The organism is Pseudoduganella plicata (assembly GCF_004421005.1).
GTDB classification, from domain to species: domain Bacteria; phylum Pseudomonadota; class Gammaproteobacteria; order Burkholderiales; family Burkholderiaceae_D; genus Rugamonas; species Rugamonas plicata.
The window spans coordinates 977491-1035161 of record NZ_CP038026.1; the positions used below are offsets into that span (position 1 = coordinate 977491).

The following is a 57671-nucleotide window of genomic DNA, read 5'->3' on the forward strand; positions in this document are numbered from 1 at the left end:
TCGCGCCCAGCGAGCCCTCTTCCACCTCGGCCGACGAGCTTTTACGTACCGTCAGGGAGCTGAACAGCTCGGACGCGAACACATTGAAGTCGAAGCCGCGGCCGCGGTTGATGCCGCCGCTGTTGTCGCTGCCGCCTGTCGTGGCGAGACCTTCGATGCCGTTGATGCGCACCCGTGTAAAGTCCTGGCCCAGGCCGCGCACGGTAATGCTGCGCCCTTCCCCCGCGTCGCGGTCGATCGCCACGCCGGGGATGCGCTGCAGCGATTCGGCCAGGTTCGTATCGGGAAATTTACCGATGTCCTCGGCCTTGACGACATCGACGATGCCGTTCTCGGTGCGCTTGGCACTGAGCGCGCTTTCCAGCGAAGCCCGCAGGCCGGTGACGACGACTGTGGTGGGTTCATCAGGCGTTTGCTGGGCGTGGGCCAGGCCGGCGGCCAGCGCCCCGGCCAGTGCCGTCAGCGTGAGTGCGCGTTTCTGCTGCATTGAATGGTCTCCGTTCTGATTATGATCGCGTCTGCTGCGCGTAGCGATTCGGGATCGCCGTTGCTCAAGCATGACGGAGTTGTTCAGACGGCACCAATAACTAAAACGGCGCTTGCAGGGTGAAATCGATATCAGGCGGCTATGGATGAGCGCATCTTGCGCCAACGTCGGCGAAGTGGCGTTGATTTGCACTTGGGCCGACCGACAAGCGGCCTGACCACTTATATTTCTGGCTGACCAGTGACGCGTTAACGCAACAACTGGCCGGACCAGAGGCGCGCCGCCGTCCGGCACGCACCAGTCCGGCCCCGGATCAGGCCGCCACGACTCCGGCCCCGGCGGCGGCCCGGCAGACATAGATCGTCGCCAGCTGGCCTTCCGGCCCGCGGTACGTCTGTTCGACGGCCGCGCTGACGTCGGCCACCTGCTCCTCCGGCACCAGCGCCACGACGCAGCCGCCAAAGCCGCCGCCCGTCATGCGCACGCCGCCGGACTGCTTGACGACGCCCTTGACGATATCGACCAGCTGGTCGATCAGCGGCACGGTGATTTCGAAGTCGTCGCGCATCGACACGTGCGACGCTTCCATCAGCTCGCCCATACGCGCCAGGTCGCCTGCGGCCAGCGCCTGGCCGGCCGCCTCGACGCGGGCATTTTCCGTCACGACGTGGCGCGCGCGGCGCAACGTCAGCGGATCGAGCTCGCCGCCGCGTGCTTCCAGCATTGCCGCATCGACGTCGCGCAGCGCCTTGACGCCGAAGTGGCGCGCCGCTTCCTCGCACTGGCGGCGGCGCGTGTTGTATTCGCTGTCCACCAGCCCGCGCTCGACGTGCGAGTGGAAGATCATGATGGCCGCGCCGGAGGGAATCGGTACCAGCTGCGTTTCCAGCGAACGGCAGTCGATCAGCAGCGCATGGCCTTCCACGCCGGAGGCGGAAATGATCTGGTCCATATTGCCGCACTTGGTGCCGACGAAATCGTTCTCGGCCTGCTGCGCGATCAGCGCCATGTCGATGGGGCTGAGCGACTCGAAACCTGGCAACGTGGCGAACACGCGGCAGACGGCGACCGACAGCGATGCGGACGACGACAGGCCGGCACCTTGCGGCACGTCGCCCGAAATCACCATATCCAGGCCGCGCATCGGCAGGCCGCGCTTGACCAGCACGTCGATCACAGCGCGCACGTAATTGGCCCACATCGGGTCGTCGCGGCGCTCGATGGGCGCGTCCAGCGAGAACTCGTCCGTCGCGTTGGCATAGTCGGCGGCGACGATGCGCATGACGCGGTCGTCGCGCTCGCGCGCGGCGATCACGGTGCGGTAGTCGATCGCGCAGGGCAGTACGAGACCGTCGTTGTAGTCGGTATGCTCGCCGATCAGGTTGACACGGCCGGGGGCCTGCACCACCAGGGCTGGCGCCGTACCGAACTTGTCGGAAAACGCCGAGCGGGTGTGCTCGATAAGGGGAGATTCGCTCATCTTGTTATTGCTTGTCGTTGGATTGAAGGTAGTGGACTTCCGGCAGCGCGCGCAGCTGGGCGGCCGCCTGTTCCGGCGTCAGGTCGCGCTGCGCCTCGGCCAGCATTTCGTAGCCGACCATGAACTTGCGCACCGATGCCGAACGCAGCAGCGGCGGGAAGAAATGGGCATGCAGCTGCCAGGCCTCGGACGCTTCGTCCAGGTAGGGCGCGCCGTGCCAGCCCATCGAATATGGGAACGACGTCTTGAACAGGTTGTCGTAACGGGTCGTCAGGCGCTTCAGCGCGATAGCCAGGTCGGCCCGTTGCGGCTGCGTCAGTTCTTCCAGACGGCGCACGGGGAAGCGCGGCAGCAGCATTGTCTCGAACGGCCAGCTGGCCCAGTACGGCACGACGGCCAGCCAGAACTGCGTCTCGACTACAACGCGTTCGCCCGCCTGCGCTTCGCGCTCGACGTAATCGAGCAGGAGCGAGCGGCCGTGCCTGGCGTGATATGCCGTCTGCTCGCGGTGTTCCGCAGCGGGCAGGTTGGGCAGGAAGCTGTTGGCCCAGATCTGGCCGTGCGGGTGCGGATTGGAGCAGCCCATCGCGGCTCCCTTGTTTTCAAACACCTGGACCCAGCGGTAGGTACGGCCCAGGTCCGCGGCCTGCTCGCACCACGTATCGACGACCTGTTCGATGGCCTCGGCCGACAGTTGAGGCAGCGTGGCGCTGTGGTCCGGCGAGAAGCAGATGACGCGGCTGGTGCCGCGCACGCTCATCGTCTGGAACAGCGGATCGGCGTCGGGCGCCGCCTCCGGCGTGTCCGGTTTCAGGGCGGCGAAGTCGTTTTCAAAAACGAAGGTGCCCGTGTACTCGGGATTCTTTTCACCATTGACGCGGGTATTGCCGGCACAGAGGTAGCAGGACGGGTCGTGCGACGGGCGCGCGGAATTGTCCGGCGCTTCCTGCTGGCCTTGCCACGGGCGCTTGGCGCGATGCGGCGATACGAGGACCCACTCGCCCGTCAACGGATTGTGACGGCGATGGGGATCGTCTGAAGGGTTGAACATGGATTTCCTTACAAAACAATAAAACACTGGCGACAGGTCATGCCGCCAGTCTAACCAAAACTGCGCCGTGGGTCGCACGGCAGGGCAACCGTGTTACCAGAGGGTGCCGTAGATGATGGCCAGCAGCACGCAGATGATGCCCGAGCCCAATGCGAACGAGGGCTCGACGCGGAACAGCGTCCGGTCGATGATCATGCGCTTGGCGGAGCCATCCTGGCGGCCGAGCTTGCTGATCAGCACCATGCCGGCCACGACCACGCAGAAAACGATGAACATGCGGTCCACGAACGGGATCTCGTAGACGCCGGCGCCGTTGTCGACGGCAAAGCCGATCGGTGCCAGGAACGACAGGTCCATCATGCCGGGCAGGAATTTCAGGATGATCGAGAACACCAGGCCGCCAACGGTGGCGAACATGGCGGCCGGCGCCGTTGTCTCCTTCCAGAAGAAGCCCAGCAGGAACATCGCCAGGATGCCCGGCGACACGAAGCCGGTATATTCCTGGATGTACTGGAAGCCGCCCTTCTTGTCGATGCCCAGGAACGGCGCGATCAGCACTGCCAGCGCGATGGCGGCGACGACGCAGATGCGGCCGACCCACACCATGCGCTGCTCGCTTGCCTCGCGGTTGAAGTGCTGCTTGTAGATATCGAGCGTGAAGATCGTCGCGATACTGTTGGCCTTGCCGGCCAGCGACGCGACGACGGCGGCCGTCAGCGCGGCAAACGCCACGCCTTTCAGGCCGGACGGCAGCATCGCAAGCAGTGTCGGATAGGCGCGGTCCGGATTGAGTTCGCCACCGACGCGCATGGAATTGCCCAGCGCGCCCGACTTGTCCAGCGCAAAAGCGGCGATGCCTGGCAGCACGACGATGACCGGCATCAGCAGCTTCAGGAAGGCCGCAAACAGCAGGCCCTTGCGCGCCGTCGACAGGTCGGCGCCCAGCGCGCGCTGCGTGATGTACTGGTTGCAGCCCCAGTAGTTCAGGTTGACGATCCACATGCCGCCGATCAACGTCGACAGGCCCGGCAGGTCCATGTAGTTCGGGTTGTCGCGGTCCAGCACCATATCGAAGTGGCTGCCGGCGCGCTTGAACAGCTCGCTGGCGCCGACAATGGCCCCCTGCCCGCCGCTCAGCGCAGCCACGAGGTCCAGCGCGATCCACGTCGTGACGAGGCCGCCGACAACCAGGCACAGCACCTGGATCACGTCCGTATAACCGATGACCTTCATGCCGCCCAGCGTGATGACTGCGGCAAACACGGCAAGAAACGCCATGCAGGCAAACACATTCAGGCCGGCGACGCTGGAAATGGCCAGCGCGCCCAGGTACAGGATCGACGTCAGATTGACGACGACGTACAGGCCCAGCCAGAACAGCGCCATTGTCGTGGCGACGGCCTTGCCATAGCGCTGCTCGAGGAATTGCGGCATCGTGTAGATGCGGTTCTTCAGGTAGACGGGCATGAAGAACACGGCCACGATGATCAAGGTGGCCGCGGCCATCAGCTCGTACACGGCAATGGCCATGCCGATCTTGAAGCCGGACCCGCTCATGCCGATAAACTGCTCGGCAGAAATATTGGAAGCGATCAGCGAGGCGCCGATGGCCCACCAGGTGAGCGAGCCTTCGGCAAGGAAATAGTCGTGCGAGGCGGTGCCCGACGTGGACTTTTTGCGCTTGGTATAGATCCACAGCCCGTAGGCGGCAACGACAACGAAATAGACGAGAAAGACGAACGAGTCGAGGGAAGTGAAGGTGTTCATCGATGATTGTAGTTTTGGGACGCCGATCAAGACACCGTCCTGCCACGCATGCGGCGGACGCTGTCGCTCATCTGCCTGGCATGCGGCAAGCGCATGTCATACAGGCAACACTCCTGCGCGGCATTATAGCGCTACCACCGGGAGGCGATTGCCGCAATTGCAAAATTTTCATCGTGTTGACGGGTGTGCGGCCAAAATCCGGAAAGACTATGCCATGACGCAATATTCGCCCGTGCGGCAGGCCGGGACCGGCACGCTGGCCCGGCGGGCCCGCCCCTACCGGCTCAACCGCCAGCGATGCTTGCACAACTCGGCCGCCCTTTAGCGCTTGAGCACGTTCAGTACCGCCAGGCTCATCGCCTGCGCGGCAGTCTTGATCGACGGCTCCGGCACCGGGGCGTAGAACGGCGAATGGTTGAAGGCGACCGGCTTGCCACCAGCGCGCTGGGCTTCCTTGACGTCCTGCGCATCGTAGACGCCCGTGAAAAAGAACATCGATGGAATGCCAAGGTCGGCAAACTGCGAGAAATCCTCGCTGGCCGTCATGGCCGGCATGCGCTGGGCGTTGGCGGCGCCGAACGCGTCCTGGAACACGGCTTCCGTCTTGCGCACGAGGTCGGCATTGTTCACGATGGCCGCGCCGCCGGCGATCAGCTGCACGTCCGGTGCCGGTGCGCCCGCCATCGCGGCCGACGCATTCGCGACGCGGCGCACGCCATCGAGCAGCCTGGTCCGCACTTCCGGACTGTACGAGCGGATCGTGCCGCGCACCTGCACGCTGTCGGGGATGATATTGCCGACGGTGCCGCCGTTGACGGCGCCGATCGTCACGACGCCGAATTCCTTCGGATCCTTTTCGCGGCTGACCACCGTCTGCACGTCCACCACGAAGCGCGCCGCGATGGCGATCGGGTCGAGCGCCTTGTCCGGCGCGGAGCCATGCCCGCCGCGGCCCTTGAAGACGATCTCGATAGCATCCGAGTTGGACGATACGGGACCGTCGTTGAAGCCGATGGTGCCGTGCGCCAGCGGCCACGAGTGCAGCGCGAACGCGTAGTCCGGCTTGGGGAAGCGCTTGAACAGGCCATCGTCCAGCATGGCCTTGGCGCCCGACACCGTTTCCTCGGCCGGCTGGCCGATAAAGACGAGCGTGCCCTGCCACTGCGGCTTCAGCTCGACCAGCGTCTTCGCGGCGCCCAGCCAGCTGGCCATATGGACGTCGTGGCCGCAGCTGTGGGTGACGTAGCTTTCGCGGCCGTCGCTGGTGGCCCGCGCCTTGCTGGCATACGGCAGGCCCGTCTTCTCTTCCATCGGCAGCCCGTCCAGCTCCGTGCGCACCAGCACCGTCGGGCCGGCGCCGTTGCGCAGCACGGCAACGACACCCGTCTTGCCGACCTTCTCCGTCACCTCGAACCCCAGCTTGCGCATCTCGGCCGCCAGCTTGCCGGCCGTGCGCACTTCCTGGAAAGCGATTTCCGGATGTGCGTGCAGATCCTTGTAGACGCCATCCAGCCAGGGATACATGCGATCGACCTGCGCACGAACCTGGGTTTTCAGTGGGGTGCCCTGCTGGGCGTGGGCTGCGGCGCAGGAGAGCATCAGCGGCAGCGCGGCCGCGAGCGTGGTCAGGGTCGGTTTCAAGCGGGTCTCCTCAGTTGTCGAGGCACCAATATAACCGGCACACGCGGCAATGCAAGACCCGTGTGACAAATTGGTCCCGCACCTGCTATGCTGAGGCATGAGCACCGATACCGATATCCAATTATCCGGCCCGTTCAAGGCCACCGACAGTTCCGGCCAGAGCGTTGACATCAAGGCGATCCGCATCTTCGACGAGGGCTACGGCATCATCGACGTGTATGTCGATGCCGCCAAGCCGCTCGATGGCGGGCACAAGGACCCCGTCCTGCTGCGCCAGATCGTCGAGCGCCTGCGCGCGCTGGGCTACAAGGGGCCGGACTTCGGCCTGTCCGATCCCGGCCTGCAGGAGAGCAAGCTGATCGTCCTGGAAGCGCCCGAGGAGTTTGCGGACTTCGCCAAGAAGCACGGGTGGAAGAACCTCGCCGAAGATTTCGACGAGTAACGGACGTACCTGAAGCGCACGGCCTGAACTGCATCGCGCTGCGCACGGCCAGAACTGAACGGCCAAAAGCGCACGTCCTGAGCTGCGTGGCCCTGCGCACGGCCTGACCTGCGAGGCCCAGAAGCCCGCGTCCCGAACTGGCCCGCCTGAAGCGCCCGTCTCGAACAGCACGGCCGTTAAACGCACGCCCCTGAATTGCCAGTTCCGAGCCGGGCCCGGCAAACGTACCCGGCGCCCGTCAGGGCTGCGCCGCCGCAGCGCCGTCCAGCGCGCGCACCCGGATATTCCGGTAGAACGTCTCCGCCCCTTCCGACTGGATCGAGAACTTTCCCCGCGTCAGCGGCACCATCGTGCCGTTCAGCGGCTGACGGGAATTCTCCACCCGCAGTACCTCGTGACCGTTCACCTTGTGGATCACGGTCTTGCCGTCCGCGATCACTTCCATCGTATTCCATTCCCCCGCCGGCTTTTCAAACGTGCCCCGCTTCAGGATGCGCGACGCCAGCCCCGTGCGCAGCGGCTGCGCCGGGTCGTAGCGGTAGAACTTCCAGTCGCCCGCGTTGGCGTCACCGACGTGCGCATCCACGGTAACGCCGTCCAGGCTGTGATAGTCGCCGCAGTCCCCTTCCTGGATCTGGAATTCATGGCTGCGCATCCAGTGCCCGCTTTGCGCGCCTTCCGGCCCTACGGCGTAATACAGCAGCCCGCTGTCCCGGGGTGCGTCCAATCGGGGGAACCATTTCTTCGTTCCCCATCTGACATCGAAGCTCAGGTGGAAGTTCCCGTATTCCTGCGTCGTCGAGACCGCGCCCCACTCTTCCCCCGACACGCGCAGCATGCCGTCCACCACCGTGAACACGCCTTTCGGGTCGTTGTTCAGGCCGCGCACCGTAGTGGGTGCCTTCATATTGTCGGACGTGGGCTGCATGCTGACCCAGGTGGTCCAGCCTGTCAGGTCCTTGCCGTTGAACAGCGTTGTCCAGGGCTGGTCGGCGCCGTGGGCGAGGCCGGCCAGGCCCAGTGCTGCCAGCAGGAGTGCGGCGCGGGCGGCCGTGCGTAAAGTCGTCATGGGTTGTCCTGTCGTAGAGAAGTAGCGCATTCTGGCACGGCCGGACTACAGCGGATATCACGAATTCGGCACGGCCGTCCGTCGGCCCATCGTTGCCGATTTCGTTATAAATTTTTCCGATTTCCTGACACTTCCGAACTTGATGGAATGCTACTATCGCCGCATAACGAGAAGCAATAAGCACCCGAAGTCCACAGCACAGTCCGGGACAAAGGCAGGAGACAAAACATGAGCACGATGGTCATAGGCAATGGCGTGGTCGTCACGCGCAGGGGGCCGGATGAGCGCAAGGAGCGCAGCCCGGACGCGCTGGCGAGGAGGGAGGACTGCGCGGAAGACTGCGCGCGCTTTTTCAGCCGGCACGGCATCTCGACGCCGAGCGCCCTGTTCGACACGCTGTCCGATATGTACTATTTCGCCAAGAACCGCGCCGGACAGTTCGTCTGGGGCAACCGGCTGCTGCAGCAGCAGCACGACCTGGCGGGCGTGCAGGACATCATCGGCAGGACGGACCATGATTTCATCCGGCGCGATATCGCCGACCGCATCCGCGCCGACGACCTGTCGGTCATGGAAAGCGGCGTCACCGTCCGCAACAAGCTCGAAGTCCTCAGCGGCATCAATGGCACGCTGACCTGGCTGTTTACGACCAAGGCGCCGATCTTCGACCGCCACGGCGAGATCGTCGGCATCGAAGGCTTCTCGCGCGACGCCCAGCGCTCGCAGGAGATCATGGCGCCCTTCCATGAGTTCAGGCACTGCATCGAATACCTGCAGCAGCACCTGACGGACAACATCAGCATCGAGGACCTGGCCAGGCTGTCGTGCATGTCGCTCTCGTCGTTCGAGCGCAAGTTCAAGCAGCACTTCGGGCTGACGCCGAAGCAGTACATCCTGCACCTGAAGGTGCACGAGGCGTGCCGGCTGCTGCCGCAGGCGCACAGCATCGCGCGCGTGGCCGCGGAGACGGGCTTCGGCGGCCAGAGCTACTTCACCAAGCAGTTCCGCACCGTCGTCGGCATCACGCCGAAGCAGTACCAGATGTCGCTGGCGGGCCGCGGCAGCGCGCGCCGCGCCCGGTCCGCCCAACCCGTCACCTGAGAGAGCCATGACGTCATTTGCACACCGCGGCAACGCACGCCGCACGGCCCTGCTGCGCCTGGGCGCCCTATGCGGCCTGACGCTGGCCGGCGATATCCCGGCAGCGCTGGCAGCTGCAAAGCGCGCCGCGGCACCGGCGCTTCTGAGCGTCGACGAACTGGCGCTGACGGGCGTGCTGGCCGAACTGGTCATCCCGCGCACGGACACCCCGGGCGCACTGGACGTGGGAGCGCACCGCACCATCGACCACCTGCTGCACACCTGCGCATCGGCCGCCGACGCCGCGGCGTTCCGCGCCAGCCTGGCCCGGCTCGACGCGCTCGCCCGCGGGCATGCGGGCAAGCCGTTCCGCGTCCTGGCCGCCATGGACCAGACCGCGCTGCTGCGCGCGCTGGACGGCGGCATCGCGCCATTCACGCCGGCCGACATGGCCGCCTTCCGCAAGCTGAAAAGCTATGTGGCGTTTGCGTACTACACGTCGGAAGCGGGCGCCATGCGCGAGCTGGCCTACCTGCCCGTGCCGGGCGGCTTCACGGGCTATGTCCGCGTCACGCCGAAAACCCGCACGTGGGCCATTTGAGGAGCCAGCATGGAAGCATCGTTCTACATCAAGGAAAGCGCCGAGCAGTACGACGCCATCGTGGTCGGTTCCGGCATCACCGGCGGCTGGGCCGCCAAGGAGCTGACGGAACGCGGGCTGAAGACGCTGATGGTCGAGCGGGGCCGGCCCGTCGAACACGGTGTCGACTACCTTGGCGAGAACAAGGCCCCCTGGGTCATGCCGAACCGGGGTCTCGTCGATGCGAAGGTCGCCGAGGAGCAGTACCCGATCCAGCGCCAGTGCTACGCGTTCGACGAGCATACGAAGCACTTCTTCAACAACGACCGCGACATGCCGTATTCGACGCCGGAAGGCCGGCCGTTCAGCTGGATCCGCGGCAACCAGCTGGGCGGCAAGTCGCTCATGTGGGCGCGCCAGTCGTATCGCTGGAGCGACCTGGATTTCGAGGCGAACCTGAAGGACGGCCATGGCGTGGACTGGCCGATCCGCTACGCCGACCTGGCGCCGTGGTACAGCCACGTGGAGCGGCATGTGGGCATCAGCGGCGGCAAGGAGGGGCTGGACGTACTGCCGGACGGCGAATTCCTGCCCGCCTTCGACTTCAACTCCGTCGAACTGGCGATGAAGAGGAAGTTCGACGCCCGCCACGCGCCGGCGCGCATGATCATGGGCCGCACGGCCAACCTGCGCACGGCCACCGAGGCCCAGCAGGCGCAGGGCCGCGTGCAATGCCAGGCGCGCCACCAGTGCCAGCGCGGCTGTTCGTTCGGCGCCTACTTCTCCACGCAAAGCTCGACCTTGCCGCCGGCGTTGAAAACGGGTCGGCTGCGCATCGCAACGGACAGCATCGTCCACAGCGTCATCTACGACCCGAAGACCAACCGCGCCACCGGCGTGCGCGTGATCGACGCCAACACGCTGGCAACGCGCGAGTACCATGCCAGGGTCGTGCTGCTGTGCGCTTCGACGCTGGCCTCCACGGCGATCCTGCTCAATTCAACGTCGGGCGCCTTCCCCACAGGGCTGGCCAACTCCTCCGGCGTGCTGGGCCACTACCTGATGGACCACCTGTTCGGCGCCGGCGCCAGCGGCCGTGTCGAGGGGTTCGAGGACGATTACTACCAGGGCCGTCGGCCCACCGCCCCGTACATCCCGCGTTTCCGCAACGTCCTGGAGCGCCATCCGGCCTTCCTGCGCGGCTATGCGCTGTCCGGCGGCGCCGGCCGCGAAGGCTGGCAGTCGGCGGCGGCGAAGCCGGGCTTCGGCAAGGACTTCAAGGCGATGATCAGGAAGCCCGGACCGTGGTACTTCAGCCTGGGCGGCCAGGGCGAGATGCTGCCCCGCTACGAGAACATGGTCAGCCTGCACCCGACGAAGAAGGACAAGTGGGGCATGCCGCTGCTGCACATCGACTGCAGCTATTCCGATAACGATCGCAGGATGCAGAACGATATCGCCGACACGTCCGCCAGCATCCTGGAAGACCTGGGCGTCAAGGACGTGAAGAAGCATCTCCGCACCCTGGAGGAATGGCCGCCCGGCCTGTCCATCCACGAAATGGGCACGGCGCGCATGGGACGCGATCCGAAAACGTCCGTGCTGAACGGGCATAACCAGGCGCACGACGTGCCGAACCTGTTCGTGACGGACGGCGCATCGATGGCGTCGTCCGCGTGGCAGAACCCTTCCCTGACGTTCATGGCGCTGACGGCGCGGGCATGCGCGTATGCCGTCGATGAACTGAAGGCTGGCCGCATCTGACTGGAGACATGATGAACACTTTCAAACTGGCCGCGCTGGCGGCACTGATGGCCGCGAGTGCCGCGCAGGCGACACCGCAGCTGGGCGTGCAGTTGTGGTCCGTCAAGGACGAAATCAGGCAGGACTTCAAGGGCACGCTGGCGAGTATCGCCAGGCTGGGTTTCCAGGGCGTGGAGTTCGCCGGCGAGTTCGGGCCGTACAAGGACGATCCCGCCGGCCTGAAAGCCTTCCTGGCGCAAAACGGGCTGCAATGCGCAGGCGCCCACATGCATCTCGACCAGCTGGCCGACACCCGTTTCGCCGCGACGACGGCGTTCTACAAGACGCTGGGTTGCACCAACCTGATCATCTCGATGGACGCGCGCGGCGCCAGCACGGCGGGCAGCGCGCAGATGAGCAAGGAACTGTCGGCGCTGTCGGCCCGGCTGGCCGGCCAGGGCATGCGCATCGGCTACCACAACCACGCAGAGGAATTCGCCGGCGCTGTCGGCAGCACGCCGTGGGACGTCATTGCGACCAATACGCCGACCGCGGCGATCCTGCAGCAGGACGTGGGCTGGACGACATTTGCCGGCAAGGATCCGGAGGCCTATGTGCGCAAGTATCCGGGCCGCACCGTCAGCACGCACTTCAAGGCCAAGCTCCCCGATGGCAGCAAGGGCACGCCCATCATCGGCCAGGACAAGACCGACTGGGCGGGGCTGGCGCGGGCCGTGCGCCAGGTGGGCGGCACCGACTGGATCATTATCGAGCAGGAGGAATACCCGAACGGCATGGGCCAGCTGGAATCGGTTGCCGCGTCGCTGAAGGGCCTGCGCGCCGTGCTGGGCGCACAGTAAACGCATGATGGTAATGCCATGAGCCTGTCCGTCCGCTTCCAGCATATCGTCAAGGAGTTCGGCCCCGTGCGCGTGCTGCACGGCGTCGATTTCGCGCTGCAGGCCGGCCGCGTCGTCGGCCTGCTGGGCGAGAACGGCGCCGGCAAGTCGACCCTGATGAAGATCCTGGCCGGCTACGAGCAGCCGACCGGCGGCCAGCTGGTGGTCGACGGCGAAGAACGCCGCTTTGCCGACGCCCGCGCGGCCGAGGCCCTGGGCATCACGCTGATCCACCAGGAATTCAACCTGGCCGACCACCTGACGGTCGCGCAGAACATCTTCCTCGGTCACGAAAAGACGCGCGGGCCGTTCCTCGACCGCCGCGCGATGGCGCGCGAGGCAGCGCACTACCTCGAGGAAGTGGGCCTGTCCGTCGACCCCGACACGCCGGTGGGCGAGTTGATCGTCGCGGAAAAACAGCTGGTGGAGATCGCCCGTGCGCTGTCGCGCAAGGCCCGCCTGCTGATCATGGACGAACCGACGGCCACCTTGTCGCCCGGGGAGACGGGCCGGCTGTTCGCGCTGATGGCGCGGCTGAAGTCGCAGGGCGTGACGATCGTCTACATCTCGCACAAGCTGGACGAGATGGAAGCGCAGACGGACGAAGTGGTCGTCATGCGCGATGGCAAGTTCGTCGCCCGCGCCGACACGGTGCAGGTCAATCGCCAGCAGATGGCCAACCTGATGGTCGGTCGCGATGTGTCCGACATGTTCCAGCCGAAAAGCGCCTTGGCGCCGGATGCGCCGGTACGTCTGCGCGTAACCAACCTGACTGTCCCTGGCTGGGTACAGGACCTGGGCTTCGAGGTGCGCGCCGGCGAGATTCTCGGCTTTGCGGGGCTCGTCGGTGCGGGCCGCACGGAGGCGTTCGAGGCCGTCGTCGGGCTGCGCCGGCGCAGCGCCGGTACCGTCGCCATCGACGGCCGCGACGTGCGCATCGGCAGCCCGCGCGACGCCATGCAGCATGGCCTCACGTACCTGAGCGAGGACCGCAAGGGCAAAGGGTTGCACATGGACCTGGGGCTGCGCGAGAACCTGACGCTGATGACGCTGGAGCGCGACTCGCGGCCGTGGGTGGACGCCAAGGCCGGGCGCGCGGCGCTGGACCGGGCCATCGCCGACTTCGGCATCCGCGTGCGCGACCCGGATTGCCCGGCGCGTTCGCTGTCCGGCGGCAACCAGCAAAAGCTCGCCCTGGCGAAGTATCTGCGGCCCGGTCCCGGCGTGATCGTGCTGGACGAGCCGACGCGCGGCGTGGACGTAGGCGCCAAGCGCGACATCTACGCCCTGATCCACCGCCTCGCGGCCGAGGGCCGCGCCGTCGTCGTCATCTCCTCCGAACTGATCGAACTGATCGGCCTGTGCCACCGCGTAGCCGTGCTGCACGGCGGGCGCCTGCAGGCGCTGCTCGGTCCCGACCAACTTACCGAAGAAAACCTGATTGCCCATGCAACCGCAACCCACCACTGATTCCACGGCTGCGCCCGCCCTGCCCGCCCTGCGCAAACGGCTGAAAGGCCTGGGGCCCGTCGTCGCACTGGTCCTGCTGTGCATCGCGGGCGCTTCCCTCAACAGCGACTTCGCCACGTTCGACAACCTGATGAACGTGCTGACCCGCACGGCGTTCATCGGCATCATTGCCGTCGGCATGACCTTCGTGATCGCGGCCGGCGGCATCGACCTTTCCGTCGGTTCGCTGGCGGCGCTGATCGCCGGCGTCATGATCGTCGCCATGAACGCGCTGGTGTCGGGTGCGAACGCGCCGTCCGGGCTGTCCATCGTCATGCTGGGCATCGCGCTGGCACTGGCGTTCGGCGCGCTGTCCGGCACCGTGCATGGCCTCCTGATCACGCACGGGCGCATCGAGCCGTTCATCGTCACGCTCGGTACACTCGGCATCTTCCGCGCCGTGCTGACGTGGCTGTCCGACGGCGGCGCCCTCACGCTGGACTTCAACCTGTCGGAGCTGTACAGCCCTGTCTATTACCACAGCTTCCTTGGCGTGCCGGTGCCGGTGTGGGTCTTCGCGGCCGTCGCCGTCGCCGGCGCCGTGATCCTGAACCGTACCCCGTACGGCCAGCACGTGCAGGCGATCGGCTCGAACGAGCAGGTGGCGCGCTACGCGTCGATCCGCGTCGACCGCGTGAAAGTGCTGACCTATCTGCTGCTGGGGGTCTGCGTGGCCATCGCCACGATCCTGTACGTGCCGCGCCTTGGCTCCGCAACGCCGACGACGGGCATTCTGTGGGAGCTGGAAGCCATCGCCGCCGTCGTGGTGGGCGGCACGTCGCTCAAGGGCGGCGCGGGCCGGATCCTCGGCACCGTGATCGGCGCCGTGCTGCTGTCCGTGATCGGCAACATACTCAATCTCACCAGCATCATCAGCGTGCACCTCAACGCCGCCGTGCAGGGCGTTGTCATCGTCACCGTGGCCTACCTGCAGCGCGGGCGCCGCTAACCATCTGAAAAGGAATCGACATGCGCATCCTATCTCTCTGCCTCGCCGCCGCACTGGTGGCCGGCCACGCCGGCGCCGCCGAAAAGGTCACCCTCGGCGTGGCGATCCCCACGGCAACGCACGGCTTCACCGGCGGCATCGTCTGGTGGGCCAACCAGGCCAAGAAGGAGCTGGAAGCGGCCCATCCCGACCTGAAGATCATCGTCAAGACGGCCGGCAGCACGCCCGAACAGGCCAATCAGGTACAGGACCTGTACTCCGTCAACAAGATCAATGCGCTGGTGATCCTGCCGCTGGAATCGGCTTCGCTGACGCAGCCGGTAACGCAGGTGAAGAACAAGGGCGTCTACGTCACCGTGGTGGACCGGGGCCTGACCAACCCGGCCGCGCACCATGCCTACGTGGCCGGCGACAACACGGCGTTCGGCCGCCTGCCGGCCGAGTACCTGGCCAGGCGGCTGAACGGCAAGGGCAATATCGTTGTCCTGCGCGGCATGCCCACCACGATCGACAACGAGCGTGTCGAGGCGTTCAACGCGGAGATCAAGAAACATCCCGGCATCAAGATACTGGATGCGAAGTACGGCAACTGGAACCGCGACGACGCGTTCAAGGTCACGCAGGACTACCTGACGCGCTTCAAGCAGATCGACGCCGTCTGGGCCGCGGACGACGACATGGCGATCGGCGCGATCAAGGCCATCGAACAGGCCAGGCGGACCGATATCCGCGAGGTGTTCGGCGGCGCCGGCGCCAAGTTCGCCGTCAAGAAGGTCATCGACGGCGACCGCCTGGTGCAGGCAGATGTGTCGTACTCGCCCAAGTTCATCTACGACGCCATCAAGATGACGGCCACGGCCCGCCTGAACGGCCAGGCGCTGCCGGCGCGCACGATCATCCCGTCGGTCCTGATCACCAAGGCCAACGCCAGCCAGTTCTACTTCCCCGACTCGCCCTACTGAAGGCCGACCATGAAGACGATCAAGGGACCGGCCATCTTCCTGGCCCAGTTCATGGGCCAGGAAGCGCCGTTCGACACGCTGGCCAATCTGGCCGGCTGGGCGCGCGCTCTGGGCTACGAAGGCATCCAGCTGCCCACCGATCCGCGCCTGTTCGACCTCGACATCGCGGCGGACAGCCAGACCTACTGCGACGAGATCGCCGGCGTGCTGGCCGAACACGGTCTCGCAGTCACGGAGCTGTCCACGCACCTGCAAGGACAGCTGGTGGCCGTGCACCCGGCCTACGACACGCTGTTCGACGGCTTCGCGCCAAGCCATCTGCGCGGCAGACCGCAGGCGCGCCAGGCCTGGGCCGTGGAGCAGGTGCAGGCCGCGGCGCGCGCCTCGCGCCGCCTGGGCCTGGACGCCCACGCCAGCTTTTCCGGGGCGCTGGCGTGGCCCTACCTGTACCCGTGGCCGCAGCGGCCGGCCGGCCTTGTCGACGAAGCGTTCGGCGAACTGGCGCGGCGCTGGCGCCCCATCCTCGACGCATTCGGGGAAGCGGGCGTGGACATCTGCTACGAGCTGCATCCGGGCGAGGACCTGCACGACGGCGTCACGTTCGAGCGCTTCCTCGATCGCGTGGGTGGCCACTGCCGCGCCAATATCCTGTACGACCCCAGCCACTTCGTCCTGCAGCAGCTGGACTACCTGGCCTTTATTGACATTTACCATGAACGCATCAAGGCATTCCACGTCAAGGATGCGGAATTCCGCCCGGACGGCCGGCAGGGCGTCTACGGCGGCTACGGTTCGTGGCTGGAGCGAGCCGGCCGTTTCCGCTCGCCGGGCGACGGCCAGATCGATTTCACGGCCATCTTCTCGAAGCTGGCTCAATACGACTACGCTGGCTGGGCCGTGCTGGAATGGGAGTGCTGCCTGAAACACCCGGAGGACGGCGCGCGCGAAGGCGCGGACTTCATCCGCCGCCACATCATCGGCGTGGCCGACCGTTCGTTCGACGATTTCGCAGGCAGCGGCGCCGACCGCGCCGCGCTCCGTTCACTGATGGGGATCGACTCATGACTGAATCTGTGAATGAACCGACGCCGCGCAGGCTGCGCCTGGGCATGGTGGGCGGCGGCGCCGGGGCATTCATCGGTGCCGTCCACCGCATCGCCGCGCGGCTGGACGACTGCTACGAGTTCGTCGCCGGTGCCCTTTCCAGCGATCCCGGGCGCGCACTCGCGAGCGGCGCGGCGATCCGCCTGGATCCGGCGCGCTGCTATACGGACTACCGCGAGATGGCGCACGCCGAAGCCGCGCGCGAGGACGGCATCGACGTCGTCGCCATCGTCACGCCGAATCATCTGCACGCGCCCGTCGCCACCGCCTTCCTCGAAGCCGGCATCCACGTCATCTGCGACAAGCCCCTGGCCATCTCGACGGCCGAAGGCGAAGCGCTGGCGGCGCTGGCCCGGCGGCACAACCGCGTGTTCGCGCTGACGCACACGTACACGGGCTATCCGATGGTGCGGCATGCACGCGAGCTGGTAGCGTCCGGCGCGATCGGCGATGTGCGGCTGGTGCAGGTGGAATACGCGCAGGACTGGATGGCCGAAGCGGACAAGCAGAGCGACGCCTTCCAGCACAGCGACTGGCACAACGATCCCCACCGGGCCGGGCCGACGGGATGCACCAGCGATATCGGCACGCATGCGTTCCACCTGGCCGGTTACGTCAGCGGCATCCGGCCCAGCGAGTTGCTGGCCGAACTGCACGCGTTTACCCCCGGCCGGATGCTGGACGACCATGTCCAGGTGATGCTGCGCTACCCGAACGGCGCGCGCGGCATGCTGTGGTCGAGCCAGATGGCGACAGGCTGCGAGAACGCCCTGAAGCTGCGCGTGTTCGGCAGCAAGGCGGCACTGGCGTTCGACCAGGAGAGCCCGAACGAGCTGTGGCTCACGCCGCAGGGCGGCAGCGGCCAGCGGCTGACGCGCGGGCGCGTGCGCGGCGCGGCGGCGGAGCATGCGACGCGCGTGCCGTCCGGACATCCGGAGGGATACCTGGAAGCGTTTGCGCAGCTCTACCGCGACGCGGCGGCGCGGATTCATGCGGCCACGGCCGGCCAGCCGGTGCCGGAAGCGACGGCTGGCCTGCCGACCGTGGACGATGGCGTGGCCGGCATGCGCTTTATCGACGCGGTGCTGGCGAGCCATCGAGCCGGGTCGCGCTGGACGGCGCTGTAAGCGTCACTTGACGGCGGCATTGCCCCCATCGGCAAACAGCCCGGCGCCGGCGACAAAACTTGCCGCCGGGCTGGCAAGGAAGGCGATTGCCGCAGCGATTTCCTCCGGCCGGGCAATGCGCTTGAGCGCGTGCAGCCCGGCCGCCCATTCCTTCTGCGCCGGACCGCCCGCCATCGGGGTATCGGTGCCGCCGGACAGCACCGCGTTGGCACGGATGCCCTGCGCAGCGTAGTCGGCCGTGATGCCCTTCACGAGACCCATCAGCGCCGCCTTCGCGGCGCCGTACGCTCCCATGCCGGGAATACCGGCACTGGTGCCGACGAAGGACGACGTGAAGACGATCGCGCCCCCGGCGCGCTCCAGCATCGCAGGAATCTGGTGTTTAGCGCCAAGGAAGGCGGCGGTCGCGTTCCCGGCCAGCACGGCGTTCCAGTCGTCCAGCGCCAACTCCGTCAGCGGTACGATCGGCCCGACCGTGCCGGCATTGTTGACGGCGATATCCAGGCCGCCGAATTCCCGTGCGGCTCCGATCAGCCGCTCGTGCGTGGCAGGCTCGACGCTGTCGCCCGGCACGGCAAGCGCGCGGCCTCCCTGCCCGCGGATCTCGCTCGCCACGTCTTCCAGTGCTTCGGCGCCGCGGGCGTTCAGGATGACCGTCGCGCCATGCCGGGCCAGCAGCAGCGCCGTGGCGCGGCCGATACCGGACGATGCGCCGGTGACGATGGCGACCTTGTTGTTGAAATCGGACATGAAGACTCCTTCGTGGTGGGTAGTCGCCCCAATGTAGCCGCGCCATCGGGCTTTCTCACCCCGATTCTTGCGATGCAATCGGCCATCGGCGGATTGGTCCGCCCCCCTCTCGACGTCGGGCAGGGGAACGCCGCTCTGCGACGGCGTGTGCGTTCCTTCGGTGTCCTGACGCACATCCGGTGAAACCTGGCCATGCTCCACCCCGGCATGTACGCGGCGGCCGCCGAGGTATCGATGCAGGACCCACGCTGGCCAGTGTCCGCAGGGCGCGCTACAGTAGCGCTTTTGCCAGGAGACCCGCATGCACGGCCCTCACCCGGATACCCCCTTCCCGATGCCCGGCTTCCCGCAAGTGTGCTACCTGAAGAACGTGGTGGACGATCCGCAGATCGAGATCGGCGAGTACACCTATTACGACGATCCGGACGGTCATGAGAACTTCCGGCGCAATGTGCTGTACCTGTTCCCGTTCATCGGCGACAAGCTGCGCATCGGCCGCTTCTGCGCGCTCGCACGCGGCGTGAAATTCATCATGAACGGCGCCAACCACCAGATGGACGGCATCTCCACGTATCCGTTCTTCATTTTCGGCAACGGTTGGGAAAGCGCGCGGCCCGCCGAGGGCGACCTGCCATACAAGGGCGACACGGTGATCGGCAACGACGTCTGGATCGGCTACGACGTGCTGATCATGCCGGGCGTGACGATCGGCGACGGCGCCATCGTGGCGGCACGCTCCGTCGTGACGGCGGACGTGCCGCCGTACACGATTGCCGGTGGTAACCCTGCGAAGCCGCTGCGGGCACGCTTCGACGCCGACACGGTCCGGCGCCTGCAGGCGATTGCCTGGTGGGACCGGCCGGTGGACTGGATCTCCGCGCATCTGCCGCTGATCCGCGGCGGGGATGTCGCGGCGCTGGAGAGTGCGGCCAGGTGACGCCGGCACACGGATGCGGCGCGACAGCACAGCTGCCGATGCAGGTTTCGACGGGGCGCCGACCGTTGCTTCCTTCGCTGGGCCGGTCGACGCATACCGTGGCACACCGTGCGGGTTTTCCACCGTATCCCTTGACGCCGGCGTGCGAATATTGCCGAGTTCCGGCTGCCAGACGCTGCGAGCGCAACGGCGCCCATCCACGTAACAGCCCGCGATGCCGGCCTGCCCCGGCAGTACGGGCACGTCCCCGACGGGCGCGTGGCCTTCCGGCGGGCCGATCCATTATGATGTGCAACATAACAACATCGAATGGACATCCATGAAGCGCTACACTCTGCCGCAAACCTCGTTCCTGCTGCTGCTTGGCCTTGTCACGCTGGCCTTTATCTGGATCATGACCCCGTTTGCGGGCGCCGTGTTCTGGGGCATCGTCTTTGCCATCGTGTTCGCGCCGCTGCATTACCGCCTGCTGGAAGTCACCGGCAACAAGCCGACCGCCTCGTCGCTGATCGCACTGCTGCTGATCCTGCTGATGGTGATCCTGCCGGTCACCTTGATCACGCTGTCGCTGATCGACCAGGCGTCCGGCGTCTACGCGATGATCGAGTCGGGCCAGATCAATTTCAGCACCATGTTCCAGCGTGTCATGCATGGCATGCCTGGCTGGGCCACGAGCCTGCTCGAGCGCTTCGAGCTGACCAATCTGGCGACATTGCAGACGAAGCTGACGGCCGCCGCATCCCAGATCAGCCAGTCGGTGGCGAAATATGCCATCAACTTTGGCCGCAATACGCTGGACTTCCTCGTCAGTGTGACCGTCATGCTGTACCTGCTGTTCTTCCTGTTCCGCGACGGGCAGACGCTGTCGTCGCGCATCCGCGACGCCGTGCCGCTGGCCGAGCGCTACAAGGAACCGCTGTTCGACAATTTCATCACCGTCATCCGCGCCACCGTCAAGGGAAACATTCTCGTCGCAATGGCGCAGGGGACACTGGGCGGCCTGGCGTTCTGGTTTCTTGACGTGCCGGGACCGCTGCTGTGGGGCGTCGTGATGGCCTTCCTGTCGCTGCTGCCCGCCGTGGGCGCCGCCATCGTCTGGGGCCCGGTGGCAATCTACTTCCTTATCACGGGGGCTACGTGGGATGGCATCGGCCTGATCGTCTACGGCGTCATCGTCATCGGCCTGGTCGACAACCTGCTGCGTCCGGTGCTCGTCGGCAAGGACACCAAGCTGCCCGACTATATCGTCCTGCTCTCCACGATTGGCGGCATGGCGCTGTTCGGGCTGAACGGCTTCGTCATCGGTCCCGTCATTGCCGCGCTGTTCATTTCGACGTGGGGCCTGTTTGCCGAGGCACGCGAGTTTCACGAGCAGTAAGCGCACGCGCGGCGCGACCTCAGGGCGGTCCATCGCCGCTCGCCCGTGCAGCAGGGCCGGCGGCACTTTCGGTACCAGTTGCACAACACACGGGGCGCGCCGCCGGCCGCGCATGCTACGATCCCCGCATGCCTGGACGACCATGACCGACCGCGACCTCACACTGACTTCCCCGTGCACCAGCCACGACAGCCAGTGGGCGGCATTGCTGGCGCTCACCATCGTCTGGCACCCCGACCAGGCGCGTATCGGCGCACAATTCGTCTGGGCGCCGGGCACGCCGATCGATATCTGCCGCTATGCGCCCCTGTTCCATCCGCCCGGTGGCGCGGGCCTGCCGCTTGGCCACGAACGTGTCTCCCGATCGCCGCTGCGCCTGTTGCCCGACCACCGCGACGGCGAACCCGGCCTGATGATCGCGTTACCCGACAGTCGCATGACCGTCGAGCTGAACGGCCGGCCGATTACCGGAGGGACCATTCTGGATGGGGCGACGCTGCGCGACAGCCCCATCCTGACGGTAGGCCGCGCGGTCGTCCTGTGCCTGCACTGGATGCGCGGGCTGCCCAAGGTCAATCCGGTTCCGGGCCTGGTCGGCGTCGGCAGCGGTGCAATCGAGGTGCGCGACCAGATTCGCATGGTCGCGGCCACCGATCTGCCGGTACTGCTGCTGGGCGAGACGGGCACCGGCAAGGAGATCGCCGCTCGCGGCATCCACGCGCTGAGCCGGCGCCACCAGGGTCGGCTGGTCACCGTCAACATGGCGGCGCTGAACGAGTCACTGGCTGCAGTGGAGCTGTTCGGCGCCGCCAAGGGAGCTTACACCGGCGCCCAGGCGGATCGCGGCGGCCTTTTCGCCGAAGCGGACGGCGCCACGCTGTTCCTCGATGAAATCGGCAATGCGCCCGCCAGCGTGCAACCGATGCTGCTGCGGGTACTGGAGGGTGGCGATTATCGACCCGTCGGCGGTGGCCGTGACCGCCGCAGCACCGCCCGCCTGATCGCGGCAACGGACCAGCGGCTCGGCAACGGCGAATTCAACCAGGCGCTGCTGCGCCGCCTGGAACAGTTTGTCATTGAATTGCCGCCCCTGCGCCAGCGGCGCGAAGATATCGGCGTGCTGATCGTCCATCTGCTGGCAACGCAGGAAAGCGCGCCGCCATTGCCGGTCGAATTCGTCACCGCGCTGGCGTGCCACGCCTGGCCCGGCAATATCCGCCAGCTGGCACACGTGCTGCGGCGCGCCCTGTTGCAGTCGCGGCACGGCGTGGCGCCGCAATTGCAGGCGCTGGTGCGCGACGGGGCGCCGACGCCAGCATCCGCACCGCCCGAGCGCGCGAGTGCGGAACCGGCCGCCCGCAAGCGGCGCCCCGCCGAACTGACGGAGCAGGAACTGCTGGACGCCATGGCCGGCAATGCCTGGATCATCCAGGCGGCCGCGCAGGCACTGCACATCTCGCGTCCCACGCTGTACAAGCTGCTGAAGGGCCACAGCGCGATCCGACCGGCCGAGCGCATTCCGGCCGATGAGATCCGGCAGGCGCTGGGCGCCTGCGACTACGATCTGGCGCGCTGCGCCCAGCTGCTGCGAACGCCGCTGGAACCGCTGCGGAGGCACCTGCGCCAGCTGCCGTAACGACCGCTCAGGTGGATCCCACCTGCAGTTCGGGGTCGGGGATGTACTGGAATTGCGTGCCCTGGTCCGTGATCACAGTGAAGGCCAGCGTGAAGCCCCAGGTCTGCGACGGCTGGCTGATGGTCACGACCTTGTTCTGGTGCAGCCTGATCGGCGTCATTTCGGAGAACGGTGAGGCAGGCTCGTTGGCGATATTGGTGCCGCTGAGCAGCACGCACTCGCCGAGCTTGCCGGTACCGCCGAACACGAACTCGATCTCGTCGCCCTGGCTTACGCGACAGGGATTGGACTTGGTCTGGTCAAACAGCCAGGTTGCGTTGACATTGCCGCTGCCGAATTTGACTGAGAAGATATGACGTTTCATGGCTGACTCCTGTTGTCGCTGGATGGGCGGCGCTTGCCGCAAGATTATGCCGACACTTACCGGCTCTCATACCCCGGATCGCGGCGCAGTGCCACCAGATCCGGTTCGGCCTCGATGAACTTCACCGGATAACCCAGCCGCCTGGCGTTGGCAATGGCCGCCAGTGCCTGCACACGATGTCCGAGCAATTCGTATGCCAGGCCTGCGCGGAAATTCACGTCAGCGTTGCGGGGGCCAAGTGCAAGCGCGCGCGCCATCATGGCCATCGCCGCCTCGGCATCGCCCGTGCGCGCCGCGTACAGCCCCATCCGCGATACCAGCACCACATCGTGCGGCGCCCGCTGCAGGCGCGGTGCGAGCAGCTCGCGCGCCTTGCCGTAGGCCGCACGGGCTTCCTGCTCGCGCCCCGGGATCCACAGCAACACGTCGGCCAGGTTGGCCCAGTTCAGGTAGTCCCCGGGGGCGCCGCGCGTGGGCGAGACGGCGTTTTCGAGTGCCTGCGCCGCCCCGACATAATCACCGCGCAAAAACAAGGCGGTACCCAGGTTGCCATATAACTTGGCGCTCGGCCGCACTTGCAGCCCCTGCTGCAGCACGTGCAGCGCTTCGTCGGGACGGTCCTGCCGCAACAGCACGGCATTCAGGTTGGCGTACGCCGTGACGGCATCGGGCTGCAACGCGATACTGCGGCGAAAGGCTGCTTCCGCCCGGGCGTTTTCGGCCTGCTCGTAGTACACGCTGCCGAGTTCGTCGGTGAACACGCGCTCGCGCGGAAAGCGCCGCAGTGCCTCCGCCAGCGCCGTGTGTGCCTGGGGATAGCGCCCGGCCCGACGCAGCGTGTACACCTTACCGTACCAGGCGAGGAAATTGTCGGGATCGAGCCGCAGCGCGCGCCCGAATGCGTCCCCGGCGCCGTCCGTCTGGCCCAGCGCTCCCAGCACCCAGCCGTGTGCTGCGTGGGCCAGGGCGAGGTGGTCGTCCAGCTTCAGGGCCTGCTGCGCGCTGGCGTCCGCCTTGCGCAGCCAGATTTCGTCCTGCCGGTCGCCGGCATAGCGCAGGCTGTACGTCAACGACGTCCCTGCCGCAGCGGCGGCACTTTGCGGGTTCTGCCGCAGCACGCGCTGAAAATGCGTCGCGGCCTGGTCCAGTGCGCCGGGGCGGTCGAACAACGCCAGTGCGGCAAGGCCGGCATCGATCTGGGCCGTCTCGGAATACTGCTCGGTGCCGCGATCGCGCCAGAAACGGGGCGCCTCGACATACCATGCTCCCGCGGCGGCCGCGACGATCACGACCGCCGCCGCCGCGCGCCAGCGCACCGGCCGCGCCTTGTGCACGGCGCGGCGCGGCGCGGCGACGAAGCCCTCCAGCCGCGCCAGGACCTCGTCCATGCTGCGCACGCGCGCCGCCGGCTCCCGCTCCGTCATGGCGCGGATCAGTTCCACCACGGCCGGCGCCAGCGTGTCCGGATAGCGCCAGGTCGCGGAGGAGGACTGCAGATGGGCCGCCACCAGCGCCAGTCCGGCCAGGTCCGCAAACGGCCGCACGCCCGTCACCAGCTCGTATAACACGACACCCAGTCCATAGACATCGCCCGCCGGCGTCGGAGCCGTGCCCAGCAGGCGCTCCGGCGCCATGTAGGCGATCGTGCCCTGCGGGGATGTCGTGGGCACGGTGCCCGTCGCCAGTGGGTCCTGGCGCACGGCGATGCCGAAATCGAGGATGCGGATGCGGTTGCGGGGCGTTTCCAGCATCAGGTTGGAGGGCTTCAGGTCGCCGTGGACCAGGCCCGTCGCGTGGGCCTCGCCCATGGCCTCGGCGACCTGGCGCACCCAGTCCAGTGCAAGGACGGGATCGACGGGGCCGGCGGCCAGCGTCGCCTTCAGCGTGGCCCCGTGCACCAGCTCCATGACGATGGCCTGGTTGCCTTCGTTTTCCTCGATCGCATGGACCTGGACGAACGCGTCGTGCTCGAGCGAGGCCACCGCCCGCGCTTCGCTCAGCAGGTCGGTCCCTGGCGGACCTTCGCGGCCCAGCCGGACGCACTTGACCGCCACCGTGCGGCAAAGCTTGCTGTCCCATGCCTCGAACACCCTGCCGTGGCCGCCTTCGCCGATGCACTTGCGCAGGTGGTAATGCTGCGGCAGCACGTTAGCGGGTACCAGTCGTATCGGGGCGCTGCAGTCATCCACGTCGTCGAAAGCGGTCATGGGCATCCAGCTCAATGCAGTATGAACCCAGTATAGCAATGGAACAGCCACGCCCGTGGCCAGATCAGCCGGATTACCACAAAACCACAGGCTGCCTGAGCGGGTAATCCGGCCCCGTTCCTCCATCGTATCGCCGCGCCGCGCTGGCGCCCCGGCGCGACGCCGAAAAATCCCCGGGCCCTGTCAAATCTGCCGGGCTTTACAGGCCATTTACGCCCGGTTGACAGAGTTTTTACGCCCTGGCCGCGCGCATCCGGGCGGCCAGGGCGTTTTTTTACTGGCATGGCGATTGCGAATACACCGTCAAGCACTCCGATTCACGGTGCGAATCGATGCAGTCCCTGCCGCCGGGGGCTTCCGACGGGGCGTTTTCCGAAAAGCCAAATGAGTAGGGCCAAGCGAGGAACCATCATGACCGACCAAAAATGCCAATGCCAGCCAGCGCTCGTACCCGATCTGACGAAAAGGACGAACACGGCGGCCGCAAGCGCCACCGCTTTCACACTGGACAATAGTGTCACCGCCTTCAACTTCAGCCTGTGTGCCACCGTGGCATACAACAATAACCAGATCTGCATCTCCGTGCCGATCATCGGCCAGATCTGCTTCGACGTTCACCTGCCGGTGCCGGCAGGGAGCAACCTGAACGTCTGCGTCGCCACCTGCGGGTCGACCTGGATGCCGCCATTCTTTACCGGCGTCAATGCCACCGTCTATTTCAATGGCACCGCGATCTGGAACGGCACCATCTGGGGCAACTGCTGAGAGCACGGCGCCATCAACCGACTCGACATACAGAAAGAGGCACCATCATGAATACGAATTCCATCACGCCGTCGGACTGCGATGTTTTTATCCAGATCTGGGTGGACGGCAATGCGACACAGCTGGGACAGACCACAGGGATTTATCTGGTCGATAACGGCGGCACACCGGGTACCGAAGGAACGACCGCCCTGAATACCGTTTGCACGTCGGGCTCACTGATCTGCTGGACGGTCATGCCGGTCGATCCGAACTTCCTGGCGAAAGGCGGCTCGCTGCAGCTGCAGAGTGTCGGCAACTGCAATGCATGGGGTGACAGCGGCCAGCCGACCGAGTTCGACAGCCTGGATTTCATCGGCACGGCCCAGACGGTCGGCAGCGCCAGCTACCAGCTGACGATCAATGTCTGCGCACCGGGCGGCTCCGGCATGACGCTGCTGATCGACCCCACCATCACAGTCAACTGAACGAGGAGAATGTCATGACCACAGCAACAGTGCAGGACCATGCAGCCGACGGAACGTCCGGCCGCTTCCCCCAGACGCAGGTCGCCATTGCGATCGACACGGCCTATGTCGGCTCCGTCGGCTCCGGGACTATCGGCGCGGGCGTCTATATGATGGACAACCAGGTGCAGCAGGGTAGCCAGTCGGAGGGCCAGCTGGAACTCACCACCCAGTGCCCGGTAGGCCAGCAGATCGGCTTCACGGTGTATCCGATCGACCTGGGCAGCGGCGACACGGTCGTCATCACGGGCTTCAACGTCTCGGGGGGCGACGTCTTCGGCAGCAGCGGCTATCCGAAGAAACAGGCCGGCAGCGGCAACTACTGGGTCGGCAAGGCACAAAACCAGGGCTCCCAGACGTATCAGATCCAGGTTCAGGTCACGCCCGGACAGGGGGGCGGCCCGTACTACATCAACTGGGATCCATTCATCACCGCGGTGTAGGCCCGACGGCACACCGGCAGCGTCGGTCGGCAGCGACGGGCGCCGGCCTGCCGGTGAGATTTTCAACGCTGCGCGCGTGCTGCTGGTCCCTCGACCCGTCATCAACTCGTCACACGCCGTCGCTATTGCCGCCATCTTTCCCGTCCCGGAACGATGACATGACATTCGAGGCAACCTGCAAGTCCATCTTCATTGCCGGCCTGAGCGCGGCCGTCCTGGCCGCCCGCGACCGGCGCCGCGGGCCACGAGCATGACGAAGGCAAACCGCGCATCAGCAAAGCCGTAGCGCGGGAGACCTCGGTGCGCAAGCACTTCAATCCCGTCGTGCTGCCGCGCCATCTGGCGCAGGAAGGCAAACAGCTGCGGCTCGAATACGTCGGCCCGCATGCACGGGAAGTGATTGCAGTGCCGCCGGGAGAATTCGACAACGTCAGCTTCGACGGCTCGTGGGACCGGGCCTACTACCTGCTCGACCCGAAACGCCTGCACGCGATGCCCGTGTCGGCCCGCAAATCCACCGTTGCCGGCGCACGCTGGCGCGAGCGCGACGGCGTCTTTGAGCGCGTGCTGTGGGACGAGCGCAGGGAAATCCCCCTGGTCATCGAAAGCGGCGACAGGGCCGGCACGTTCTTCAACCGGCTGGAGCTGACGGTGCAGCCGCACCTGGCCGGCGACCTCCCCTGGCAGAAACTGAAGGGGTACGCGCGTCGGGAGTACGCCGATTTCCTCGACTGAGCGGGACGGCACGCGGACGGCACTTCCTTTATGATGTGGGTTACCGCATCATCAAACTGCCCGCGCCGCCGCATGAAACAGTCCGATGTCCCGCATGAGTTCCACCCGGCCGTGGCGGCATGGTTCGACGCGGCCTTTCCCGGCCCCACGCAGGCGCAGCGGCGCGCCTGGCCGCTGATCCAGGCCGGCCAGGCCACGCTGATCGCCGCGCCCACCGGCTCGGGCAAGACGCTGACGGCCTTTCTCGCCGCCATCGACGCGCTCGTGCGCGAAAGCGTCGCGCAGCCGCTGCCCGACGAGACGCGCGTGCTGTACGTCTCACCGTTGAAGGCCCTGTCGAACGACATCCGCGTCAACCTTCTGGTGCCGCTGGAAGGCATCGGCGCGCAGCTGGCCGCGATGGATCTGCCGGCACACGGCATCCGCAGCGCCGTGCGCACGGGCGACACGCCGCAGGCCGAGCGCAATGCCGCGCGCAAGCGTCCGCCGCATATCCTCGTCTCCACACCGGAATCGCTGTACGTGCTGCTTGGATCGGACAGCGGCCGCACCATGCTGTCCACCGTGCGCACGGTGATCGTCGACGAGATCCACGCGGTGGCCGGCAGCAAGCGTGGCAGCCACCTGTCCCTGAGCCTGGAGCGGCTGGCGGCGCTGTGCCCGCAGGCGCCCGTGCGCATCGGCTTGTCGGCCACGCAGAAACCCATTTCCGTCGTCGCGCAGTTCCTGGCCGGCGCCGGCCGCCCGTGCGCCGTCGTCGATGTCGGCCACGTACGGGCGCGCGACCTGGGGCTGGAGCTGCCGCCTGTGCCGCTGGAGGCCGTGATGCCGAACGAGGTGTGGGACCGCGTCTACGACCGGCTGGCCGAGCTGGCCGCCCTGCACCGCACCACCCTCGTCTTCGTCAATACGCGGCGCATGGCCGAGCGCATCGCGCGCCACCTGGCCGACCGCCTGGGCGCCGGACACGTGGCCGCGCACCACGGCAGCCTGGCCAAGGAATACCGGCTGGACGCGGAACAGCGCCTGAAACGGGGCGACCTGCGCATGCTGATCGCCACGGCGTCGCTGGAACTGGGCATCGACATCGGCGACGTGGACCTGGTCTGCCAGATGGGTTCCCCGCGCAGCATCGCCTCGTTCCTGCAGCGCGTCGGCCGCTCGGGCCACCACGTCGGCGGCCTGCCCAAGGGCCGGCTTTTCCCCACGTCGCGCGACGACCTGATCGAATGCACGGCGCTGCTCGATTGCGTGCGGCGCGACGAACTCGATGCGCTGCGCATCCCGCCGCGCCGCTCGACGTGATGGCGCAGCAGATCGTGGCCGAAGTGGCGAGCCGCGAGTGGCGCGAGGACAAGCTGTTCGGCCTGATTCGCGGCGCGGCACCCTATGCGGCGCTGACCCGTGATAGCTATGACGCCGTGTTGCGCATGCTGACGGAAGGTTTCAACGGCCGCCAGGGCGTGCGCGCCGCCTACCTGCACCGCGATGCCGTCAGCGGTACGCTGCGCGGACGGCGCGGCGGCAAACTGACGGCCGTCACGTCCGGCGGCGCCATCCCCGACAACGCCGACTTCACCGTGCTCCTGGAGCCGGCCGGCCAGAGCGTCGGCACGGTGCACGAGGACTTCGCCGTGGAGAGTCTGGCCGGCGACGTGTTCCAGCTCGGGAACACGTCCTACCGCATCCTGCGCGTGGAGGCGGGCAAGGTGCGCGTCGAGGATGCCCATGGCGCCGCGCCGAACATCCCGTTCTGGCTGGGCGAGGCGCCCGGCCGCAGCGACGAGCTTTCGCTGGGCGTGGCGCGGCTGCGTGGGGAGATCGACCGGCTGCTGGGCGAACGCGACGATGCCAACGCCGCCATCGAGCATGCCATCGACTGGTTGCACGAACACCTGGGGCTTGCCGACGACGCCGCGCGCCAGATCGTCGACTACCTGGCGCGGGCCCGTGCCGCGCTGACGGCGCTGCCGACGTGCGAAACACTCGTGCTGGAGCGCTTCTTCGACGAATCCGGCGGCATGCAGCTGGTGCTGCACTCGCCGTACGGCAGCCGCATCAACCGCGCCTGGGGGCTGGCGCTGCGCAAGCGCTTCTGCCGCACGTTCAATTTCGAACTGCAGGCGGCGGCCACCGAGGACGCGATCGTGCTGTCGCTGTCGGACAGCCACAGCTTCCCGCTCGACGAGGTATGGCGCTACCTGCGCGCAGACAGCGCGGAGCACATCCTGGTCCAGGCGCTGCTGGATGCGCCGCTGTTCAACGTGCGCTGGCGCTGGAACGCGACGACGGCGCTGGCCCTGCCCCGCTTTGCCGGCGGTCGAAAGGTGGCGCCGCAGCTGATGCGCATGAAAAGCGACGACATGCTGGCCGCCGTCTTTCCCGACCAGGCAGCGTGCCTGGAAAACATCGTCGGCGAACGCGAGCTGCCCAGCCACCCGCTGGTGGACCAGACGCTGGACGACTGCCTGCACGACGCGATGGACAGCGAAGGCTGGCTGGCGCTGCTGCGCCGTATCGAGGCCGGCGAAGTCCGCCTGCTGTCACGCGACTTGCCCGCGCCGTCGCCACTGGCGATGGAGATCCTGAACGCGCGCCCGTACGCGTTCCTGGATGACGCACCGCTGGAGGAACGCCGCACGCAGGCCGTTATCAACCGCCGCTGGACCGATCCGGCGTCGGCCGACGATCTGGGCGCCCTCGACGCCGGCGCCATTGAAGCGGTGGCGGACGAAAGCTGGCCGGAAGCGCGCAATGCCGACGAGATGCACGAGGCACTTGTCGCACTGGCCTGCATTACCACCGCCGAAGCGGCACGCAACCCCGACTGGGAAGGCTGGCTGGCCACGCTGTCGGCGGGCGGCCGGGCCACGCTGCTGCAAGGCGACGGCTATGCGTTCTGGGTGGCGCTGGAACGGCTGGCGTGCCTGCAGACCGCGTATCCCGACGCCGTCGCCACGCCAGTACTGACGCTGCCCGAACGGCTGGCCGCCGAGGAACCGTGGACCCGTGACGCGGCGCTGGTCGAAGTCCTGCGCGCACGGCTGGCCGGCTTCGGTCCACAGACGCTGGCGAAGATCGCCGCGCCGCTGGCCCTGCCGGAAAGTACTGCTGCCATCGCGCTGGCGCAGCTGGAAGCGCAGGGCTATGTCATGCGTGGCCGCTTCACGCCCGGTGCCCCCGACGAGGAGTGGTGCGAGCGCCACCTGCTGGCGCGCATCCACCGCTACACGATCAGGAGCCTGCGCCGCGAGATCGAGCCCGTCGAGCGGCAGGACTTCATGCGCTTCCTGTTCGAATGGCAGCACGTGGCGGAGAATACGCGGCTGCAGGGCGCCGACTCCCTCGCCGTCGCGCTGGCACAGCTGGAAGGCTACGAGGCGGCAGCCGGAGCATGGGAAAGCGAACTGCTGGCCGCGCGGGTCAAGGATTATTCGATGCTGTGGCTCGATGACCTGTGCCGCGCCGGCCGCATCGTCTGGACCCGCGTGGGCGCGCCCGCCAGCGCCAGCGGCGGCCCGGTGCGCGGCACGCCGCTGGTACTGCTGCCGCGCCGGCAGCTGGCGCTGTGGCATGCGCTGCCTGCCGTGGCCAGCGAAGTGGAGGTATCGTCGCGCGCGGTGCGGGTGCTTGACGCGCTGCGCAACCACGGCGCCATGTTCTTCGACGAGCTGTCGCACGAGGCCCGCCTGCTGGGCGCGGAACTGGAGGACACGCTGGGGGAGCTGGTGGCGACGGGCCTCGTCAACGCCGACAGCTATGCCGGCCTGCGCGCCATGCTGGTGCCGGCCAATAAACGCAACACGATGGACCGGCGCCGCCGTCGCGGTGGCGGTCCGACAATGGAGGAAGCGGGCCGCTGGGCGCTGGTGCGGCGGGCCGATGGCGTGACCATCCGCGAGCGCGGCATGGACACCCCCGCAGCGGCGCCGCCACCCGGCCGCCGTCCGCGCACGGAGCCGCAGACGCTGGAACACATCGCCATGACGCTGTTGCGCCGCTACGGCGTCATGTTCTGGCATCTGCTGGAACGGGAAGCGGCGTGGCTGCCCGCGTGGCGCGAACTGTTGCCCGTCTACCACCGGCTGGAAGCGCGCGGCGAAATCCGCGGCGGGCGCTTCGTTGCCGGGCTGTCGGGCGAGCAGTTCGCGCTGCCCGAAGCGATCCCGCTGCTGCGCGAGATGCGCCGTCGCCCGCATGACGGCAGTCTCGTGCTGGTTTCCGGTGTCGATCCGCTCAACCTGTGCGGCACGTTGCTGCCCGGTGACAAGGTGCCCGCGCTGGCCGGTAACCGCGTGCTGTTCCGCGACGGGGTGCCGGTCGCGACCGTGGTCGCGGGCAAGTTCCACTACCTGCACGCGCCCGCGCCAGCGGAGCGCGAGCTGCTGCATGCGCGCCTGGTGGCGCAGCACTGAAGAGCCACGTCAGCATTCGCGCTTGCCGAATACCCGCTCCAGCGCCATGCGGCTGCGCTCTTCGCGCCAGGCCGCCAGCTCCGGCGGACCGTCGTCGGGCGCTTCCAGCGTGACGACCAGGCGGCACGGCGCATCGATGCCGAAGACCAGCAGCTGGCCCGGGTCGATGCGCAGGTCGGCGGGCGCGATGGCCGTTCCGGCGGCGGCATGCACGGGTGTCGCCGCGAGGCGCATGCCCTCGGCGATGGCGCGCGGGTCGGGATAGTTCACCCGCAGCCGTCCGACCGCCGTGCCCAATGTGTTCTCGATGCGGTAGATGCCCGGCCGCATGGGCGTGCACGCGTAGCCATCGCCTTGCTGCAGCGCGCGCGAATCCCACAGTGGCTGGTCCGGCTGCGCGCCGAACAGCAAGGCGTGGCAGCCGTCGGCGGCGGCACGGGCCGCCAGATTGATCCTGCCGCCAGGCGCCAGGAAGGCTTCATCCAAGGCGGTTTGCCAGTGGCCGGCGTCGTCCGCCAGGTCGATCGCGTGGCGTGCCTGGCCGCCTTCACGGACGACAAGATCGACCTGGCGGCGCGGCGACACGCGCCGGCCTGCGGTTGTCAGCCTCCAGTGGCCGGTCTCGCGCATCGGATGGGCAATGGACGCCAGGCCGGCCAGCGCGGCGCTGTCGAATCGGGTCCGGGTCAGCATGGTCGGTATCATGGCGGGCTCCGTCAAAGGCCAAGGTCGAATCGGATGTGCAGTGTGTCGGCATCGAAGCGGGCGTCGGGATCGACGATGTTCGCCCGCGGGGCGTCGAGCGTCGTCTGCGGGACGGCGGGCTGCGGATCGGCAAAGCCGCCGAAATCGGCCACGTCGATATCGATCGAGGGCAGCAGGCCGTAAGGGTCGGGAATGTCGAACATCGTTTTCTCCAGGATCGCCTTGGCAATCAGCCCTGCCAGTATGTTCTGGATGCCGATATCGACGTTGAGGCGGCGCGTCAGCCACTCCTGCACGTCGTCGCCGATGTCGAGGACATCCAGCAACAGCTCCGTCACGGTCGGAAAGCCGAGGATACCCAGCGCCGCGTCGACCAGGAACATGGGTGGATGGGCCGCGACGAAACTGGCGGCCGCCGCCGCGAGCGCCGCCTGCAGCAGGGCGGGCAGCTTGCCGAACGTGTCCTGGATCGAGATCGGATCGACGTCGACGGACTGCTTGTACACCTTCAGTTTCAGCGTGTCGCCTTCCGACACGAGGCCGATGCTGAACCGTCCCGACACCTCCGTCACGACGTACGGAATGATCGCGTTCAGGTTGATCGTCAGCGGTCCGATGTCCATGTCGGCCCCGAACAGTTGCCCGCCCGGAAACTCCCACTTGCAGTCGTCGCCGCTTTCCCAGGGAAGCTGCACCCGCAGGATACAGAACCGGCCCACGGTTACCGCCGGAATGTCGAAACCGAGGCGGAGGACCAGCTGGTCCCAGCCGATCTTCAGCTCGTCGAGCCAGAAGCTGTCGCCGTCCTCGAAGTCGATATCGCCGGCACCGGCGACGTGAAGCGCGCCGTCGACGCCGAACGCGAGACCGGCGAACGACACGGTTTTACTGAACGGCAGCGACGGCGTGGGCACGATACGGTTGTAGATCGTCTCGAAGGCGGCTTCGGAAACGGAGAGGGAAACGTCGCTCATGGCAACCTCACGCGAATGCCAGGTCGAGCCACACGTGCAGCGCGTTGTTCTCGACGGCGGGATTGTTCGGCAAGCCGGCGCTGAGCGACGGCGTCACGGCGGTCAGCCCCAGCGTATGGATGGGAACCGCCTGCAGCGCCAGCACGAGCTGCGGCAGGATCGCGCCCTTCAGCATGGCGATCAGGTAGCACTCCACCGCCCCTTCCAGCCCGGCCGGCTTGATATCGGCGATTTCCAGGCCATCCAGTTCGAGGCCGATCTGCTGCGGCATGCCGCCGATACCGGTGATGAGGTGGCCGACAACGAAAATGCGGATCAGGAAGCATTCCAGGCGGTCCACCGGCAGCACGGGCAGATCCCAGGCGTGACTATGCGTGGACAACACCGGCGGCGCCACCGCGGCGGGCGGCACGCAGGCCAGGCCGAACTCGATCATCGCCTCCAGCGCGAAGCGCTGCGGCGCCAGCGGCCCGGGCAACTCGGGCGGCAAGGCGATCGTGTCGCCGGGATGGAAGTCGAAGCGCAGGTGGATCAGCTGGATGGCGCAGGGAAGCCTGATTGGCACCCCCGGCAGCTGGAATGGCGGAATGCGGCGGTAGCGCGGCACGCCCGGCGGAGGCGGTGGATCGACCTCCGTGCACACCACCCAGTTCTCCTCGTAGCCGATGACGGCGCCCGCGTCGTCGAGCCGCGGACGCAGCGACGGGGCCACGTAATTGAACAGGTAAGGCGCGCGCGCGTGCAGGAAGCCGGCGATGCGGTTCAGCGCATCGTCCGTGACGGCGGCATACAGATCGGCCATGGCAGCCTCCTTGCGTTCGATCGTTTGACGGCATTATTGGCCGTTTCGATCCGTCCGGTTGTCTTCGTTTGTCATGGCGGGCCTGGTGTATCGGCCACGCCACGGCCCCCCGCCTCGACGGAACGGGCCGGTTCTGCCATCATGGACGTCCACCGAACCGCGAGGGAGCCCGATGACCAGTCCAGCCACGCCCACCTTCTGGCGCGACGCGGCCGTGCCGTTCCTGGAGGCGCGCGCCATCGACGACGGCCGCCACGTCTGCTATGCGAGGCACGCGCACGAGACGTTCTCGATTGGCCTGATCACGGGCGGCGCCAGCGAATACGTGAACGGCACCACGCGCCGGCAGGTGCGCGCGGGCAGCGTCGTGCTGATGAATCCAGGCGACGTCCACGCCTGCAACCCGCTGGGCGACGAACCATGGGCGTACCGGATGTTCTATGTGGATTGCGAGTGGCTGGGCAAATTGCAGCAGGACCTGGATGGTGGCGCGAGCGCGGCTTTCCGCCCCTACGCGGCCGCGGCCAGTGAGGACCCCGCCCTGCATGCGGGTCTGGCGGCGATGTACGACACGTGCGTCGATCGGCACGCGGACCCGCTGGCAAAACACGGCGCGGCCATCGCGTTCTTCACGTCGCTGCACGAGACGCTGCGGCCGGTAGCGGCAAGGGCCCCTGCTCCCGCCGACGACCAGTTGCGCCGCGCGGCGGACTACATCGGTGCGCACTGCATGCGCGCGCTGAAGCTCGACGAGATCTGCGCGGCGGCGGGCCTGTCGCCGTCGCACCTGATCCGCAGCTTCAAGGCCCGCTACGGCATGACGCCGCACGCGTGGCTGGTCAACTGCCGCATCCAGCTGTGCCGGCGGCGCCTGAAGGCGGGCGAACCGATTGCCGACGTGGCGCTGGCGGCCGGCTTCGCCGACCAGGCGCACCTGCAGCGGGCGTTCAAGCTGCACGTCGCCGCCACGCCTGGCCAGTACCGGGCTAGCGCGCCAGCAGCCACAGTGCGCTCCCGGCCAGCAGCAGCGCCATCGCGCGGTTGAAGCGGCGGATGCGCGCGGCGTCGGAAAGGTACCCGCGCAGCATCGCCCCCGCGTATGCCCAGCAGGCGATCGACAGGTAGCAAACGACAAAATAGATGGCGGCAAAGCGCCACACCAGCACGGGGTCGCCGTCGGCCACATAGGCACCCATCCCCGCCACGGATGCCAGCCACGCTTTCGGGTTGAACCACTGCATGGCGGCGCCGGACAGCCAGGACGGACCGGCGGCCGCGTCGAACGACAGACGGCCGTCGTCGATGGCGAGCTTCCACGCCAGATAGCACAGGAAGCCGATGCCGGCCCAGCGGATCGCCACGATCGTCTGCGGCCAGCGCAGCATGACCTCGTACAGGCCGAGCCCCGTCAGGAGCAGCAGCAGCGTGAAGCCGACGGTGGCGCCGCCCACGTGGCGCATGCTGGCCGCCAGCCCGTGGCGGGCGCCGGCGCTCAGGGCGACGATATTGACGGGACCGGGCGTGATGGATGAGGCCAGCGCGAAGGCGGCCATGGAGAGGTAGAGGGATGCGGTGGTCATGCGTGGCTCCTGGTTTTTGGAAGCATGACGATAGATTTCGGCGGGCGCGCCGTATTGAAGAAAATTGCCGTGGATGCCGTGATGACCGTCCCCGCCCAAAACCCCTACAATAGCCATCCCATCACACGCCACAAGACCATGACCGCCAGCGACCTCCCCTTCCGCGCCACCGTTTCCGAATCCTGCGCTTGGCTGGAACAGCAGACCGGCTCGCCCTGGACCCTGGCGCGGCTGCTGGAACACGAGCTGACGCCGTATGTCTGGCTCGACTACGACGCGGCGTATCCGGAACTGTTCGGCGAGGCGAACGGCGGCTACGCGGCACCGATTTTCTTCGAGGGCGATATCGCCCGGCTGGCGGCAGGCAGCGAGGACGTGCTGATGACGATGACGAAGGACGCGTACAAGATCGTGGCGCGGCTACCGGCGCCCGGCTTCCGGCGCCCGCTCGACGCGCTGCGTTTCCAGAAGAAGGACGTGGAGCGGCTGGCGGGCAAGCTGAAACATGCGGCGCTGCCGGTGAAGACGCCGGTGGCGGCGGAATCGCCGTTCGGCATCGGCAAGGAGGAAGTGCTGGCGGCGTTCGCGTCGTTCGTGCGCATGGACCTGGCGAAGGCGCTGGACGATGCGATCGGCGTGTTTGGCGACGATGGCGCGCGCGTCAAGGCCAGCGCGAAGAAGTCGAAGCGCAACGCCGTATGGAATCCGGTGACGCTGGCCCTCGGCCTGCACGACGTCTACCGCACCCCACTCGGGCCGCTGAAACGTGCGTTCGCGACGCACGACTTCCTGCAGGCTTGGCGGGCGGACTGGGAACAGTCACTGCGGTTGCTGGGCAAATAACTAGCGCGCCAGCAGCCGGCGCAGCTGGGCGGCCTGATAGGCGCCGAACGTGTCGCTGAACAGGCAGCGGATCAGCGGGTCGTCGACTATGTCCGCCTCGGCCAGCGCCCGTTCGGCGGCCGCGTCGAACACCGTGTCATTGATGCGCAGGTACATCGACGTCAGCGATTCGCCATCCTCCAGCGCGGCGTACAGCTTCGCGGCGGGGATGTCGGTCGTCCAGCCCAGGCCACCCCCGCCCTCCTCGATCGTTGCCGTGCCGTCCGGCTCCAGGCGGTAGCGCCAGCGCGTTGCCTGTCCCGTGTGATCGTACAGCGACAACTGCCAGATGCGCGGCTTGTCGAAGTAGTCGGAGGCCGCCGGCACGTCGCCATATTTGCCCGGCAATTCCATCGTGCAGTATTCGACGACCCGGGCCAGTTGCGCCGCCGTCAGCGCCGCGAAGTGCTGCGCGATCTCCGCGGTCGGCGGCGCCGAGGCATGGCCTTCGCAGGCGTAATCGACGTCCTGCGGGCCCACCGGCACCACCCAGTCCAGCGGCTGCGCCGGACGCAGCGACGTGCCGTCCAGCCGCACCGCAACCGACGGATCGAGACGCACCACCTGCGTGCCCGGCAGCGCCGCCGTCACTTCGCGCGTGAAGTATGCATACGAGACGGGGAAGAAAGCCCGGTTGTACCACGACCACGGCTCCTGCACGAACTGGCACGAGCTGGGCACGACATAGCGGGGCGCCAGCGCCCGCAGCTGCGGCAGCCACTCTTCCGGCAACGCCGGCGGCGCGGGCGGCGCGCGCGATGGCGCCAGCACCTCGATCTCGCGCATCGTCTGGAAGGGCCACAGCACCATGTCCCACGGCCCCTCGCGCACCAGCTGCGCCAGGGTGCCGTCGTCGATCCACGAGTCGACCACATTGAGCACGTTCAGTCCCGCTGCCCGTACCTGGAACATCGAATCGACGTCGGCATCCATCGCTTCGCGTGGGGTCACCTGGAACGGCCCGACCGCGACCGGCTCGTTCAGCCGCAACGCCTGCACGCTGGTGAAGCCCAGCTGCCGGATCATGTCGAACAGCTCGTCGAACAGGCAGTACAAATACAGCGGCGTGGCGCGGTCCAGCAGGTCCAGGCTTTCCAGCGAACAGTGGTCGTCATGAAAATGGGAGATGAAGACGGCATCGAAGCGCTGGCGGCGGATCGCCGCCTCGTCGAAGCGCACGTCCGGGAACGCATGGCAGTTGCGGCTGAACGGGTTTTCGAAAATCGTATCGAAGGCGATGCGCGCGCCGTCGCATTCGAACACGTAGCCGGCGTGAAGGATGCGGGAAACCGTCAAGGAGGTGGAGGAGGTGCTGGCGGAGGACATGATCTGTACGGGCAGTTCGCAAGCGAAGCAATGTACACGCGGCGCCGCGTTCATGCCACAGCAGATTGCATCAGAAGCCATCCACTTCGGGTGTGGAAACGCTACCACAGCGCCTTGAAATCGCTTTCATGTTTTCATATTGTCCACTACCATCGATTCGGTACGTAATTACGTAATCAAAAGACCGTACGGGAACTATCACGACAGATAAAACACAAGAAGGAGACCCATGAGTACGAGCGAGATTTTTCTGTTGGCCATGCTGCTCATCTTCGTGGCGCCGTACGTCATCTGGCGCTTCTGCAAGACCGATTATTTTGCCCCACTGGTGGTGGTCCAGATTGTCATGGGCATCGTGCTGGGCCCCGGCGCGTTGGGCGCCGTCTTCCCGGACTATCACAAGTTCGTCTTCAATCCCGACGTCACCAGGACGCTCAACGGCGTTGCCATGTGGGGCGTGATGCTGTTCGTGATGCTGGCGGGTATCGAGCTGGATCTGAAAAAGGTCTGGCAGTACCGCCGCGAGAGCGCCACCACCGCCGGCCTGTCGCTGGGCATGCCGCTGCTGTTCGGCTGCGGCGCGGCGCTGTTGCTGATGGCCTATCCCGGCTGGAAAGGCGCGGGCGCCGCCGGTTGGCAGTTCATGCTGGGTACGGGGATGGCCTGCGCCGTGACCGCCCTGCCCGTCCTTGTCCTGCTGCTGGAAAAACTCGAGATCCTGCGCCAGCCGATGGGCCAGCGCATCATGCGCTATGCCAGCCTGGACGACGTGGCCATCTGGGCCGTGCTGGCCGTGATCCTGCTGGACTGGGAGCGCATGGGTCGCCAGCTGGGCTTCATCGCCGTTTTTGTCGTGCTCACCTTGCTGTTCCGGCGCCTGATGGCGCGCCTCGGCAAGACGGATCGCTGGTACGTGGCCGTCATCTGGCTGATCGCCTGCGGCTTCAGTGCCGACTGGGCTGGGCTCCATTTCATGGTGGGCGCGTTCCTGGCTGGCGTCGTGATGGACGTCGAGTGGTTCGGCCAGGAAGAACTCGATACGCTGTTCCGCAACGTGCTGCTGGTGCTGATGCCGGTGTTCTTCCTCAGTACCGGCTTGCGCACGAAATGGGACCTGGGCGGCTACTCCGTCTTCTTCGCGGCCGGCCTGCTGCTGGCCGCCTCCGTGGGCGGCAAGCTGGCCGGGGCGCATCTTGCCGGGCGCATGCTGAAGTGGCAGCGCGGCGAAGCGTCCATCATCGGCTGGCTGCTGCAGTCGAAGGGACTGATCGAGATCGTGTTTGCCAACATCCTGCTGGACAAGGGCATCATCACCAGCGAGACGTTCACGGCACTGCTGCTGATGGCGGCCGCCAGCACCATGCTGACGATCCCCGTCGTCCACCCTAAGCTGAACCGGGTGCAGAACCGCGCCCTGGTGGGTCAGGCCAGTTCCTGACCGACGGAGAACGACATGGCACGCACGGGCATCACGAAGACGCAGGTCCGGACGATCCGCGACCGCCTGCTGGCCGAGGGCCGCTACCCTTCCGCCGACGCGGTACGCGGTGCGCTCGGCGACACGGGCTCGAAGTCGACGATACACCGCTACCTGAAGGAGCTGGCCGCCGAAGACGAAACGGCCACCGTAACGGACGACACCCAGAGCGGCCTGCGCGAACTGATCGAACAGCTGGCGCGCAAGGTGGAGGCGGAAACGCAGCGCCGCCTGGAAGCGGCGCGGGCGGCGCACAAGCAGGCGCTGCGCGACAAGGATGCCGAGCTGGCGGCGCTGCGCAACACGGTGGCGGCGCTGTCGGCGCGGCTGCGAATGCAGGAGAGCCCCACCACTGTCCACGCGCCAGCGGAAGACAGCCGCCCCGCGCCCGGCGCCGTCATTGCAGGCTTCGGCCGGTTCGGCGACCTGCTGGCGAACTCGCGCAGCGGGCGCCAGGACACGTCGCCGTTCAGCCTGGTGCGAACGGGCGGCCGCGACAACGTACTGGACTTCCCCGGCGAACGCGCCGCCTGAGCGGCGTCAGCCCGGCCCGGCGCGCCGGGCCGCATGCAGGCGCGTCATCGCCAGCGTCGAGACGAGGACAGGCACGGCGGCCGCGACGAACAGCGCCGCGTTGCTCCACTGTAGCCCGATCAGCTGGCCGCCGACGACAGGCCCGATGACGGAGCCGATGCGGCCAACGCCGAGACTCCAGCCGATGCCGGTCGAGCGCAGCGACGTCGGGTAATACGTGCCGGCCAGCGCGTTCAGCGCCGGCTGCCCGCCGACGATGCAAAAGCCAGCGATAACGACGGCGATCACCAGCAGCGGCAGCACGGTGGCGACGCTGCCGATTGCCGCGACCGACACGGACGCGCACAGGAAGCAGGCCATCAGCACCTTCGTGAATCCGAACCTGTTGATGAAAAAGCCCAGGGTCAGCGTGCCGACGATGCCACCCACCTGCAGCGCCGTGCCGGCCAGCACGGCCGTGCTGGTGCTGTAGCCGATCTCCTTCAGGAGCGTGGGCAGCCAGTTGGACAGGAAGTACAGGTTGATCAGGTTCATGAAGCTGGTCAGCCACAGCAGCAGCGTGACGCGGGTCCGCCCTTCCCGGAACAGTTCGATCACGGGGGCGCCCCGGCGCTGGGGCTCGGCCACGACGATATCGGCGTTCCGGTCGATCGCCAGCGTCGGATCGACCTTGCGCAGCCAGCGCACGATGGACGCGCGCGGGCGATTCACCAGCACCATGAACTGCACCGACTCCGGCAGCCACGCCACCATCGCCAGCGCCAGCACGGCCGGCGCGATGCCGCCGACCCAGAACACGGATTCCCAGCCATACGCCGGAATCAGCGCGGCGCTGGCAAACCCGCCCAGCGCCGCGCCCACCGTGAAGCCGCAGGAGATCAGCATCATGCGCACGACGCGCGACCTGGCCGGGCTGTATTCGCCCACCAGCGCCATCGCATTGGGCATGATGCTGCCCAGCCCCAGGCCGGTCACGAAGCGCAGCACCAGCAGCGTGCGCAGGTCGTGCACCTGCGTCGTCGCCAGCATGCAGGCGGCAAAGAAGAACGTCGACAGGATCAGCACCGGGCGCCGGCCCACGCGGTCGGCCAGCGGCGTCAGGATCATCGAACCCAGCAGCATGCCCAGCAGGCCTGCGCCGAAGACAGGCCCCAGCGCGGCCTTGTCGATGCCCCATTGCTGGACGATGGCCGGGGCGACGTAGCCCATGGCCTGGGCGTCGAAGCCGTCGATGATGAGGCACAGCCCGCACAGCGCCAGCAGCCCGACCTGGAAGGCGGACATGGTGCCCCGTTCGACGATCTGATCGACCTGGATGGTGGGTGGCTGCATCGGGCGTCTCCGTTTGTTATTGTCGCCCAACTATAGGATAAAGCCGGCGGCAAGCGAACCGCGGCGCGTGAATAGGCCGTATTGACGAGGTAAATGGCACGGCGCCGCCCTGCCGTGCGACCGCGAATCGCGCAAACCCGCAGTATGTCGGCAAAGACGACCGACTGACAATGAAAGGAAACACCAATGAAGGGATCGAGCCAACGTATCGTGATCACGGGCGCGTCCAGCGGTATTGGCGCCGCCACCGCCATCGCATTTGCCCGCCAGGGCTGCCATCTCGTGCTGGGTGCGCGCGGCCGGGACGGCCTGGACGACGTGGCGCGCCGCTGCCGCGAGGCCGGCGGCCGGGCGGAAGTGGGCGTGGTGGACGCGACGGATGCGGACCAGGTGCGCGCATTCGCCGCCGAGGCACGGCAGGCGCTGGGCGGCATCGACCTGTGGTTCAGCGACGTAGGCATCGGCGTCGTCGGCAAATACGTCGACGTGCCGATCGCCGACCACCAGCGCGTGATCGCGTCCAATCTCGTCAGCCATATGAACGACGCCCATGCCGTGGTGCCGATCTTCGTCGAGCAGGGTTACGGCACCTGGGTCAACATGATCTCGGCGGGCGGCTTCGTCACGACGCCGTACGCCGCCGCCTATTCGGCCAGCAAATTCGGCCTGCGCGGCTTCAGCGAGGCACTGCGCGCGGAACTGAACGAGTATCCCGACATTCACGTGTGCGACGTGTATCCCACGTTCGTCGACACGCCCGGGATCCACCACGCGGGCAACTATACGGGCGCACGGCTGGCGTATCCGCCCGGCGTGCTGGCGCCGGAAACGGTGGCCGACGCCATCGTCCGGCTGGCGCGGCGGCCGCGCGACACGACCGCGATCGGCGTGCCGGCAACGCTGCTGAAACTGAGCCAGTTCGCCAATCCCGTCACGACCGCGCTGATGAACCGCTTCATGAACGCCTGGTCGAAAAAGGCGGACCGGGTACCCGAGACGACCGGGACGATCTATACGCCGCCCGCCGGCGCCAGCGGCATTCACGGCGGCCAGCGGCGCATGCCCCGCGGCGGCAACACCGCGCTGGTGATCGGCGCCGCCGTTGCCGCCGCGGCGATCGGCATTCACCTGTCGCGGCGGGACTCCTGAACGCTTACTTCATCCAGACGGCATAGTTGGTGCCGGAAGTCTGCAAGGTCCAGCCGTTGCCGGGGCTCCAGCTGTTTGGGCCGATCTTGACGGCCAGCTGGCGGGAGGTCCCGGTGACGATGGCCGCGTACAGGCCCTGCGTGGCCTGCTGGATGGCGACGGCCGACGTGGACGTGACGCCCGCCGTCTTGCGGGCGTTGATCAGCGCCCCGATCGGCGCCTTCAGGCCCCAGTCATACAGGTGCGGATGGAACACCGTGGGAATGCCGGGGTGGCTGAGGATGTAGGCATAGCCTTCCATCACCTTGCCGCACGGCGCCGCCCACAGTCCCTGGCCCGTGCCGCAGCTTTCGGCGTGCCCGGTGTCGTGATTGTCGACAAACGTCACCGACATCGCCGGCCACCAGCCGATCGCGCCCTGCGGCTTGCCGTCGCTGCCCTTCAGGCGCCAGTAGTTGCCGTTGGCGAGGGCATCGTTCAGGATGCCCTTTGTCGTGAAGTCGAACGCGCCGCAGGAATTGGCCGTGCCGTTGATCCAGTCCATCAGCGCCTGGCGGTTGGCGTTCATGTTGTTCAGATCAAAATCCGGCCACAGCTCGCCCACGCAGAAGTCGGGCGCGAACGCATTGGCGTACTGGCCTGCATAGGCCGGGCTGAAGCCCTTGACGTAGTCGAATCGCAGTCCCGTGAAGCCTACCGGTTTGAGCGTGTAGTTCAGCCAGTGGATGATGCCGTTCTGCGTCTCGCCCACGTTGGTATGATCGAGGTCGCGCCCGCCGGAAAAGCCCGGCCCTGTGTCGGAGCTGCCCAGGCCGCAGTTGCACTCGTCGTTGTTGACGATGGTCCGCGTGCTCCAGTTCGGGCTCGTGAAATCGGACCATCCGGTCGTGCCGACGCGGTGGTTGACAACGATGTCGGCCACCGACTGGATGCCCTTCTCCTGCAGCGCGCGTACGGCTTCGTACAGTTCCGACGAGCGGCCGTAGGCCGAATCGAGAACGTCGAGCCTGCGCGGCAGGTAGCCTTCCTTCGCGGCCGAGTCCGAAGGCGGCGGGAACCACACGTGCGTGATGCCCAGCGCGGCCAGGTCGCCCGCATTGCCGCGCAAGGTGTTGTACCAGCCCGGTTTGCTGGCGGAATTCCAGTGGAAGCCCTGCAGCAGGATCGCCTTGCTGGCGCCCGCCTGCTGCGTCGGCGTGGCGGCATTCGCGTGCGACGCGGCCGCCAGCATGGCTGCCGCGAGCGCGGCAATCGTGGTTTTCTTCATGATCGTCTCCAAGGTTGTCATTGGCCCGACGTGACTTCGCCGGAAGTAGTCAGACTACTCATCGGGGCGCCCTGTTAGCCGAGTTGTGCCCGCGACGATTAAATTCTTGGCGATCGATCCTTGTATGTCAACTACATTTCAAATTTTCGTGTGTAGTTTTGATACAATGACAGTTCTGCGAGGTGACGCATGCGGCAAACAGCGGCAGCAGCGCTTCATCCGGCGGTTACGCGTGCCCACAACGCAGCGCGCCACGGACAGCCGCAATAGGCAGCGGCGAAACCGGGAAGCCGCGCAACCATGCCAGCGCCGAAACTTCAGCGCGATGGCATCAGGTACCGAAAGGTAGGCTCGATATTTCTCGCGTGCAGGTGGCGGACGATGTCCTCCAGGGTAGCGTCCTGCAACAGCAGGCCCCGGGAACCGGGGCCGGGCGCAGGCTGCGCCTCGGGTTGACCGCCGTCGCCGGCCAGCACGTCCAGCGCATGCCGCAGCTGCGCGGCATCGATGCGTTCCAGCCCCTGCAGGAACGCTGCCTGGGCGGCGGCAGGCGGCGTCATCTCCAGCGCCGGCTCGTCGGCGAACGAGGCGCCCATGCCGGGATGGACGAATGCAGCCCACTTGCCGGTCGTACCGTTACGGCACGGCGGCAGCTCGACAGGCGCCAGCACCCCGCCCGCCGGCAGTACCACTTCCGGACAGTATGCGGCGCACAGCAGGTCGACGAAACGCTGGGCCGTCGCCACGTCTACGGACTGGCCGAACGACAGCCACAGCCGGTAGCCCGTGGCGCCGTCGATGCTGACGGCCGGCGCCGGCAGACCCAGCTCGGCCTGCAGCACATTGGCCACCTCGCACAGCCGCTCCCAGGCGGCGGTGCCGCTGCCGTGGGCGCGGCCGTCGAACGGCAGGACGATGGCGCGGACGGCACCGTCCCGCCCCAGATCGAACAGGCGGGTGGCCTGCCCCTCCAGGTGCTCCGCCAGCCCCGCTTGCGGCGGAATGTCCAGCGGCAGGTACAGGCGGACCAGTTGCGATATCAGCTCATGCATGTCTTTTCTCCGTTTGCAGCCGCCTTCTTCCGCGGCTGCCCAGTTTTTCGCGATACGCATTATCGCCGGGATCGGCGACAACGGCGACCCGGGCCGGCCGCCAGGGACCCAACGCGCCCGCCGCGGTGATTACGTCGCTCGAAATGTATCCGCATCGGGCCCCGCAAGGGAGCGTGCGCATGTATCAACTACACAACGTAGTATACAGTGCAACAAAAATACAGACTAAGCGGTAGTAATATTACAGTCGAGGCAGCCGGACAGCGTTGCGGTATGCGGACGCACGGCATTCTCTCCAAAAACAATCAGGAGACAATATGTTCATCGGAAGTAGTTTGACTTCACGATTGGGGCTCGCGTTCGTCTGTGCGGGCTTCCTGTCCGGGTGCGGGGCCGGTGGCGGCGACGACACGCGATCGGCCGCGGCACCTGTCCGCCTTGGCGCCGCCGTCAGTGCCGCGGCCGCGCCGGTCGCGCCCGGCAGTATCCGCATGCATTTCCACCGCATCCAGAGCGACGAAGCGCAATGGGGCGTGTATTCGTGGGACGGCCCGCGCCAGCCCAGCGTGACGTGGATCGCCGACCGCTTCATGTTCGCCAGCCGCGACGCCTTCGGCGGCTATGTCGATATCCCGCTGGCGGCCGGCAAGACGGCAATCTCGTTTCTCGTCACGGACGGTACCGGCGCCAAGAACTGCGGCAGCGACCAGCAGGCGCCGCTGAACGCGGACGTGTCTACCGCCGGCCAGGAGGTCTGGATGCTGGAAGGCGACTGCACGGTGTACGCCACCCCGCCCGCCCTCACCTACGGCAACCTGACGAACGCCAGCGCGCACTGGCTGTCCGCGACCACGCTGGCATGGCCCGGTGCGCCGACGGGGGACACCTACAAGTTGTACTACGCGCTGAACGGCGGCATGACGGCCAGCCCCGACGCCCGGCGCGGGCTGGCGGGAGCGGACGGCAGCGTGACGTTGCAGGCCGCAGCGCTGCCGGAGGCGATCCGGCAGAAGTATCCTCACCTGGCAGCGGCGACGGGCCTGCGCATGACGGACGCCGATGCGGCGCGCCTGGCCGGCTTCGTCAGCGGCCAGTTCGCCATCGCCCGATTCGACGCGGCCGGCCAGCTGGTGCAGGCCACGTCCTTGCAGCAGGCAGGCATGCTGGACGACGTCTTTGCAGCGCACGCCAGCCGGGAGCAGCTGGGCCTGACCTTCGACGGCGCGGGCGTGCCGACGTTCCGCGTCTGGGCGCCGACGGCGAAATCCGTCAGCCTCAATCTCTACAGCGCCGCTGTCGGCGGCAAGACGGATACGGTGCCGATGACGCGCGACGCGGCCAGCGGCATCTGGCACTACACGGCACGCAACGCGTCGTGGACCAACCGCGCCTACTACACCTACACGGTGCAGGTGCTGTCGCGCTGGGCGAACAACACGCTGGTAACGAACACGGTGACGGACCCGTACTCCGTCAGCGTCTCGGCCAACAGCCAGCGCAGCTTTGTCGCCAACCTGGACAGCCCGCAACTGAAGCCCGCGGGCTGGGACAACCAGCGCATCCCGCGCCTGGACGCGCCCACCGATATCGCCCTGTACGAGCTGCACATCCGCGACTTCTCGGCGACCGACGGCACGGTCCCGCCGGCGCATCGCGGCAAGTACCTGGCGTTCACGGACACCGAAGCGGCACCGATGCGGCACCTGAAATCGCTGCAGAAGGCCGGCCTGACGCATGTGCACCTGCTGCCCGCCTTCGACTTCGCAAGCGTCAACGAAGCCGGCTGCACCACGCCCGTCATTCCCGGCGGTGCGCCCGATGGGACGGCGCAGCAAGCCGCCGTGGCGGCCACGCGCGACAGCGACTGCTTCAACTGGGGCTACGACCCGGTCCACTACAACACGCCGGAAGGCAGCTACGCGACTACCGCCAGCGATGCCGCCGTGCGCGTGCGGGAATTCCGCGCGATGGTGCAGGCCCTGCACGAAGCGGGACTGCGCGTGACGATGGACGTCGTCTACAACCACACCAGCGCCGCGCAGCAGGATCCGCTGTCGATCCTCGACCGCATCGTGCCGACGTATTACTACCGCCAGGGGGCCGAGGGCAATCTGCTGAACGACAGCTGCTGCGCCGACACCGCCCAGGAAAACGCGATGATGGCCAAGCTGATCGTCGACTCGGCGCAGCTGTGGGCGAAGCACTACAAGATCGACAGCTTCCGCTTCGACATCATGGGCTTCACGCCGCTGGACCTGATGAAGCGGCTGCAGACGGCCGTCAACGAGGCCGCCGGCCGCCCGATCTACCTGTACGGCGAAGCGTGGAACTTCGGCGCGGTGGCCAACGACGCGCGCTTCGTCCAGGCGCGCCAGGCCAATATGTTCGGCTCCGGCATCGGCTCCTTCAACGACCGTATCCGCGACACGGTGCGGGGCGGCGGCTGCTGCGACACGGGCAGCGCGCTGGTCACCCAGCAGGGATTCGTCAACGGCGCATGGTTCGACCCGAACGGCCAGTCGACGCAGACCCGCGACGACGCGCTGCGCCTGGCGGACCTGGCCCGGGTGGCGCTCTCCGGCACGCTGCGCGACTACCGCTTCACGGACCGCTTCGGCAACGTGCGCAGCAACGCGCAGATGAACTACTTCGGCCAGCAGGCGGGCTTCGCCGGCAGCCCGGCCGAGACGATCAACTATGTCGAAGCGCACGACAACCAGACGCTGTTCGACGTCAACGCGTTGAAGCTGCCGCCATCGACGTCGCTGGCCGACCGCGTGCGCGTGCAGACACTGGGCGCCGCCGTCAACGTGCTGTCGCAGGGCGTGCCGTTCATCCATGCGGGCCAGGAGATCCTGCGTTCGAAATCGCTCGACCGCGACAGCTACAACGCGGGCGACTGGTTTAACCGCCTCGATTACGGCTATTCGACCAACAACTTCGGCGTGGGCCTGCCGATGGCGGGCACGAACGAATCGAGCTGGCCGGTCATGGCGCCCGTGCTGGCCAATCCGCTGATCGCCCCGGACACCCGCGCCATCCTGGCGGCGCGCGCGGGCTTCGGGGAACTGCTGGCGATCCGCAAGGACAGCACGCTGTTTCGGCTGCGCACGGCGCAGGACGTGATCGACCGCCTGAAATTCCATAACACGGGCCCCGACCAGGTGCCGGGCATCGTAGCGATGAGCCTGTCGGGCACGCAGCCCACGGCCTATCCTGGCGCGAAGTACAAGGAAGTCGTGGTCATCTTCAACGTGGACAAGGCGGCGAAGAGCGTCGCCATCCCCGAGCTGGGCGGACGCAGGCTGCAGCTGCACCCGATCCAGCGCCAGGGATCGGATGCCGTCGTCAAGGCGTCCGTGTATGACGCCCGCACCGGCGGCTTCACGATCCCTGCACGCACGGCCGCGGTGTTCGTGCAGCACGCGAACGACTGACGGACGGCGGGCGTCAGTAAACTGATGCCCGCTTTGCCGTGTTGTAGATGCCGTACTGGCTGTACCACACCAGGTTGCCCCAGCTCGTGGTGCCCGACCAGCCGCTCAGGAGGTCGAGCCACGCGTTGGGGCCGTCGTTGCCGGCCGTCGACCACGCCACCGTGCCGACGCCAAACTGCTGCGCCCACTGCATCAGCCGCGGCGCATCGACGCGGGAGTTCAGGTTGTTGGCGCCGTTGTTGTAGTCGTAGCCGAACTCGCCGATCAGCAGCGGCAACCCGTTGCTGCGGTAATCACGCATGGCGTTGTAGATGTCGTCCGGGTTGTTGAACGTGCCGTACATGTGGACCGAAAACAGCAGATTGTGGCGCGGATCGTGCTCCAGCAGGTCGTGGCCGTACCACAGGCCCCCGTTCGGATTGCCGCCGTAGTCGGGATTGTCGATGACGAGCGTCGTCGTCAGGCCCGCGTTGCGCAGCGTCGTGATGGGCCCCTTGTAATCGTCGCGCCACTGCAGCGGCGTCTTGCCCGCATCGCCCCACTCGTTGGCGATATTAATCATCGACGTGCGTTCGTGCTTTTTCAGCACGGCGAGGACGTCGCTGCGCACCCAGTAGTCGGCCATCCGCTGCAGCAGCGCGGCGTCGTTGTTGCCGGTGCCGTCGTGCAGCTCGACAATGGACACCATCTTGCGGGCTTCGATGGCGGTCAGGATCTGATCAAGCCGCGCTGCGCTGCCGCCCATTGTCCAGACGACGCGGACCAGGTTCGTGCGGCGCGCGGCCAGATTGTCCAGCACGTTGTAGGCCTGCGCATCGAACCACGCATGGGGATTGTTGACGCCGCGCGCGACGAAGGCATTGCCTTTCGCATCGTTCAACACGGCACCCGCCACGCGGAATCCCTTGAACACCACCTGGCACGACATGCCGTTTTCCCAGCCCCAGCCGTCGCCATCGGGATCCGACGCCGCGCTTGCGCAATCGAGCGCCGCCAGCGCGCTGCCCGCCACGAAGCACAGCATCGCGCCTGCGAGCAGAATCGGTTTCAAATGGTTTTTCATCGAGCGTCTCCAGTCCTGTTATGGGGGCTCGATTATAGGAACCGTGGCGCCGTCCGCCTGTTGTGCCGCATTCTTGCGGCGTAGTTTAGCGGTTGGCGCGCTAAACGATCGTCACCTGCTTTCCGGCGGCCGGTTCACCGCGGCGAAATCCGGGTCTCGAGAAAGGCGAGATAGCGGGGATCGTCTTCCATGAAGATATCGATGCCGCCGCCCATATTCGCCCGCGTGAGCTCATCGGCCGCATTGTCGAGTTGATGGCGCTCGAAATACAGCTGCCCCAGACGGAGGTGGATATATGGATTGCCCGGGCCTCCCGGGCACTGTACGGCGTTCTGAAAAGACTTCAACGCCTTCTCGTACTTCTCCAGCCGGAAGTGCACATTCCCCAGCGCGCTGTAGATCCACGTCGCCGCCTGCCAGTCGCGGTGCTCGGCGGGCAGCAATCGGAGTGCCGCGAGGTAGTGCTGCTTGGCCGGTTCGAGCTGACCGGTTGCGGCGAGGTTGTCGCCCTGCTTGCACAGATCGGCGATCTGGGCGTGGATGGGGTCGGGGGGCTGGGATGCAACGCTGGGTATAGAAGCCACTGTCATTCTTCTCCTTGCGTTCGCTGATCAACGTGGATGCTTACGGGTATGCCTCTTCGAAACGGCTGATCTTTTCCGAGATCGATACAATTTCGGGCGGTGATCGGACTTTCAAAGCCTTTTTCAACAGCGTCGCTGCCCGCTGTATCGTTTTCTGATCGGCACTGGCGTTCGAATCTTCGGTCATAGCGTCAATCATCGCTCCAAGCACATACACTTCTGCGGTGGCGGCATGCGCTTCGATATAACTCACCGCATCGTCCAGTGCTGCGCAATACAGCACCTCGAAAGCGAAGGCGCGATAAAACACGTCGCCGGTATCGCCCTCGAGAATTCGCAAGGATACTGCCGCAGCACGTTGCTTGTCCCGCCGCTCCAGTTCCATCAGTGCATTCGACGCTTCGTCGAAGTCCTCGGGCTCGATCGACATCGCCTCGAGTGCGTTCGGGTGTAGCGGGCTCGTCTTCTCGCTATGCATGACCGGTCCGTCCAAAAGTGCGTCCGTCAGCTAAACCGTCTCGAACGATTGCCTGCCGAGATCGACCCATCGGCATATCTAGAGACGCGTGATATGCAAGACCTTTGAGTCAGCCCAGATTGACGATCCGGACATTCAACGCTTTCAGACGCGTAAAAACGGCAGTCGCCAGCTCCTCATTGCTTATCGGCAAATCAAATTCGCGCCCCTCGGCGTTGCGATAACAAAGCATCTCGGAGAAAGGCGTTCGCTCGATGTAGTAGTCTCCAAGCTGAAGACCAGTTCCAAACAGGAAATCTTCCACGTGCTGTTCAAGGTTATCCACGCTATCGTCCTTTCACGGGTATAGGATCTTTATTGAAACCCGGATAAAAAATCGTATTGTCAGTATCGCCGGCCCCCCAGAAAATCCTCGTAGGTGCCGGCCTGGCGTCTGGATTCTGGCTTAGTTCCCTGAAGTAACGAGCATTGACCATATTCATATCTTGCGTAGACGGCCAAAGCTTCATGGAGTTGTCATTAGGATGAACGTGACCTATCAAACGAGCATCCCGCGGAACCGGGCTCGACCAGCCATCCCCGCTGTACAGCTTCTTCACAATCGCGCCGTCAATACGTTCAGTGACCAGCGCAAACTCTATTTTGCGTCCACCTAAGGTTCCCAACTCGTAGACATCGCCAAATCGCACTGTCCGATCAGTAATGATAACGCCATGCTCCCCAGGAAGCGCCCCCGTTGCCTTCATCTCGGCCATACTGCTGTGCGTTCCAAGCCCTTCCGTACGAGGGTATCTTGAGCCCCCAGTTCCGCCATTCTGAGCGACCACATCCGTTCTGCTCGCCGCGCCCTGTCGCGTCCACGGGATTTTCGGCGCCGCCTTGGCCCCCAAAAATCCGCCCAGGAAGCTGCCGGCGATAGCCGACCATTTCTGGCCATCGCTGCCTTCACCGAATACCTTCCCACCCAGCCAGCCGCCACCATACCCGCCGGCAAAGGCGCCAATGAGGCCACCGACGGCGACGACGGGCCCGGCCAGCACGATCGCCGAGCCTACACCAACGATCAGCAACGATGCATGCACCCATCCGGGCACCAAGTTTTCCGGGTTGATCGTGTCAGTCTGCTGCGTCCCGCCGCCAATATAGACGTTACCCGATGCTTTAGTGATCGATCCGCCGCAGCCGGTCTTGTCGTCCACCCGGGCGGCGGGTTGGCCGTTGATGTAGACCTGGCCGCTGCCCGTGGCGATCGGGATCGGCGGGCCCGGGTGCTTGGAGCACAGCGCCATGTCGATGTGCGCCCGGGCGGCCGCCAGGCCGTTGATGAACACATCCGTCGAGCCCGTCGTCGCGATGGCGCCCGTCACTTCTTTCGGCGCGAAGCTCATCGTGCTCATCGCCTCGCCCAGCCCGGCACCCATCGCCGCGGCGCCCCCGACAATGGCGACAGCCGCCAGGCCGCCCGTGCCGGCGATCAGCACGCCTGTCACCGCAATGGCGGCGCCGATCAGCAGGCCCTTGAGTAGCCAGCTCATCGTCGGGCTGTGTCCGATCGGGTCGGTTAGTCTGGCTGCCGCGGGCATCGGGAACCTCCGTCATTGTGTCAGGATGTTTGGCCCCGCCAGTCGGCCTCTTCAAGGAAGATGCCCACCCACGCATCGAGCACGCCCCAGAAATCGACAGGCTCCGGGTTGGCCGGGTCTTCGTGCCACCAGATCAGACCGGTGGCCTCCGGGGCGAGGCTGTCGGCAAAATTCAGGCAGAGATAGTCGCCGCCACCATTGTGGAAGACAGCCGCGACCCTGGCAATGTCGATGCTCATCGCGCTCGCGGTCTCCTCATCGATATCGAATCTGTCGTCCGATAAAAACGCCCAGTCCGCCACAGGCAGTGGTCCCATGGAATTGGCCGGCAAGAATGTCCAGCCGTCGTGCAACCGCGTATGGAAGTCGCGCAACCGAGCCGGGACGCGATCCCACAGCGGTGCCAACCGCTCAGGCACATGCGACAACGGCGGCCGACCGCGGGAAAAGTTCAGTTGGCCGCCAGTGGTGTACTGATATAGAAGCGATGTAGCACCGTTCGCCTCCTTCAGCAGGGAGACCCGCTGCAACGAGGCCTCAAGGAATTCGGCAATTTTCGGCAGATCGGGGGATATGACGTCCCATTCGGCAAGGAGCAGCAGGTTTGGTTCCATTTGTTGTTCAATGAAACGCAACCATTGTGCAGGCACGGCGACGCCTGGGCAGGCAACTGCCGGCGTATCGATCAGCGCGACGGGCTGTACAAATCGACTCAGCTCAGCGAGCACGATATCTCTGTCGAATTTCATGCCGATACGATGTCTTGGGTTACCCTAACCTCTCTCTACCCGTATTAAATCGTCATAGTTTCCGACACCGGCACATCGGAATAATTTCCGCTCACATCGCACGTTTATTTCGCCGTTTCAGTATGGTGCGGGTTGAAGGATTCGCGGATAATCTGAAGGGTACCTTCCGGCTTGAACAAATACATAGATGCTGCTGTCACTTCGTCCGTATCATTATTGAATTCCCGGTGCGTGGCCATAGTCAGAAACAGTTCGCCAGGCGTGATTTCCTGGAACTATTCCGATCAAGGCAGCAGAGACTACCATACTAAACCAACCGCAACCTCGCGCGGCTGTCCGGGACGAGCATGGCGCACCCTGACAACACAGTGTTCCACAGAGCGGCTCAGCCGATAATCTTCATTCCCGGAACTGCTTTTAACAAGGTGCGTAATTCATCCAGCGGAATGTCGTCTCTTTTAGCAAGCTGTGCCGCATCACCGCAGATTGCAACACATTCCGGATCGGTGTCGGTATAGACGTCCAAAGCGATGCGCGTTTTCGATGGCCACGGGCGCGACATCACAAACTCGCGGGCTTCGGCTGGATTGACGATCGTGAAAGCAGGCCATTTTGGCAGTCGAATCGATTCGATCTCGCAATTCAGGAATCTGCTGTCCTCGAGTCCCGCCTCTGTAAAGTCACAGTCTCGGATAGAGGAAACTTCCACTGAATCCCAGTCGCCGAAAGTACACCCGTTGAAGTCGCCCAAGAATTTCACGCCCCAAAAGTGTGCTCTTTCGAAATGAAAATCGGTAAGTGCCCTGTCCTGCTGGACGAAACGTCCACCCGTCATTGTCAGGCCGCTGATTGTCAACGCCTTGCTCTGGCAATCCGAGTGGATATCACAGTTCTCCAGGACAAGGTCGGGGCCTAGGGAGTTGATCTCAACATTGCTGAGCAATAGCCGCTGATCCGAAATTCGCTTATCTCTGATTTTCATTCGATGAGGAGCTAGTCGACCACGTCACATGGAAATTCGAGATTCCAGGAACTCAAGATACTTTGGATCGTCCTCCATCAGAATCTCGATATCTCCACCCATGTATGCCCGAGTAAGCTCATCGGCGGCTTTATCAAAGTTCTTCTGCTCGAAGTAGAGCTGCCCCAAACGCAAATGAATGTAGGGATTACCAAGTCCTTTCGGACATTGGACGGCGTTATAAAAACATTTGAACGCCTTATCATAGTTTTCGAGTCGAAAATGTACATCTCCGATAGCGACATAAATCCACGTAGCCGCTTCCCACGCATGGTGGTCCGGTGGCAGCAACTTCAACGCTGCAATATATTTACTTTTCGCCGCCTCCAGCTGTCCGGCCGCTACAAGCTTATCCCCTTCCTTGCATAGCTCCGTAATCTGGGCGTGTACTGAATCGGAGAGCTGTAAAGTCATTCCTTACCTTAATCTAAGTCGTCAATACCAAAAAATCCGTTAACCTCGGCTTCGGTCGCAGGAGTCTCATACGTGCGCCTCATTAGCGCGCCTTTGCTGCGATTAATGGAACTTGGCTCAAGCCAATAATTATCCGGGTCGTTCATGAACTGGCGCACTTCGGGCGATCGTGGACCGTAGTATCGCCCCTCGGCATTCCAGTAGTCTACCGCAGCCTGTACGTGGCCCATGTCCGTTTCCTGGATCGGATACCATTGCCCGTCCTCTCCCAGTACCATGCGCTGATCGCCAGAGCCTGTCAGCGCCCCCTCCCGCCGCATACGGTTCTGCACTTGCAAGCCGATGGACGAGTCCTTGGACGGCGTGCTGCCCATATACATGTCACGGTTCGACATGCCGTCACCATTCATGCGTTGCCAACGCATGACGCCGGGATTTGAAGGCGCCGGAAGCTTTGCATACACCTCGCCGTTCGGGCCGAATCGAACTTCCGTAAAGTCGCCCACTGCGCCGGCCCCAACAGGCGGCGTCGGCGTCGGAGGCGGCACCGGCCTGAGGCTGATACGGACGTTACCGCCGTTCATCCCCAACGTCCCCGGCTCCACCTTCACCTGGACGCGCTGGGCGAACCGCCATGCGGCAGGCGCCGCTTTCGCGCCGAGGAAACCGCCGAGGAAGCTGCCGGCAATCGCGGACCATTTCTGGCCGTCGCTGCCCTCACCGAACACTTTACCGCCCAGCCAGCTGCCGCCATAGCCGCCCGCGAATGCGCCGACCAGACCGCCAATCGCGATGACCGGCCCCGCCAGCACGACGGCCGAGCCGACACCCACCGCCAGCAACGACACGTGCACCCACTCGGGCACGAGGTTCTCCGGGTTGATCGTATCCGTCTGCTGGGTGCCGCCGCCGATGTAGACGTTGCCCGAGCCTTTCGTGATGTCGCCGCCGCAGCCAGTCTTGTCATCGACGCGGGCGGCTGGCTGGCCGTTGATGTAGACCTGGCCGCTGCCGGTGGCGATCGGGATCGGCGGGCCCGGGTGCTTGGAACACAGCACCATGTCCACGTGGGCGCGCGCCGCCGCGAGACCGTTGATGAACACGTCGGTCGAGCCGATCAGCGAGATCGCGCCGCTGACCTCCTTCGGCGCGAAGCTCATCGTGCTCATCGCCTCGCCCAGCCCGGCGCCCATTGCCGCCGCGCCGCCGACGATGGCGACAGCCGCCAGCCCGCCCGTGCCGGCGATCAGCACGCCGGTTACGGCAATGGCGGCACCGATGAGCAGGCCCTTCAGGAGCCAGCTCATCGTCGGACTGTGGCCGATCGGGTCGGTCAGCCTTGCTGCGGCCGGCATCGCTCAGCGCTCCGCCAACCCGTCCAGGTGGGCCCGCACTTCCGTCAGGCTGTAGAACGGCACGCTGGCGGAACTGGCCTGGATGTACTGCGCCAGGTGCAGACGTTCGCGCAGATTCGGTCCCAGCACCTCAGGCCGCCTTTCCAGTGTGACGGAACCCGCCGGGCGCAGCAGCGACAGGCCGCCGGACGCGCGCGCCGCGTTCGCATGCAGGCGCGTGCCGTTGGCGTCGTAGAACTCCCAGTGATCCGTCTCGATATTGCGCGCGGTGCTGCTATTGCCGGCCTCGTCCTTGTTGGCGAAGACGTGCAGCGTCTTGCGTGGCTCGGACAACGCAAAGATCGTCGGCAACGTCGGCGGCGGCAGAGCCGCGGTGACGCGGGGCGCCGGCGCCGCGGATAACGGACGGCGCAGCTTCGTGCTGTCGAGAATGGCGTCGAAGGCCGCGTTCCACTCGTCGCTGAACGAGCGCAGGCACGTCGCCGCGATCATCATCGCGACGATCGTCCCCGGCTTGCTGCCCTGCGTCAGCGTGATCGCCTGGCGCTGATGCATGAAGTTGCCCTCATTGCGCCAGCTGTAGGCCAGCTCGATGGCGGGCGCGCCGTCGATCGTGCGATCATTCAGCGACTTCAGCTCGAACCTGGGCAGGGCCCGCCTGAGTTCCGCGACGAGGCGCTCGCCGAACTGTTCCAGCTTTTCTTCCGGCTGCACGTCGGCATGGGAGATGACGACGCTGAACTCGCTCGGACCGTCGTCCTTCAGCGTGAACATGTGGACGGTCTTGTCCTTCAGCGCCGCCGGCAACTCGAACGTGGCGTGATTGGCGTAGTACTGCTGTGGCTCTTGCATGGGTCGCTCGCTCATTTGTTCAGGTCGATCCGGCTGCCGAGAACGGTCACGTTGACGCCCTGAATCAGGATCGTCCCGTCCGCCTGCAGCACGATCTTGCTGCTGCCCACTTCCAGCGTGATGTCCGTGTTCGCCTTCAGGTGGATGTGCTCGGTCTGCGACGTCAGCTCGATGTTCTGCTTGGCCGTCTGGTGCAGGTGGGCGTTCTGCGCCACCAGCTCGATATTGGTCTTGGCCGTCTGGTGGATGTAGTCGTCCTGGGCCGTCAGCTCGATATGGGTTTTCGCCGTCTGGTGGATGTGCGCATCCTCGGCCGTCAGCTCGATATTCGTCTTGGCGGTCTCGTGGATATGCCCCGTCTGCGCCGTCGTGACGATGTACTGCTTGACGGTGTTGGTCTGGTAGCCGCTGCTGACCGTATTGGTCTGGTGCGGCCCGTTCACGACCGTTGCCTGCGTGTTCTGGACCGTGGTGACCATATCCTTCTGCGAATGGATATTGATCAGCTCCTTGCCCTTCTGGTCGTGAATCACCATTTCGCAAAAGCCGCCACCGCCCGGTGTGGAACGGCTCTTGAAGCCCATCATGTGGGCGCCGTCCGGCAGGCCATACGGCGCCGGCTGGTCCGCATTGAACAGGCGGCCCGTGCAGACAGGCCGGTCCGGATCGCCTTCCAGGTAATCGATGATCACTTCCTGGCCGATGCGGGGAATCGAAATCGTGCCCCACCCTTGCCCTGCCCACGGCTGCGACACGCGGATCCAGCACGAGCTGCGCTCGTCGCGGCGGCCGTAGCGGTCCCAGTGGAACTGCACCTTGATGCGGCCGAACTTGTCCGTATGGATTTCCGTGCCCTTCGGGCCGACCACGGTGGCCGTCTGCGGTCCGGGCATGCGCGGCATCTGGTGAACCCGGCGCGGCCGATACGGAATCTTGCGGCGGATGGCCGTAAAGGTGTTGCGGTAGACGTCGGCCTGCCCGCGCGCGAAGTAGTTATTCCGGGCGCTATATTGCACCGACAGCACGATG

General features: G+C 66.0%; 50 protein-coding genes and 2 pseudogenes (1 of these 52 running past the window's edge). 24 read left to right on the forward strand and 28 right to left on the reverse strand.

Annotated features, from left to right (window positions below; genetic code table 11):
• Positions 1–13: 13 nt before the first annotated feature.
• The 5 genes and pseudogenes from E1742_RS27205 to E1742_RS04170 all read right to left on the reverse strand — a co-directional run.
• Positions 14–844: pseudogene (locus E1742_RS27205) on the reverse strand (TonB-dependent receptor plug domain-containing protein); the annotation flags it as partial.
• Positions 801–1967, reverse strand: a complete 1167-nt coding sequence (gene galK, locus E1742_RS04155; RefSeq protein ID WP_134383686.1) for a galactokinase — start codon at positions 1965–1967, stop codon at positions 801–803. The pseudogene E1742_RS27205 and the gene galK, both read right to left, overlap by 44 nt.
• Before the next feature lie 4 nt (positions 1968–1971).
• Complete coding sequence (locus tag E1742_RS04160; RefSeq protein ID WP_134383687.1) at positions 1972–3018, reverse strand: UDP-glucose--hexose-1-phosphate uridylyltransferase; 1047 nt, start codon at positions 3016–3018, stop codon at positions 1972–1974.
• Positions 3019–3111: 93 nt separating this feature from the next.
• Positions 3112–4785 (reverse strand): sodium:solute symporter family transporter, encoded by a 1674-nt coding sequence (locus tag E1742_RS04165; RefSeq protein ID WP_134383688.1) that lies wholly within the window; start codon positions 4783–4785, stop codon positions 3112–3114.
• 321 nt (positions 4786–5106) lie between these two features.
• Positions 5107–6384 carry an amidohydrolase gene (locus E1742_RS04170; protein WP_134388004.1) on the reverse strand — a complete coding sequence of 426 codons (1278 nt, stop codon included), beginning with the start codon at positions 6382–6384 and terminating at the stop codon, positions 5107–5109.
• A 139-nt stretch (positions 6385–6523) separates the two neighbouring features.
• Here E1742_RS04170 and E1742_RS04175 point away from each other — a divergent pair, with 139 nt between their 5' ends.
• Positions 6524–6868 (forward strand): hypothetical protein, encoded by a 345-nt coding sequence (locus tag E1742_RS04175; RefSeq protein ID WP_134383689.1) that lies wholly within the window; start codon positions 6524–6526, stop codon positions 6866–6868.
• Between the two features lie 238 nt (positions 6869–7106).
• Here the strand turns inward: E1742_RS04175 and E1742_RS04180 are convergent, their stop codons facing one another.
• Positions 7107–7937 carry a 3-keto-disaccharide hydrolase gene (locus tag E1742_RS04180; RefSeq protein ID WP_189569147.1) on the reverse strand — a complete coding sequence of 277 codons (831 nt, stop codon included), beginning with the start codon at positions 7935–7937 and terminating at the stop codon, positions 7107–7109.
• Positions 7938–8165: 228 nt separating this feature from the next.
• Between E1742_RS04180 and E1742_RS04185 the strand changes: the two genes are divergently transcribed.
• From E1742_RS04185 to E1742_RS04225, 9 genes are read left to right on the forward strand one after another with little or no spacing between them, the layout of a single operon-like run.
• Entirely contained in the window at positions 8166–9038 is an 873-nt protein-coding gene (locus E1742_RS04185) for an AraC family transcriptional regulator (protein WP_134383691.1), read from the forward strand.
• 7 nt (positions 9039–9045) lie between these two features.
• The gene (locus tag E1742_RS04190; protein ID WP_134383692.1) at positions 9046–9618 is read left to right on the forward strand and encodes a gluconate 2-dehydrogenase subunit 3 family protein; all 573 of its coding nucleotides are present in this window, start codon (positions 9046–9048) and stop codon (positions 9616–9618) included.
• A gap of 9 nt (positions 9619–9627) precedes the next feature.
• On the forward strand, positions 9628–11361 hold the full coding sequence (locus E1742_RS04195) for a GMC oxidoreductase (RefSeq protein WP_134383693.1): 1734 nt from the start codon (positions 9628–9630) through the stop codon (positions 11359–11361).
• Between the two features lie 8 nt (positions 11362–11369).
• Complete coding sequence (locus E1742_RS04200) at positions 11370–12200, forward strand: sugar phosphate isomerase/epimerase family protein (protein WP_206076729.1); 831 nt, start codon at positions 11370–11372, stop codon at positions 12198–12200.
• A gap of 18 nt (positions 12201–12218) precedes the next feature.
• Positions 12219–13709, forward strand: coding sequence for a sugar ABC transporter ATP-binding protein (locus E1742_RS04205; RefSeq protein ID WP_134383694.1), 1491 nt, complete (start codon positions 12219–12221; stop codon positions 13707–13709).
• A complete protein-coding gene (locus E1742_RS04210) occupies positions 13687–14697 on the forward strand; it encodes an ABC transporter permease (protein WP_134383695.1) in 1011 nt (336 codons plus the stop codon). The genes E1742_RS04205 and E1742_RS04210 overlap by 23 nt, the downstream gene beginning before the upstream one ends.
• 20 nt (positions 14698–14717) lie before the next feature.
• Positions 14718–15659, forward strand: a complete 942-nt coding sequence (locus E1742_RS04215) for a substrate-binding domain-containing protein (protein WP_134383696.1) — start codon at positions 14718–14720, stop codon at positions 15657–15659.
• Positions 15660–15668: 9 nt separating this feature from the next.
• Entirely contained in the window at positions 15669–16724 is a 1056-nt protein-coding gene (locus tag E1742_RS04220; protein WP_134383697.1) for a sugar phosphate isomerase/epimerase family protein, read from the forward strand.
• Positions 16721–17890: a Gfo/Idh/MocA family protein gene (locus E1742_RS04225; RefSeq protein ID WP_229466514.1), complete on the forward strand. Its 1170-nt coding sequence runs from the start codon at positions 16721–16723 to the stop codon at positions 17888–17890. The genes E1742_RS04220 and E1742_RS04225 overlap by 4 nt, the downstream gene beginning before the upstream one ends.
• Positions 17891–17893: 3 nt before the next feature.
• Here the strand turns inward: E1742_RS04225 and E1742_RS04230 are convergent, their stop codons facing one another.
• Positions 17894–18640, reverse strand: a complete 747-nt coding sequence (locus tag E1742_RS04230; protein WP_134383698.1) for an SDR family oxidoreductase — start codon at positions 18638–18640, stop codon at positions 17894–17896.
• Between the two features lie 301 nt (positions 18641–18941).
• Between E1742_RS04230 and E1742_RS04235 the strand changes: the two genes are divergently transcribed.
• The 3 genes from E1742_RS04235 (at position 18942) to E1742_RS04245 (ending at position 22591) form a co-directional block, all read left to right on the forward strand.
• Complete coding sequence (locus E1742_RS04235; RefSeq protein ID WP_134383699.1) at positions 18942–19577, forward strand: CatB-related O-acetyltransferase; 636 nt, start codon at positions 18942–18944, stop codon at positions 19575–19577.
• Between the two features lie 319 nt (positions 19578–19896).
• Positions 19897–20955, forward strand: coding sequence for an AI-2E family transporter (locus E1742_RS04240; RefSeq protein WP_134383700.1), 1059 nt, complete (start codon positions 19897–19899; stop codon positions 20953–20955).
• 142 nt (positions 20956–21097) lie between these two features.
• Entirely contained in the window at positions 21098–22591 is a 1494-nt protein-coding gene (locus E1742_RS04245; protein ID WP_166793416.1) for a sigma 54-interacting transcriptional regulator, read from the forward strand.
• A 7-nt stretch (positions 22592–22598) separates the two neighbouring features.
• Here the strand turns inward: E1742_RS04245 and E1742_RS04250 are convergent, their stop codons facing one another.
• Together E1742_RS04250 and E1742_RS04255 are read right to left on the reverse strand one after the other, a co-directional pair.
• The gene (locus E1742_RS04250; RefSeq protein WP_134383702.1) at positions 22599–22955 is read right to left on the reverse strand and encodes a hypothetical protein; all 357 of its coding nucleotides are present in this window, start codon (positions 22953–22955) and stop codon (positions 22599–22601) included.
• 56 nt (positions 22956–23011) lie between these two features.
• Positions 23012–25162 (reverse strand): serine/threonine-protein kinase, encoded by a 2151-nt coding sequence (locus tag E1742_RS04255; RefSeq protein ID WP_166793417.1) that lies wholly within the window; start codon positions 25160–25162, stop codon positions 23012–23014.
• A 411-nt stretch (positions 25163–25573) separates the two neighbouring features.
• On the opposite strand from E1742_RS04255, the gene E1742_RS04260 reads away from it, so the two are divergent.
• The 5 genes and pseudogenes from E1742_RS04260 to E1742_RS04280 all read left to right on the forward strand — a co-directional run bounded on the left by E1742_RS04260 (position 25574) and on the right by E1742_RS04280 (position 32026).
• Complete coding sequence (locus E1742_RS04260) at positions 25574–25927, forward strand: hypothetical protein (RefSeq protein ID WP_134383704.1); 354 nt, start codon at positions 25574–25576, stop codon at positions 25925–25927.
• A gap of 47 nt (positions 25928–25974) precedes the next feature.
• Positions 25975–26394 (forward strand): DUF8788 domain-containing protein, encoded by a 420-nt coding sequence (locus E1742_RS04265; protein ID WP_134383705.1) that lies wholly within the window; start codon positions 25975–25977, stop codon positions 26392–26394.
• Positions 26395–26408: 14 nt separating this feature from the next.
• Positions 26409–26876, forward strand: coding sequence for an AidA/PixA family protein (locus E1742_RS04270; RefSeq protein ID WP_134383706.1), 468 nt, complete (start codon positions 26409–26411; stop codon positions 26874–26876).
• A gap of 300 nt (positions 26877–27176) precedes the next feature.
• Entirely contained in the window at positions 27177–27611 is a 435-nt protein-coding gene (locus E1742_RS04275; protein WP_134383707.1) for a hypothetical protein, read from the forward strand.
• 72 nt (positions 27612–27683) lie between these two features.
• Positions 27684–32026, forward strand: a pseudogene (locus E1742_RS04280) (Lhr family helicase).
• Positions 32027–32035: 9 nt separating this feature from the next.
• Here the strand turns inward: E1742_RS04280 and E1742_RS04285 are convergent.
• The 3 genes from E1742_RS04285 to E1742_RS04295 are packed head-to-tail and all read right to left on the reverse strand — an operon-like array spanning position 32036 to position 34507.
• Entirely contained in the window at positions 32036–32731 is a 696-nt protein-coding gene (locus E1742_RS04285) for a hypothetical protein (protein WP_134383708.1), read from the reverse strand.
• An 11-nt stretch (positions 32732–32742) separates the two neighbouring features.
• Positions 32743–33705 (reverse strand): hypothetical protein, encoded by a 963-nt coding sequence (locus E1742_RS04290; RefSeq protein ID WP_134383709.1) that lies wholly within the window; start codon positions 33703–33705, stop codon positions 32743–32745.
• A gap of 7 nt (positions 33706–33712) precedes the next feature.
• The gene (locus E1742_RS04295) at positions 33713–34507 is read right to left on the reverse strand and encodes a hypothetical protein (RefSeq protein ID WP_134383710.1); all 795 of its coding nucleotides are present in this window, start codon (positions 34505–34507) and stop codon (positions 33713–33715) included.
• A 172-nt stretch (positions 34508–34679) separates the two neighbouring features.
• Here E1742_RS04295 and E1742_RS04300 point away from each other — a divergent pair, with 172 nt between their 5' ends.
• Positions 34680–35552, forward strand: coding sequence for an AraC family transcriptional regulator (locus tag E1742_RS04300; protein ID WP_134383711.1), 873 nt, complete (start codon positions 34680–34682; stop codon positions 35550–35552).
• On the opposite strand, the gene E1742_RS04305 is transcribed toward E1742_RS04300, so the two are convergent.
• Positions 35494–36087 carry a LysE family translocator gene (locus E1742_RS04305; protein ID WP_134383712.1) on the reverse strand — a complete coding sequence of 198 codons (594 nt, stop codon included), beginning with the start codon at positions 36085–36087 and terminating at the stop codon, positions 35494–35496. The two genes, E1742_RS04300 and E1742_RS04305, sit on opposite strands and share 59 nt — an antisense overlap.
• 24 nt (positions 36088–36111) lie before the next feature.
• On the opposite strand from E1742_RS04305, the gene E1742_RS04310 reads away from it, so the two are divergent.
• On the forward strand, positions 36112–36930 hold the full coding sequence (locus E1742_RS04310; protein ID WP_307721909.1) for a hypothetical protein: 819 nt from the start codon (positions 36112–36114) through the stop codon (positions 36928–36930).
• On the opposite strand, the gene E1742_RS04315 is transcribed toward E1742_RS04310, so the two are convergent.
• Positions 36931–38295, reverse strand: a complete 1365-nt coding sequence (locus tag E1742_RS04315) for an MBL fold metallo-hydrolase (RefSeq protein ID WP_134383713.1) — start codon at positions 38293–38295, stop codon at positions 36931–36933.
• 229 nt (positions 38296–38524) lie between these two features.
• On the opposite strand from E1742_RS04315, the gene E1742_RS04320 reads away from it, so the two are divergent.
• A complete protein-coding gene (locus tag E1742_RS04320; protein ID WP_134383714.1) occupies positions 38525–39733 on the forward strand; it encodes a cation:proton antiporter in 1209 nt (402 codons plus the stop codon).
• A gap of 15 nt (positions 39734–39748) precedes the next feature.
• Positions 39749–40306 (forward strand): DNA-binding protein, encoded by a 558-nt coding sequence (locus tag E1742_RS04325; RefSeq protein ID WP_134383715.1) that lies wholly within the window; start codon positions 39749–39751, stop codon positions 40304–40306.
• A gap of 6 nt (positions 40307–40312) precedes the next feature.
• Here the strand turns inward: E1742_RS04325 and E1742_RS04330 are convergent, their stop codons facing one another.
• The gene (locus tag E1742_RS04330) at positions 40313–41638 is read right to left on the reverse strand and encodes an MFS transporter (RefSeq protein ID WP_134383716.1); all 1326 of its coding nucleotides are present in this window, start codon (positions 41636–41638) and stop codon (positions 40313–40315) included.
• 186 nt (positions 41639–41824) lie between these two features.
• On the opposite strand from E1742_RS04330, the gene E1742_RS04335 reads away from it, so the two are divergent.
• On the forward strand, positions 41825–42787 hold the full coding sequence (locus tag E1742_RS04335; RefSeq protein WP_134383717.1) for an SDR family oxidoreductase: 963 nt from the start codon (positions 41825–41827) through the stop codon (positions 42785–42787).
• 4 nt (positions 42788–42791) lie between these two features.
• Here E1742_RS04335 and E1742_RS04340 read toward each other — a convergent pair whose 3' ends face one another.
• The gene (locus E1742_RS04340) at positions 42792–44054 is read right to left on the reverse strand and encodes a glucan 1,4-alpha-maltotetraohydrolase domain-containing protein (RefSeq protein WP_134383718.1); all 1263 of its coding nucleotides are present in this window, start codon (positions 44052–44054) and stop codon (positions 42792–42794) included.
• A gap of 317 nt (positions 44055–44371) precedes the next feature.
• Positions 44372–45106, reverse strand: coding sequence for a hypothetical protein (locus tag E1742_RS04345; protein ID WP_134383719.1), 735 nt, complete (start codon positions 45104–45106; stop codon positions 44372–44374).
• A gap of 335 nt (positions 45107–45441) precedes the next feature.
• Here E1742_RS04345 and E1742_RS04350 point away from each other — a divergent pair, with 335 nt between their 5' ends.
• Entirely contained in the window at positions 45442–48543 is a 3102-nt protein-coding gene (locus tag E1742_RS04350) for an alpha-1,6-glucosidase domain-containing protein (RefSeq protein WP_229466516.1), read from the forward strand.
• 13 nt (positions 48544–48556) lie between these two features.
• Here the strand turns inward: E1742_RS04350 and E1742_RS04355 are convergent, their stop codons facing one another.
• From E1742_RS04355 to tssI, 11 genes are all read right to left on the reverse strand, one after another.
• Positions 48557–49606 (reverse strand): cellulase family glycosylhydrolase, encoded by a 1050-nt coding sequence (locus tag E1742_RS04355; protein WP_134383721.1) that lies wholly within the window; start codon positions 49604–49606, stop codon positions 48557–48559.
• Between the two features lie 134 nt (positions 49607–49740).
• Positions 49741–50196 (reverse strand): tetratricopeptide repeat protein, encoded by a 456-nt coding sequence (locus tag E1742_RS04360; protein WP_134383722.1) that lies wholly within the window; start codon positions 50194–50196, stop codon positions 49741–49743.
• A gap of 34 nt (positions 50197–50230) precedes the next feature.
• Positions 50231–50668: a hypothetical protein gene (locus tag E1742_RS04365; protein WP_134383723.1), complete on the reverse strand. Its 438-nt coding sequence runs from the start codon at positions 50666–50668 to the stop codon at positions 50231–50233.
• Between the two features lie 109 nt (positions 50669–50777).
• On the reverse strand, positions 50778–50993 hold the full coding sequence (locus E1742_RS04370) for a hypothetical protein (protein ID WP_134383724.1): 216 nt from the start codon (positions 50991–50993) through the stop codon (positions 50778–50780).
• A 1-nt stretch (position 50994) separates the two neighbouring features.
• Entirely contained in the window at positions 50995–52251 is a 1257-nt protein-coding gene (locus tag E1742_RS04375; protein ID WP_134383725.1) for a PAAR domain-containing protein, read from the reverse strand.
• Positions 52252–52271: 20 nt separating this feature from the next.
• Positions 52272–53000, reverse strand: coding sequence for an SMI1/KNR4 family protein (locus E1742_RS04380; protein ID WP_134383726.1), 729 nt, complete (start codon positions 52998–53000; stop codon positions 52272–52274).
• 385 nt (positions 53001–53385) lie between these two features.
• Positions 53386–53982 (reverse strand): hypothetical protein, encoded by a 597-nt coding sequence (locus tag E1742_RS26340; RefSeq protein WP_206076783.1) that lies wholly within the window; start codon positions 53980–53982, stop codon positions 53386–53388.
• Between the two features lie 24 nt (positions 53983–54006).
• Positions 54007–54435, reverse strand: a complete 429-nt coding sequence (locus E1742_RS04390) for a tetratricopeptide repeat protein (protein WP_134383727.1) — start codon at positions 54433–54435, stop codon at positions 54007–54009.
• 8 nt (positions 54436–54443) lie between these two features.
• Positions 54444–55790 carry a PAAR domain-containing protein gene (locus E1742_RS26345; protein WP_206076731.1) on the reverse strand — a complete coding sequence of 449 codons (1347 nt, stop codon included), beginning with the start codon at positions 55788–55790 and terminating at the stop codon, positions 54444–54446.
• Positions 55791–55793: 3 nt separating this feature from the next.
• Positions 55794–56642, reverse strand: a complete 849-nt coding sequence (locus E1742_RS04400) for a DcrB-related protein (protein ID WP_166793418.1) — start codon at positions 56640–56642, stop codon at positions 55794–55796.
• 11 nt (positions 56643–56653) lie between these two features.
• On the reverse strand, positions 56654–57671 hold the 3' end of the coding sequence (gene tssI, locus E1742_RS04405) for a type VI secretion system tip protein TssI/VgrG (RefSeq protein WP_134383729.1). 1517 nt of this gene lie beyond the right edge of the window; the window shows 1018 of its 2535 coding nt (coding positions 1518–2535); the start codon falls outside the window, past its right edge — the gene reads right to left on this strand; the stop codon is at positions 56654–56656.

Coding starts and splice junctions, on each gene's coding strand:
- E1742_RS04315 (WP_134383713.1), bottom strand. CDS start 38,295: ATGTCCTCCGCCAGCACCTCCTCCACCTCCTTGACGGTTTCCCGCATC.
- E1742_RS04165 (WP_134383688.1), bottom strand. CDS start 4,785: ATGAACACCTTCACTTCCCTCGACTCGTTCGTCTTTCTCGTCTATTTC.
- E1742_RS04220 (WP_134383697.1), top strand. CDS start 15,669: ATGAAGACGATCAAGGGACCGGCCATCTTCCTGGCCCAGTTCATGGGC.
- E1742_RS04225 (WP_229466514.1), top strand. CDS start 16,721: ATGACTGAATCTGTGAATGAACCGACGCCGCGCAGGCTGCGCCTGGGC.
- E1742_RS04160 (WP_134383687.1), bottom strand. CDS start 3,018: ATGTTCAACCCTTCAGACGATCCCCATCGCCGTCACAATCCGTTGACG.
- E1742_RS04195 (WP_134383693.1), top strand. CDS start 9,628: ATGGAAGCATCGTTCTACATCAAGGAAAGCGCCGAGCAGTACGACGCC.
- E1742_RS04255 (WP_166793417.1), bottom strand. CDS start 25,162: ATGACCGCTTTCGACGACGTGGATGACTGCAGCGCCCCGATACGACTG.
- E1742_RS04305 (WP_134383712.1), bottom strand. CDS start 36,087: ATGACCACCGCATCCCTCTACCTCTCCATGGCCGCCTTCGCGCTGGCC.
- E1742_RS04215 (WP_134383696.1), top strand. CDS start 14,718: ATGCGCATCCTATCTCTCTGCCTCGCCGCCGCACTGGTGGCCGGCCAC.
- E1742_RS04210 (WP_134383695.1), top strand. CDS start 13,687: ATGCAACCGCAACCCACCACTGATTCCACGGCTGCGCCCGCCCTGCCC.
- galK (WP_134383686.1), bottom strand. CDS start 1,967: ATGAGCGAATCTCCCCTTATCGAGCACACCCGCTCGGCGTTTTCCGAC.
- E1742_RS04325 (WP_134383715.1), top strand. CDS start 39,749: ATGGCACGCACGGGCATCACGAAGACGCAGGTCCGGACGATCCGCGAC.
- E1742_RS04240 (WP_134383700.1), top strand. CDS start 19,897: ATGAAGCGCTACACTCTGCCGCAAACCTCGTTCCTGCTGCTGCTTGGC.
- E1742_RS04390 (WP_134383727.1), bottom strand. CDS start 54,435: ATGACTTTACAGCTCTCCGATTCAGTACACGCCCAGATTACGGAGCTA.
- E1742_RS04380 (WP_134383726.1), bottom strand. CDS start 53,000: ATGAAATTCGACAGAGATATCGTGCTCGCTGAGCTGAGTCGATTTGTA.
- E1742_RS04200 (WP_206076729.1), top strand. CDS start 11,370: ATGATGAACACTTTCAAACTGGCCGCGCTGGCGGCACTGATGGCCGCG.
- E1742_RS04205 (WP_134383694.1), top strand. CDS start 12,219: ATGAGCCTGTCCGTCCGCTTCCAGCATATCGTCAAGGAGTTCGGCCCC.
- E1742_RS04270 (WP_134383706.1), top strand. CDS start 26,409: ATGACCACAGCAACAGTGCAGGACCATGCAGCCGACGGAACGTCCGGC.
- E1742_RS26345 (WP_206076731.1), bottom strand. CDS start 55,790: ATGCCGGCCGCAGCAAGGCTGACCGACCCGATCGGCCACAGTCCGACG.
- E1742_RS04190 (WP_134383692.1), top strand. CDS start 9,046: ATGACGTCATTTGCACACCGCGGCAACGCACGCCGCACGGCCCTGCTG.
- E1742_RS04295 (WP_134383710.1), bottom strand. CDS start 34,507: ATGGCCGATCTGTATGCCGCCGTCACGGACGATGCGCTGAACCGCATC.
- E1742_RS04360 (WP_134383722.1), bottom strand. CDS start 50,196: ATGACAGTGGCTTCTATACCCAGCGTTGCATCCCAGCCCCCCGACCCC.
- E1742_RS04170 (WP_134388004.1), bottom strand. CDS start 6,384: ATGCTCTCCTGCGCCGCAGCCCACGCCCAGCAGGGCACCCCACTGAAA.
- E1742_RS04320 (WP_134383714.1), top strand. CDS start 38,525: ATGAGTACGAGCGAGATTTTTCTGTTGGCCATGCTGCTCATCTTCGTG.
- E1742_RS04235 (WP_134383699.1), top strand. CDS start 18,942: ATGCACGGCCCTCACCCGGATACCCCCTTCCCGATGCCCGGCTTCCCG.
- E1742_RS04335 (WP_134383717.1), top strand. CDS start 41,825: ATGAAGGGATCGAGCCAACGTATCGTGATCACGGGCGCGTCCAGCGGT.
- E1742_RS04230 (WP_134383698.1), bottom strand. CDS start 18,640: ATGTCCGATTTCAACAACAAGGTCGCCATCGTCACCGGCGCATCGTCC.
- E1742_RS04185 (WP_134383691.1), top strand. CDS start 8,166: ATGAGCACGATGGTCATAGGCAATGGCGTGGTCGTCACGCGCAGGGGG.
- E1742_RS04300 (WP_134383711.1), top strand. CDS start 34,680: ATGACCAGTCCAGCCACGCCCACCTTCTGGCGCGACGCGGCCGTGCCG.
- E1742_RS04260 (WP_134383704.1), top strand. CDS start 25,574: ATGACCGACCAAAAATGCCAATGCCAGCCAGCGCTCGTACCCGATCTG.
- E1742_RS04375 (WP_134383725.1), bottom strand. CDS start 52,251: ATGCCCGCGGCAGCCAGACTAACCGACCCGATCGGACACAGCCCGACG.
- E1742_RS04245 (WP_166793416.1), top strand. CDS start 21,098: ATGACCGACCGCGACCTCACACTGACTTCCCCGTGCACCAGCCACGAC.
- E1742_RS04330 (WP_134383716.1), bottom strand. CDS start 41,638: ATGCAGCCACCCACCATCCAGGTCGATCAGATCGTCGAACGGGGCACC.
- E1742_RS04345 (WP_134383719.1), bottom strand. CDS start 45,106: ATGCATGAGCTGATATCGCAACTGGTCCGCCTGTACCTGCCGCTGGAC.
- E1742_RS04175 (WP_134383689.1), top strand. CDS start 6,524: ATGAGCACCGATACCGATATCCAATTATCCGGCCCGTTCAAGGCCACC.
- E1742_RS04310 (WP_307721909.1), top strand. CDS start 36,112: ATGACGATAGATTTCGGCGGGCGCGCCGTATTGAAGAAAATTGCCGTG.
- E1742_RS26340 (WP_206076783.1), bottom strand. CDS start 53,982: ATGAAAATCAGAGATAAGCGAATTTCGGATCAGCGGCTATTGCTCAGC.
- E1742_RS04285 (WP_134383708.1), bottom strand. CDS start 32,731: ATGATACCGACCATGCTGACCCGGACCCGATTCGACAGCGCCGCGCTG.
- E1742_RS04180 (WP_189569147.1), bottom strand. CDS start 7,937: ATGACGACTTTACGCACGGCCGCCCGCGCCGCACTCCTGCTGGCAGCA.
- E1742_RS04355 (WP_134383721.1), bottom strand. CDS start 49,606: ATGAAAAACCATTTGAAACCGATTCTGCTCGCAGGCGCGATGCTGTGC.
- E1742_RS04290 (WP_134383709.1), bottom strand. CDS start 33,705: ATGAGCGACGTTTCCCTCTCCGTTTCCGAAGCCGCCTTCGAGACGATC.
- E1742_RS04250 (WP_134383702.1), bottom strand. CDS start 22,955: ATGAAACGTCATATCTTCTCAGTCAAATTCGGCAGCGGCAATGTCAAC.
- E1742_RS04340 (WP_134383718.1), bottom strand. CDS start 44,054: ATGAAGAAAACCACGATTGCCGCGCTCGCGGCAGCCATGCTGGCGGCC.
- E1742_RS04400 (WP_166793418.1), bottom strand. CDS start 56,642: ATGCAAGAGCCACAGCAGTACTACGCCAATCACGCCACGTTCGAGTTG.
- E1742_RS04365 (WP_134383723.1), bottom strand. CDS start 50,668: ATGCATAGCGAGAAGACGAGCCCGCTACACCCGAACGCACTCGAGGCG.
- E1742_RS04265 (WP_134383705.1), top strand. CDS start 25,975: ATGAATACGAATTCCATCACGCCGTCGGACTGCGATGTTTTTATCCAG.